Source organism: Mycolicibacterium sp. P4_G11, from assembly GCF_056555145.1.
This window is the reverse complement of sequence record NZ_JBFUJW010000007.1, coordinates 57,672-115,342: the sequence shown is the minus strand read 5'-3', so window position 1 is coordinate 115,342 and position 57,671 is coordinate 57,672. Positions and strand designations below refer to the sequence as shown.

General features: G+C 65.0%; 48 protein-coding genes (1 of these 48 only partly in view). 29 read left to right on the top strand and 19 right to left on the bottom strand.

What is annotated here, in order from left to right; genetic code table 11:
* Positions 1 to 3 precede the first annotated feature (3 nt).
* The 5 genes from AC1U2B_RS18090 to AC1U2B_RS18070 are packed head-to-tail and all read left to right on the top strand — an operon-like array spanning position 4 to position 4,168.
* Positions 4 to 963, top strand: a complete 960-nt coding sequence (locus tag AC1U2B_RS18090) for a DUF4129 domain-containing protein (RefSeq protein WP_480217858.1) — start codon at positions 4 to 6, stop codon at positions 961 to 963.
* On the top strand, positions 960 to 1,442 hold the full coding sequence (locus tag AC1U2B_RS18085; RefSeq protein ID WP_480217857.1) for a hypothetical protein: 483 nt from the start codon (positions 960 to 962) through the stop codon (positions 1,440 to 1,442). The genes AC1U2B_RS18090 and AC1U2B_RS18085 overlap by 4 nt, the downstream gene beginning before the upstream one ends.
* Positions 1,439 to 2,407, top strand: coding sequence for an AAA family ATPase (locus AC1U2B_RS18080; protein ID WP_260940709.1), 969 nt, complete (start codon positions 1,439 to 1,441; stop codon positions 2,405 to 2,407). Before AC1U2B_RS18085 ends, AC1U2B_RS18080 begins: the two co-directional genes overlap by 4 nt.
* A gap of 5 nt (positions 2,408 to 2,412) precedes the next feature.
* Positions 2,413 to 3,660 carry a DUF58 domain-containing protein gene (locus AC1U2B_RS18075; protein WP_480217856.1) on the top strand — a complete coding sequence of 416 codons (1,248 nt, stop codon included), beginning with the start codon at positions 2,413 to 2,415 and terminating at the stop codon, positions 3,658 to 3,660.
* A gap of 4 nt (positions 3,661 to 3,664) precedes the next feature.
* Complete coding sequence (locus AC1U2B_RS18070; RefSeq protein ID WP_480217855.1) at positions 3,665 to 4,168, top strand: hypothetical protein; 504 nt, start codon at positions 3,665 to 3,667, stop codon at positions 4,166 to 4,168.
* Here AC1U2B_RS18070 and frdD read toward each other — a convergent pair.
* The 11 genes from frdD to AC1U2B_RS18015 all read right to left on the bottom strand — a co-directional run bounded on the left by frdD (position 4,111) and on the right by AC1U2B_RS18015 (position 14,897).
* The gene (gene frdD, locus AC1U2B_RS18065) at positions 4,111 to 4,470 is read right to left on the bottom strand and encodes a fumarate reductase subunit FrdD (protein ID WP_480217854.1); all 360 of its coding nucleotides are present in this window, start codon (positions 4,468 to 4,470) and stop codon (positions 4,111 to 4,113) included. The two genes, AC1U2B_RS18070 and frdD, sit on opposite strands and share 58 nt — an antisense overlap.
* On the bottom strand, positions 4,467 to 4,859 hold the full coding sequence (locus AC1U2B_RS18060) for a succinate dehydrogenase/fumarate reductase transmembrane subunit (RefSeq protein WP_480217853.1): 393 nt from the start codon (positions 4,857 to 4,859) through the stop codon (positions 4,467 to 4,469). The genes frdD and AC1U2B_RS18060 overlap by 4 nt, the downstream gene beginning before the upstream one ends.
* Positions 4,856 to 5,599, bottom strand: a complete 744-nt coding sequence (locus AC1U2B_RS18055) for a succinate dehydrogenase/fumarate reductase iron-sulfur subunit (protein WP_480217852.1) — start codon at positions 5,597 to 5,599, stop codon at positions 4,856 to 4,858. Before AC1U2B_RS18055 ends, AC1U2B_RS18060 begins: the two co-directional genes overlap by 4 nt.
* Positions 5,600 to 5,626: 27 nt before the next feature.
* Entirely contained in the window at positions 5,627 to 7,366 is a 1,740-nt protein-coding gene (gene frdA, locus AC1U2B_RS18050; RefSeq protein ID WP_480217851.1) for a fumarate reductase (quinol) flavoprotein subunit, read from the bottom strand.
* A 9-nt stretch (positions 7,367 to 7,375) separates the two neighbouring features.
* Positions 7,376 to 7,621 (bottom strand): hypothetical protein, encoded by a 246-nt coding sequence (locus AC1U2B_RS18045; protein ID WP_480217850.1) that lies wholly within the window; start codon positions 7,619 to 7,621, stop codon positions 7,376 to 7,378.
* 661 nt (positions 7,622 to 8,282) lie between these two features.
* Entirely contained in the window at positions 8,283 to 9,035 is a 753-nt protein-coding gene (locus AC1U2B_RS18040) for a nuclear transport factor 2 family protein (protein WP_480217849.1), read from the bottom strand.
* A 34-nt stretch (positions 9,036 to 9,069) separates the two neighbouring features.
* On the bottom strand, positions 9,070 to 9,954 hold the full coding sequence (locus AC1U2B_RS18035) for a short-chain dehydrogenase/reductase (RefSeq protein WP_480217848.1): 885 nt from the start codon (positions 9,952 to 9,954) through the stop codon (positions 9,070 to 9,072).
* The gene (locus tag AC1U2B_RS18030) at positions 9,954 to 11,417 is read right to left on the bottom strand and encodes a flavin-containing monooxygenase (protein WP_480217847.1); all 1,464 of its coding nucleotides are present in this window, start codon (positions 11,415 to 11,417) and stop codon (positions 9,954 to 9,956) included. Before AC1U2B_RS18030 ends, AC1U2B_RS18035 begins: the two co-directional genes overlap by 1 nt.
* Positions 11,418 to 11,419: 2 nt before the next feature.
* Complete coding sequence (locus AC1U2B_RS18025) at positions 11,420 to 12,883, bottom strand: aldehyde dehydrogenase family protein (RefSeq protein WP_480217907.1); 1,464 nt, start codon at positions 12,881 to 12,883, stop codon at positions 11,420 to 11,422.
* Positions 12,884 to 12,930: 47 nt separating this feature from the next.
* Positions 12,931 to 14,004, bottom strand: a complete 1,074-nt coding sequence (locus AC1U2B_RS18020; protein WP_480217846.1) for a PDR/VanB family oxidoreductase — start codon at positions 14,002 to 14,004, stop codon at positions 12,931 to 12,933.
* The gene (locus tag AC1U2B_RS18015; RefSeq protein WP_480217845.1) at positions 14,004 to 14,897 is read right to left on the bottom strand and encodes a metal-dependent hydrolase; all 894 of its coding nucleotides are present in this window, start codon (positions 14,895 to 14,897) and stop codon (positions 14,004 to 14,006) included. Before AC1U2B_RS18015 ends, AC1U2B_RS18020 begins: the two co-directional genes overlap by 1 nt.
* A gap of 96 nt (positions 14,898 to 14,993) precedes the next feature.
* On the opposite strand from AC1U2B_RS18015, the gene AC1U2B_RS18010 reads away from it, so the two are divergent.
* The gene (locus AC1U2B_RS18010; protein WP_480217844.1) at positions 14,994 to 15,608 is read left to right on the top strand and encodes a TetR/AcrR family transcriptional regulator; all 615 of its coding nucleotides are present in this window, start codon (positions 14,994 to 14,996) and stop codon (positions 15,606 to 15,608) included.
* Positions 15,609 to 15,638: 30 nt separating this feature from the next.
* On the opposite strand, the gene AC1U2B_RS18005 is transcribed toward AC1U2B_RS18010, so the two are convergent.
* On the bottom strand, positions 15,639 to 16,262 hold the full coding sequence (locus AC1U2B_RS18005) for a TetR/AcrR family transcriptional regulator (RefSeq protein ID WP_480217843.1): 624 nt from the start codon (positions 16,260 to 16,262) through the stop codon (positions 15,639 to 15,641).
* Positions 16,263 to 16,526: 264 nt separating this feature from the next.
* On the opposite strand from AC1U2B_RS18005, the gene AC1U2B_RS18000 reads away from it, so the two are divergent.
* The 5 genes from AC1U2B_RS18000 to AC1U2B_RS17980 all read left to right on the top strand — a co-directional run bounded on the left by AC1U2B_RS18000 (position 16,527) and on the right by AC1U2B_RS17980 (position 22,545).
* The gene (locus AC1U2B_RS18000; RefSeq protein WP_480217842.1) at positions 16,527 to 17,669 is read left to right on the top strand and encodes an acyl-CoA dehydrogenase family protein; all 1,143 of its coding nucleotides are present in this window, start codon (positions 16,527 to 16,529) and stop codon (positions 17,667 to 17,669) included.
* Between the two features lie 95 nt (positions 17,670 to 17,764).
* Positions 17,765 to 18,637: an alpha/beta hydrolase gene (locus AC1U2B_RS17995; RefSeq protein ID WP_480217841.1), complete on the top strand. Its 873-nt coding sequence runs from the start codon at positions 17,765 to 17,767 to the stop codon at positions 18,635 to 18,637.
* A gap of 73 nt (positions 18,638 to 18,710) precedes the next feature.
* Positions 18,711 to 20,510, top strand: coding sequence for a fatty acid--CoA ligase FadD11 (fadD11, locus tag AC1U2B_RS17990; protein WP_480217840.1), 1,800 nt, complete (start codon positions 18,711 to 18,713; stop codon positions 20,508 to 20,510).
* Positions 20,458 to 21,171: a TetR/AcrR family transcriptional regulator gene (locus AC1U2B_RS17985; RefSeq protein WP_480217839.1), complete on the top strand. Its 714-nt coding sequence runs from the start codon at positions 20,458 to 20,460 to the stop codon at positions 21,169 to 21,171. Before fadD11 ends, AC1U2B_RS17985 begins: the two co-directional genes overlap by 53 nt.
* A gap of 180 nt (positions 21,172 to 21,351) precedes the next feature.
* Positions 21,352 to 22,545, top strand: a complete 1,194-nt coding sequence (locus AC1U2B_RS17980; RefSeq protein WP_480217838.1) for a cytochrome P450 — start codon at positions 21,352 to 21,354, stop codon at positions 22,543 to 22,545.
* A gap of 20 nt (positions 22,546 to 22,565) precedes the next feature.
* Here AC1U2B_RS17980 and AC1U2B_RS17975 read toward each other — a convergent pair whose 3' ends face one another.
* Positions 22,566 to 23,462: an IclR family transcriptional regulator gene (locus AC1U2B_RS17975; RefSeq protein ID WP_480217837.1), complete on the bottom strand. Its 897-nt coding sequence runs from the start codon at positions 23,460 to 23,462 to the stop codon at positions 22,566 to 22,568.
* A gap of 135 nt (positions 23,463 to 23,597) precedes the next feature.
* Here AC1U2B_RS17975 and AC1U2B_RS17970 point away from each other — a divergent pair, with 135 nt between their 5' ends.
* Positions 23,598 to 24,383, top strand: a complete 786-nt coding sequence (locus tag AC1U2B_RS17970) for an IclR family transcriptional regulator (RefSeq protein ID WP_480217836.1) — start codon at positions 23,598 to 23,600, stop codon at positions 24,381 to 24,383.
* 207 nt (positions 24,384 to 24,590) lie between these two features.
* Positions 24,591 to 27,065: an Ig-like domain-containing protein gene (locus AC1U2B_RS17965; RefSeq protein WP_480217835.1), complete on the top strand. Its 2,475-nt coding sequence runs from the start codon at positions 24,591 to 24,593 to the stop codon at positions 27,063 to 27,065.
* A gap of 78 nt (positions 27,066 to 27,143) precedes the next feature.
* Here the strand turns inward: AC1U2B_RS17965 and AC1U2B_RS17960 are convergent, their stop codons facing one another.
* Genes AC1U2B_RS17960 through AC1U2B_RS17950 form a run of 3 tightly spaced genes read right to left on the bottom strand, consistent with a single transcriptional unit; the run spans position 27,144 to position 30,956 of the window.
* Positions 27,144 to 28,298, bottom strand: a complete 1,155-nt coding sequence (locus AC1U2B_RS17960) for an FAD-dependent oxidoreductase (protein ID WP_480217834.1) — start codon at positions 28,296 to 28,298, stop codon at positions 27,144 to 27,146.
* Between the two features lie 13 nt (positions 28,299 to 28,311).
* Entirely contained in the window at positions 28,312 to 29,625 is a 1,314-nt protein-coding gene (locus tag AC1U2B_RS17955) for an ABC transporter substrate-binding protein (protein ID WP_480217833.1), read from the bottom strand.
* A complete protein-coding gene (locus tag AC1U2B_RS17950; protein ID WP_480217832.1) occupies positions 29,622 to 30,956 on the bottom strand; it encodes an MFS transporter in 1,335 nt (444 codons plus the stop codon). The genes AC1U2B_RS17955 and AC1U2B_RS17950 overlap by 4 nt, the downstream gene beginning before the upstream one ends.
* Positions 30,957 to 31,309: 353 nt before the next feature.
* Between AC1U2B_RS17950 and AC1U2B_RS17945 the strand changes: the two genes are divergently transcribed.
* The 7 genes from AC1U2B_RS17945 (at position 31,310) to AC1U2B_RS17915 (ending at position 41,445) form a co-directional block, all read left to right on the top strand.
* Complete coding sequence (locus AC1U2B_RS17945) at positions 31,310 to 32,245, top strand: cutinase family protein (protein ID WP_480217831.1); 936 nt, start codon at positions 31,310 to 31,312, stop codon at positions 32,243 to 32,245.
* Between the two features lie 362 nt (positions 32,246 to 32,607).
* Positions 32,608 to 33,084, top strand: a complete 477-nt coding sequence (locus AC1U2B_RS17940) for a LuxR C-terminal-related transcriptional regulator (protein WP_480217830.1) — start codon at positions 32,608 to 32,610, stop codon at positions 33,082 to 33,084.
* A 108-nt stretch (positions 33,085 to 33,192) separates the two neighbouring features.
* Positions 33,193 to 33,816 carry a response regulator transcription factor gene (locus AC1U2B_RS17935; RefSeq protein WP_480217829.1) on the top strand — a complete coding sequence of 208 codons (624 nt, stop codon included), beginning with the start codon at positions 33,193 to 33,195 and terminating at the stop codon, positions 33,814 to 33,816.
* A gap of 87 nt (positions 33,817 to 33,903) precedes the next feature.
* Positions 33,904 to 34,656, top strand: coding sequence for a Pvc16 family protein (locus tag AC1U2B_RS17930; protein ID WP_480217828.1), 753 nt, complete (start codon positions 33,904 to 33,906; stop codon positions 34,654 to 34,656).
* A complete protein-coding gene (locus AC1U2B_RS17925; protein WP_480217827.1) occupies positions 34,653 to 36,689 on the top strand; it encodes an ATP-binding protein in 2,037 nt (678 codons plus the stop codon). Before AC1U2B_RS17930 ends, AC1U2B_RS17925 begins: the two co-directional genes overlap by 4 nt.
* Positions 36,686 to 40,636, top strand: a complete 3,951-nt coding sequence (locus AC1U2B_RS17920) for a phage tail protein (protein ID WP_480217826.1) — start codon at positions 36,686 to 36,688, stop codon at positions 40,634 to 40,636. Before AC1U2B_RS17925 ends, AC1U2B_RS17920 begins: the two co-directional genes overlap by 4 nt.
* A gap of 110 nt (positions 40,637 to 40,746) precedes the next feature.
* Positions 40,747 to 41,445, top strand: coding sequence for a hypothetical protein (locus AC1U2B_RS17915; protein WP_480217825.1), 699 nt, complete (start codon positions 40,747 to 40,749; stop codon positions 41,443 to 41,445).
* An 18-nt stretch (positions 41,446 to 41,463) separates the two neighbouring features.
* Here the strand turns inward: AC1U2B_RS17915 and AC1U2B_RS17910 are convergent, their stop codons facing one another.
* Both AC1U2B_RS17910 and AC1U2B_RS17905 read right to left on the bottom strand, forming a co-directional pair.
* Positions 41,464 to 43,461 (bottom strand): COG1470 family protein, encoded by a 1,998-nt coding sequence (locus AC1U2B_RS17910; RefSeq protein ID WP_480217824.1) that lies wholly within the window; start codon positions 43,459 to 43,461, stop codon positions 41,464 to 41,466.
* Positions 43,462 to 43,565: 104 nt separating this feature from the next.
* Positions 43,566 to 44,291 carry an eCIS core domain-containing protein gene (locus AC1U2B_RS17905; protein WP_480217823.1) on the bottom strand — a complete coding sequence of 242 codons (726 nt, stop codon included), beginning with the start codon at positions 44,289 to 44,291 and terminating at the stop codon, positions 43,566 to 43,568.
* Between AC1U2B_RS17905 and AC1U2B_RS17900 the strand changes: the two genes are divergently transcribed.
* From AC1U2B_RS17900 to AC1U2B_RS17870, 7 genes are all read left to right on the top strand, one after another.
* Positions 44,265 to 46,988 (top strand): LpqN/LpqT family lipoprotein, encoded by a 2,724-nt coding sequence (locus AC1U2B_RS17900; RefSeq protein ID WP_480217822.1) that lies wholly within the window; start codon positions 44,265 to 44,267, stop codon positions 46,986 to 46,988. The genes AC1U2B_RS17905 and AC1U2B_RS17900 overlap by 27 nt on opposite strands.
* A 196-nt stretch (positions 46,989 to 47,184) precedes the next feature.
* The gene (locus tag AC1U2B_RS17895; protein ID WP_480217821.1) at positions 47,185 to 47,706 is read left to right on the top strand and encodes a hypothetical protein; all 522 of its coding nucleotides are present in this window, start codon (positions 47,185 to 47,187) and stop codon (positions 47,704 to 47,706) included.
* A gap of 142 nt (positions 47,707 to 47,848) precedes the next feature.
* The gene (locus AC1U2B_RS17890) at positions 47,849 to 48,619 is read left to right on the top strand and encodes a hypothetical protein (RefSeq protein WP_480217820.1); all 771 of its coding nucleotides are present in this window, start codon (positions 47,849 to 47,851) and stop codon (positions 48,617 to 48,619) included.
* A gap of 766 nt (positions 48,620 to 49,385) precedes the next feature.
* Positions 49,386 to 52,352, top strand: a complete 2,967-nt coding sequence (locus tag AC1U2B_RS17885) for a hypothetical protein (protein ID WP_480217819.1) — start codon at positions 49,386 to 49,388, stop codon at positions 52,350 to 52,352.
* Between the two features lie 246 nt (positions 52,353 to 52,598).
* Positions 52,599 to 54,143 (top strand): phage tail sheath family protein, encoded by a 1,545-nt coding sequence (locus AC1U2B_RS17880; RefSeq protein WP_480217818.1) that lies wholly within the window; start codon positions 52,599 to 52,601, stop codon positions 54,141 to 54,143.
* A gap of 31 nt (positions 54,144 to 54,174) precedes the next feature.
* On the top strand, positions 54,175 to 54,624 hold the full coding sequence (locus tag AC1U2B_RS17875) for a phage tail protein (protein ID WP_480217817.1): 450 nt from the start codon (positions 54,175 to 54,177) through the stop codon (positions 54,622 to 54,624).
* Positions 54,617 to 55,060 carry a phage tail assembly protein gene (locus tag AC1U2B_RS17870; RefSeq protein ID WP_480217816.1) on the top strand — a complete coding sequence of 148 codons (444 nt, stop codon included), beginning with the start codon at positions 54,617 to 54,619 and terminating at the stop codon, positions 55,058 to 55,060. The genes AC1U2B_RS17875 and AC1U2B_RS17870 overlap by 8 nt, the downstream gene beginning before the upstream one ends.
* A 103-nt stretch (positions 55,061 to 55,163) precedes the next feature.
* On the opposite strand, the gene AC1U2B_RS17865 is transcribed toward AC1U2B_RS17870, so the two are convergent.
* Complete coding sequence (locus AC1U2B_RS17865; RefSeq protein ID WP_480217815.1) at positions 55,164 to 55,676, bottom strand: hypothetical protein; 513 nt, start codon at positions 55,674 to 55,676, stop codon at positions 55,164 to 55,166.
* Here AC1U2B_RS17865 and AC1U2B_RS17860 point away from each other — a divergent pair.
* Both AC1U2B_RS17860 and AC1U2B_RS17855 read left to right on the top strand, forming a co-directional pair.
* Complete coding sequence (locus AC1U2B_RS17860) at positions 55,642 to 57,507, top strand: hypothetical protein (protein ID WP_480217814.1); 1,866 nt, start codon at positions 55,642 to 55,644, stop codon at positions 57,505 to 57,507. The two genes, AC1U2B_RS17865 and AC1U2B_RS17860, sit on opposite strands and share 35 nt — an antisense overlap.
* Before the next feature lie 12 nt (positions 57,508 to 57,519).
* Positions 57,520 to 57,671, top strand: partial view of a phage tail protein gene (locus AC1U2B_RS17855; protein ID WP_480217813.1) — the 5' portion only. The gene runs 280 nt beyond the window's last position; only the first 152 of its 432 coding nucleotides appear in the window; its start codon is at positions 57,520 to 57,522; its stop codon lies beyond the right edge, outside the window.

The following is a 57,671-nucleotide window of genomic DNA, read 5'->3' as shown; positions in this document are numbered from 1 at the left end:
CCGATGAGCGGTATCGACAAAGCGTTGGGGCGCGTGGTCGCGGTCCTCGTACTGCTGTTCGTTGTCGCCGTCGCGCTGCGCGGATATCTGCCTGGTGTTGGTCACCCACACCCAGACGAGCCGACGCACAGCACCGCGAGCGTGGTCGGCGTGGACACGCTACTCATCGTCTCGGTCGTCATTGTCGGGATCGGCGTCATCTCGTCGCTACGGCGCCCACGGCCGGCCACCGCGTCGGCCCCCTTCGCGCTGCCAGGCTCGTTCGAGGGCAAGCTCGGGTGGAAGCCGATGCGCAGGGTACTGCTGATCGGGCTCGGCGCACTCCTGGTGTGGCTGGCGCTCGTCGTCCTGCTCTCCCACCTGCAGCTGCTGCAGCTGCCCGACCTCCCGATCTCGGAAGGCCCGCCGAACAAGGCGCCGGGCGGCGCACCGCCCACCGCAGTGCCGCCGCCGGCTCCGATGCCGGTGCCGCCTCCGCAACCCGAGCACAGTGTCTTCGGCTACCTGCTCGCCACCACGGTGGTGATGCTGCTGCTCTGGGGTGCGGCCGTCATCGTCCGCAGACGACGGCAAACCAACGAACCTCGGCCGCCGATCGACCACGCCGACGAACCGCCAGTCGCCGTGTCCACACCGGAATCGCTCACGCGTGCGGCGGAATTCGGCCTTGCCGAGATCGGCGATCGCAGCCGAGGGCCGCGTGAGTCGATCATCGCCTGCTATGCGGCGATGGAGCGCGCCCTCGCGGACGCCCCCGGCGCCGAACCGCAGGATTCCGATACGCCCTCCGAAGTGCTGGCCCGAGCTGTCGAACACCACGCATTGCATGCCGGCAGCGCAACCGAACTCGTGGCATTGTTCGCCGAGGCACGTTTCAGCCCGCATGTCATGTCCGAACGGCATCGCGACATCGCCGCGGAGGCGCTTCGCCGGGTGCTGGCCGAGTTGCGGAGCCTGACATGAAGCGGCTTGCGATCGTAGGGATTTCACTGGCGGTGGGAGCGGAGCTGATCACGCTGCTGCTCGGCGATCGCCGAGTCGTGGGGTGGGTTTCAGCCATTGCGGCGGCGCTCGTATTGCTGGCCGTCCGCCGCCGGCTGGCCGACCGTGGACCGGCGCCGGCCGAACCCATCGCGAACGACGCGGAGGAATCGTTGCGGGACTGGATGGTTCGCACCCACACGCTGATCCAGTGGTCGGAATCCACGCGCGGGGACTGGGACCACCACTTGCGGCCCACCCTGGCCCGCGAATTCTTCATGGCCACCGGCGCGCAGCAGGCCAAGGACCCGGCCGCGATGCAAGCCACCGGCCGGATGGTCTTCGGGGATCGGTTGTGGCAGTGGGTGGATCCGCAGAACGTCCTCCGTTCCTCTCGTGGGGAGCCGGGCCCTGGCCGGGCCACGCTCGACGAAATCCTGCACCGATTGGAGCGGCTATGACGATGCCGGCCGAGTTGACGACGGCCCATGCCGAGGCGGTGCTCGACGAGATCGAACGAGTGGTGGTGGGGAAGCGCGCGGCGCTCACCCTCATCTTGACCTCCGTGCTGGCGGGTGGCCACGTGCTCATCGAGGATCTCCCCGGACTGGGAAAGACGTTGATCGCGAAGTCTTTTGCCCGGGCGCTGGGACTGAGCTTCACTCGCGTGCAATTCACCCCGGACCTGCTGCCCGCCGATCTGCTCGGCTCGACCATCTACGACATGCAGTCGGGCCGGTTCGAGTTCCGTCGCGGGCCGATCTTCACCAATCTGCTGCTGGGCGACGAGATCAACCGCACGCCGCCGAAGACTCAGGCTGCGCTGCTGGAGGCGATGGCGGAAAGCCAGGTGAGCATCGACGGCGAAACCCACCGGCTGCCAACGCCCTTCATCGTTCTTGCCACGGACAACCCCATCGAATACGAAGGCACGTACCCGCTACCGGAGGCGCAGCTGGACCGGTTCGCGGTCAGGATCGAACTGAAATACCTGTCGGGTGCGGACGAAACGGTGATGCTGCGCCGGCGTCTGGAACGCGGGTCGGCCGAACCGATAGTGAAACAGATTGTCGACGCGCATGACCTGCTCGCCATGCGCGAGTCGGTCGAGCAGGTGACGGTGCATGACGACGTCCTGCACTATGTGGTGTCGTTGGCGGCCGCCAGCCGCAATCACCCTCAGGTGGTCGTGGGCGCCAGCCCGCGGGCCGAACTCGACCTCGTTCAACTCGCGCGTGCACGTGCCCTGCTGTTCGGCCGGGACTACGTGATTCCCGAAGACGTCAAATCTCTCGCCATTCCGGTGATTTCGCACCGGATCAGCTTGAAACCCGAGATGTGGGTGCGCAGTGTCCACGGCAGCGACATCGTGGAGCAGTTGTTGCAGCGCCTGCCCGTGCCGCGGACTCGCGGCGGGCCGGCGTGACGAACGTGACCGAGCCGCGCGAGGTCGAATTGCGTTGGCGTGCCTCACCGCTGACATTGGCCATCGCGACATGCGCGGCTGTGGCCCTCGCCGCGGCGGTGCTCGGCCCCCGCTGGCAGCTGATTGCCTTCGCGGCGCCGCTGCTGGGCGTGCTGTGCTCGATCAGTTGGCAGCGTCCGACCGCCAAGGTGCTTGTCCAGGGGCAGCCGGCCTTGACGCGATGCTTCGAGGACGACGAGACCCGGCTGTCGGTGTCGGTGACGACGGCAGCGCCGAGCGTCGCGTCCGAGGTCACGGTGTCGGTCGAATCCGGAATGGATATCGAGGTTCTCGAGGGCAGTTCCGCGCAGCTGAAGACGGTTGCGGTGTCGGCCGAACGATGGGGCCGGTACCCGATCCGGGCCACGGTTGACGTCGTGGCCGGCGGCGGGCTGCTGGCAGGGACCGGCACCGTGGACGTCGCCGAAGTCTTTGCCTTTCCCATTGCCCCGCCGCAATCGACGCCGATACCGCGGATCGAATTGCCTGACCGGCTCGGCACCCATCTCACGCGGCACATCGGTCCGGGCGTCGAGTACGCGGACGTTCGCGCCTACCTTCCCGGCGACCAGCTGCGCACCATCAACTGGCCGGTCAGCGCTCGCCGGGGCCGGCTGCATGTCACCGAACGGCTGACCCACCGTGCTGCCGATGTGGTCGTTCTCATCGACACCAGCATGCAGCCTCCCGGCCCGGCGAGCGCCGCGATGGAGCGGGTCGTGCTCGGCGCCGCCCAGGTGGTGCAGAGCGCCCTGCGAAACGGTGACCGCGCTGGCATCGTCGCGCTCGGCAGCCTGCGCCCGCGGTGGATCGGCGCCGACATCGGCCAGCGCCAGTTCTATCGGGTGCTCGACGCCGCGTTGTCCGTGGGGCGTGAATACGAAACCACGACAGGCACATTGGCGCCGCGCGCGGCCGTGCCCTCAGGCGCGATCGTGTTCGCGTTCTCGACCTTGTTGGATACCCCGTTCGCGCTGGCGCTGACGGAGTTGCGTGGACGCAGGCACACCGTGGTGGCCGTCGACGTTCTCGAAGGGCCGCCCTTCGACGCCGAGCAGGATTCGACCCTGGCCCGCATGTGGGCCTTGCAGCGGCACGCGATGTACCGCGACATGGGGATCGTCGGAGTGGACGTGGTGCCGTGGCCGTCGGCCGTCACGCTGGATCAGGCGCTGCGGCTGATGCCGGTTCGCCGACGGACAGCGAGACGGTGATGCGATGACGACCACCGCGCAGGCCGGGTGGAGCCAGCCGGGTGCCCGGGTCGTTTCGACCGGGTTCGGCGTCCTGATGGTCGCTGCGGCAGCTGTCGAGACACACGGCCCGGCGGCGGTCGCTTCGATCGCGGCGCTGGCGGCGGTGGGAGCCGGACTGCTGTTTCGGGCGGCTGCCACGGCAGCAGTGCTGCTCACCGTGATGGCGTTGGCCCTGTCCGACGCAGCTCCGGTGGTCGCGGCGCTGTCGGGACTTTCGGCGGCCACCTACCTGCTGATGCGGCATGCCGCCGGCTCCGGTGTGGTCACCATGACCAGACCGACATTGGTTGCCATGCTCGGGTTCACGGCCGCCGGGGCGTTCGCCACCACGTTGAATCTCGACCTGCCGTGGCTACCGCTGCTCGCGCCGCCGGCGGTGGTCGCCATCTACGTGCTGGCCTTGAGTCCTCACACCGATACCAAAATCCAGATCGCGACGACCGACCCCAATAGAGCTGCGCCATAACAACATAGCGCGATCGCGCGATCGAACCTGCCCAGCTGGAGCGCATGTTCGAACGTGAACCGGAAGCGGTGCGCGGCATGCCACAGCGCCAGCACGACGACGCCGGTCAGAACCAACTTCGTCACCGGGCTACGCACGATGGCCGGCAGATGAGTAGGCGCATCGACCACCCCGAGTGGCACCAGCAGGCCGAACAGCAACATGATCGCGGGCAGCACGAGGGCGGCGGCCATCCCGCCCGCACTGAACAGCAGCCAGAGGAACGGCTCGGGTGAGGGGCGGCGGTGCGCGGAGGTGCTCATGTCAATGCCACCCATGCGATCACCGCGGTGACGGCCAGCCACGCCGCGTAGTGGGCCGCGAGAACCGTGCGGGCCGAAATCCGCTGTCCCCGTATATGGATCACCATCGCCCGTGGGGCCAGGCTGAACCAGGTGACGGCGTGCAACAGCAGGAACGCCAACGCGACGACGTTGAGCGCGACGACCGGGGGAGTGGCGGCGGTGCTCAGGAAGTCGCGATACGCATCGCCGCCCATGCCGACCGCGCGCACCGACAGCACCAGGTACCCGACAGACCACGCGACGGAGACGCAACTCAGTTCGCGGAGCATGAACAGCAGGTACGAGCGTCGTTTTGCCCACCAGAGCCTGGGCACCGGTTGACGGTACGGGCGGGCGGAGGTGGTCATCGCGTCCCCCTGGGGAACACCAGGCGCTTCACCGAATGTGTTGCCGCCGTGAGCTTGTAGCGCTGAATCGCCCCCGCAGGGTCGACTCCCTTCGGGCACGCGGTCGAGCACTCGCCGACGTACGTGCAGGCCCATGCGCCGTCCGCGGCGGCGAGCACGTCCCTGCGGTCCGCCGCGCCGTCGTCGCGCGAATCGAGGTTGTAGCGTTGTCCCAGAGCGATTGCCGCGGGGCCCAGAAAGTCGGGGTCCAGCGCGTACACGGGGCACGCCGAGTAGCACAGCATGCAGTTGATACACATGCTGAACTGTTTGTATTCGGCCAATTCGGCTGGGGTTTGCAGGTATTCGCCGTCGTCCACCGACTTCTCGTCGTCCCGGATGATCCACGGCTTGACCTTGGGCAGCTTGGCCATGAAGTCGCTGATGTCGACGACGAGATCGCGGACTATCGGGAAATTGCGCAGCGGCTCAACCCGAACCGGACCCGGCAGATAGTCGACGAGGAATGTTGCGCAGGCCAGCTTCGGGTCGCCGTTGACGGTCATTCCGCAGCTGCCGCAGATACCCATCCGGCACGACCAGCGGAATGTCAGGGTGCCGTCGAGGTGATCCTTGATGTAGTTCAGGCCGTCCAGAATTGCCCATTCCCGGGTGAGGGGAACTTCGTAGGACTGGAACACCGGTGTGGTGTCCACCTCCGGGCGATATCTGGTGACTTCCATGACGATTCGATCCGCCATCGCTCATCGTCTCCCGTCTCGTCCGGGCTATCGCCCGTAGACACGTTCACCCGGGGGCCACCGGGTGATGGTGACCGGGTGGTAGTCGACCCGTGAGGTGCCGTCGGATTGCCGACGCACCATGGTGTGTGCCAGGAACCGCTCGTCGTCGCGCTTGGGGAAGTCGGTGCGCTGATGCGCACCGCGCGATTCCTCGCGATGCAACCCGGACTCCAGGATTGTTTCTGCGATGTCGAGCATCCCCGACAGCTCGAGCAATGCCGTCAGCTCGGTGTTGAACGTGTGGCTGTGATCGTCGAGGCCGGCGACCGCGAATCGCGCCTTCAGTTCCCGGATCTGGTCGACGGCCTTGGCCAGTGTCGGTCCGTCGCGATAGATGCCCGCCGCTGTTTCCAGAGTGGTTTGCATGGCGGTGCGGATGTCCGCGATCCGTTCACTGCCCTCGCGGCGACGGGCGAGCTCATGTTCCAGCCGGTCCGTTTCGTCTCTCGCCTGTGCCTGCACGGAAGGCGAGGCGGTACCGGCGGTGGGCACGTATTCCGCGGCGGCGCGGCCGGCGCGGGCACCGAAGACCAGCAGTTCGGGCAATGAGTTCGATCCGAGCCGGTTGGCGCCGTTGATGCTGACGCATGCGGTCTCCCCGGCTGCATACAGACCGGAAAGTGTTGTGGCTCCAGTGATGTCGGTGTCGATGCCGCCCATCATGTAGTGCACCACCGGCCGCACCGGGACGAGTTCGGTGACGGGGTCGATGTGCTGGTAGTCGCGGCACAGCTCACGGACGAATGGCAGTTTGGCATCGATCAGCTCGGCGCCGAGATGTCGCAGGTCGAGGTAGACCACGGGACCGTAGGGGGTTTCGTCGGTGCGGCCCTTCTCTTGCTCGTGGACGAACGCCTGCGACACCCTGTCGCGGGGTCCGAGTTCCATGCTGCGCAGCTGGGGTTTCGGGGTCGGCTTGCCGAGGTCGTAGTCCTGCAGGTAGCGGTAGCCATCCTTGTTCACCAGCCAGCCGCCCTCCGCCCGGGCGGCCTCGGTGATCAGGATTCCGGTGAACGGCAAGCCCGTTGGGTGGTATTGAACGAACTCCATGTCCTTGAGCGGTGCGCCGGCCCGGAACGCCAACGCCATGCCGTCGCCGGTCTTGATATTGGCGTTCGTGGTGAACGGAAACACCCGGCCGCACCCGCCGGTGCACACGATGACCGCGTTGGCGAGGATGGTTTCGATGCGTCCGGTGGCGAGCTCGATGGCGACCACTCCGCGCACCCGGCCGTCATCAACGAGAAGCGTTGTGGCGAACCACTCGTCGTAGCGCACGATGTCGGGGTATGCCAGGACGCGCTGAAACAGGGTGTGCAGCAAGTGGAATCCCGTCTTGTCGGCGGCAAACCAGGTGCGCAACTTCTTCATGCCGCCGAATGCGCGAACGGCAATGTGCCCGTCCGGTTTCCGGCTCCACGGGCATCCCCAGTGTTCGAGCTGCAACAGTTCGCGGGGTGCTTCGGCGACGAACGCCTCGACCGCGTCCTGGTCGCACAGCCAGTCGCCACCGGAGATCGTGTCGTACGCGTGCTCGTCGAGACTGTCATCGTCGCCGACCACGCCTGCCGCGCCGCCCTCGGCCGAGACCGTATGACTGCGCATCGGATAGACCTTCGAGACGATCGCCACTGACAGCCGGGGATTCGTGTCGGCGACCGCGATCGCAGCGCGCAGACCCGCGCCGCCGCCCCCGATCACCACGATGTCGTAATTGGCGGTCATCGCCGTGGCCTACGCCTCGAACGTGGTGTGTTCACCGCAGTGCTCGTCCCTCAGCACCTTCCCGTCATGCCGGATCGTGCGGTTCCGCGTGGTGCCGTCGTGGTACACATGGCGAACTTCGCGGCAGCCGCACGCATATCTCAGGTCGTCGTAGCTGAGGCCGTCGTCGTCGGATTCGACGTGGTGATAGCCCTCAGCCAGGTGGCCACAGGGCGCCTTTTGCCTGTCGAAATGCGTCGTGCTCGCGACCATCATTCGCCTCCTCGCAGCGGGAGAATGATGTGGGTCACATTCAGGATATGCCCGGGTGCACCCGGTCGTCTACGACGACGCGGTCATCGGCCCGGGTGAGGTCAGGAGCCTACGAGTCTTCCGGCGATGGACTCCGGCGATGGACTCGGGCGTAGGGTGAGGGTATCGGCGGTATTTCGCATACGGCTGTTCGAAGCCGTTTCGTCGCCGAGTTGAAGAATCTGGCCGATTCGCGGTCAAGATCGGAGCGTCGCAATGACGCCACCACCCTCCCGCAGTGATGTCGGGCGCACCAAATCGGTACCGCATCACGTGCGATGCGGTTACGGCAGACGATAATCCGACATCCCGGGACGCCAAACCTGATCAGCCGCAAGCTAATTCACTCGCAGGCGGAATGAGCTGCGAGAACTACATCTTTTATAGATTGGATTTCAACCATGACCGTACGCGTAACATGCGACGGCGGGGCAATTGACGAGTTTTCCCGCTTCGCCGACCGCTACATCAAACACACCGATGGATCGCTGGAGATCGTCCGACTCGGAGCTCCGAAGACCACGAGCTATGACGCGGGGTGCTGGACCGAGGTGACCGGAGATGAGCACCACACGAGGCGGGCGCGCTTCCGTCACTGGTTCACCCGAACATCCGTCGCCGGAGCTTAGCGACCGAATATCGGAACGCTGCGGCGCAGCTTCTGGACGATGGCCGGCACCCGTGACGCCTGCATGAGTGTCTTGAACTGCCAACTGTCATCGGCGGGTACGACGCCGGCTGACTGCAGCGCGTCGAGGAGATCGAACAGCGTCTCGCCCTCGTACATCAGCCCATCGGAGTTGAAGTGATAGCGGTCGACGGCGGTGCACTGAACGAAGGTTCCGATGCCATGGACCGTCGGCGCGGTTTCGTCGTACGGATAGAACCGCAGCGACCCGTCGAAGTGCCCACTTCCGATGTACCGGATGACGATTCGGGTCTCACCTTCGGGTGTGATGTCGATGTAGACCTGTCCCGGCAGCGGGTCGTAGCGCCAATCGGGTATGGCGTCGAAGAATGCGAAGTTGTACTTCACGAACTCGTCCAGCCCGACCAGCGTCCGGCCGAAGGTGGTGGGGTCCTTGTAGCGGAGGTCCTGGGTATACAGCTCGTCGTTGAGCGACATGTCCCGCATCAGCCAGCTCCACCAGTACTTCTTGGCCCATTCGATCAGCCAGGCGACGTCGATCCCGAAGTTCTTGTAGTGTGCGACTTTTCGCTCGAAGTCATCGAACCACCGCTGGGTCATGGCCGTGAGCTCGTCCTCGCCCAGGACGGGTACTCTGCCGCCTGATCGGTTGCCGGCCAGGAACTCGGGCAGCGGCTGCCGCAGCCGCGGTTGGGCGAGAGCCTTCTGAAACAGTTCTTCATTGAACATGCGCAACGCTCCTTGGTTCGGTTGTTGGACGTCGTCAGACTTGGCCGGCCCGGCGCTCGACCGCGCGGATCAGCTCCTGCACCTTCGCATTTCCCGCGAGCCAGCTGTCGAGCCCCACGTTGATCGCGCCGCGCAGCAACGCATACGGCTCCCAGCCGCTGGGCGCGATGGTGCGGGCAGCCCGGCGCCCGATCCCGTCGGCGATCACCTTCGCGGCCTGTGCTGCGGTGATGCGCACGTTCAGGGGCCACGGCAACAGACTGCCGAGTTCGACGCCCAGATCGTCTTTGTCGAGCATGTCATGCGTCATCGCGGTCTCTACGACGCCGAAGTAGGCGATGCCGGCGCTCGCGCCGACCGCGGCGAGTTCGACCCGCAGGGCGCGTCCGAGCTGTTCGACTGCGGCTTTGCTCATCATGTACGTCGCGCCGCCCATGCCCGGAGCGAATGCCGCGCACGAGGAGACGACGACGACGTGTCCGTTGGCCGCGATCACGTGGTCGAGTGCCGGGCGCAGCGTGTTGAACACCCCGGTGAGGTTGATGTTCATGACGCGGTCGAAATCATGAGCGTCCATGGTGCGCAGTGTCGCCGGCTCGGGCGTCACGCCGGCGTTGGCGACGACGACGTCGAGGCGGCCGAAGTGTTCGACGACTCGCGTGGCGATCTTCTCCATGAGCTCGCGGTCGCGGACATCGGCCCCGAGCCCCAGTGCAGAGGGCCCGAGCTGCCGGGCGGCGGCCTCCGCGCTGCTCTCGTCGACATCGACGATGGCAACCCGCGCACCGCGGCGGTACAACAGCTTCGCGAGTTCCCAGCCGATGCCCTGACCCGCGCCGGTGATCAACACGGTCTTGCCGCTGACGTCGTAGGTCGTCCCCGATACCCAGCTGAGCGGGTTGAGCTGGCCGATATCCATTACGCTGTCACCTCGTACGCGTCCACGTCGAATTTGCTTGTCCGGCTGCGGTATTCGAAGCTCCAGTTGGGGTAGAGCCCCGAGTTGTGGCCATCCGGGGTGGTGTAGTAGCTCTGGCAGCCCCCGGTCAGCCACACGGTCGAGGTGCTGCGGCGTTCCATCTCATCGAGGAAGGCGTCCTGTGCCTCCTGGCGTACCTCGACGCGGTGTGCGCCCGCGGTGCGCATCGTCGTCAGCGCATCCACGATGTAGGTGATCTGCGACTCGATCATGAAGATCGCCGACTGGTTACCCGCCGCGCCGAACGGGCCGAGGGTGCAGAAGAAGTTCGGGAAACCGGCGACGGTGGCGCCCAGATAGGTCTGGCGCTGTTTGCGTTGCAGGTCGCCGATCGAGACGCCCTCGGGGCCGATGATGCGGTCATATGCCGCGGGGATCGGTTCGAAACCGGTGCCGTAAATGATGGTGTCCACCGGGATCTCGACGCCGGCGCGGGTCACGATCGAGTGCGGTCGAACCTCGGCAATGCCGTCGGTGACGACCTCGACGTTGTCCTTGGCCAGGGCGGGCAGGTACGCATCGGCGAAGATCGCGCGCTTACAGCCCAGCATGTAGTCCGGTGTCAGCTTCTTGCGCAGCTCCGGGTCGGAGACCTGCCGCAACAACTGGAATCGGCCGAGCGCCTCGTAGGGGTAGCGGAACCGGGTGTCGACAAACCCGACGAGCCCGAGCGCCTCGATCACCGAGTACCAGGCTCCGCGAATAACCTTGCCCGTCAACGGAAGATTGCGCAGCAGGGCGCGTTCCAAGCCTGCTGTGGTTCGGTCCATGCGCGGGACGATCCAGGGAGCCGAGCGCTGGAACACGGTGAGTGCGGCGACGTTCGGCTGGATCTCCGGTACGAACTGTACGGCCGACGCGCCGGTGCCGATCACGGCAACCCGCTCGCCGGTCAGGTCGTGCTCGTGGTCCCAGTGCAGCGAGTGAAAGGCCTTGCCCGCGAACGTATCCAGTCCCGGCAGCGACGGGTACTTGGCCTCCGCGAACGCACCCGTGGCGGAGATCAGGAAATCCGCGGTGAGCGCGCCGGCACCGGTGTCGATGTGCCATAGCGACTCCGATTCGTCCCAACGCGCGCCGAGTAGTTCCGCGCCGAATCGAATATGGCGCACCACATCGTGTTTCGTCGCGACAGATCGGATGTACTCGAGTATCTCTTTCTGCTGGCCGTACGTGCGCGACCAGTTCGGGTTGGGCGCGAACGAGTAGCTGTAGAGGTGTGAAGGCACGTCGCAGGCGCAGCCGGGGTAGGTGTTCGCCTGCCAGGTGCCACCGAGGTCGGTTGCGCGTTCCAGGATGACCAGATCGTCGAATCCCGCTTCGCGCAGCTTGATCGCGAGCCCGATGCCGCCGAAGCCGGCGCCGACGATGGCGACATGTCTGTGTTCGGCTTGTGTGGCCATGACTATCGGCTCCTTCCGTGCAGCACGGAAACCAGTCGGTCGACAACGGCGTCGATCGTGGTGCTGCGCGCGAATGTGGTCAGTGCCAGAGGCGAGGGGAAACGCTGCTGCGTCGTCGCCTTGGCGTAGGTGAATTCTTTGAGGCCGTCGGGGCCGTGCACGCGGCCGAAGCCGGAGCCGCCGACGCCGCCGAGCGGCAGGGTCGGGATCGTGGCGTGGGCGACGAACGCGTTGATCGAGGTTCCGCCGGCGCGGATCCGGTCCGCGATCTGGCGCCCGTTGCGGCGGGAGAACACGGTGCCGCCCAGCCCGTAGGACCCGGAGTTGACGCGTTTGATCGCCTCGTCCATGTCGGCGACCTTGGCGACGGTCAGCGTGGGCCCGAAGGTTTCCTCAGTGACAGCGAGGGCGTCCTCGGGCACGTCGACCAGGATGGTGGGCTGTATGAACTGACCGTCGATCGCGTCGATTCCGCCGAGCAGTGCCGTCGCGCCACGCGCTATCGCATCCTCGATGTGGCGCCGGATCACGTCGATCTGCTTGGGCATGGTGATCGGGCCGATCTTGGCGTCGCCGCCGGCCCGAAGCCCCACGGCCAGCTCCATGAGCTTGTCCACGAATTCCGCATAGACGGCTTCGTGGACGTAGACGCGCTCGACGCCGAGGCACGTTTGGCCCGCGTTGGACATCCCGCCCCACACCGCGGCGTCCGCTGCGGCGTCGAGGTCAGCGTCGGCGTCGACGATCAGGGCGTCCTTGCCGCCGCATTCCATCAGCACCGGGGTCAGCCGTTCCGCGCATGCCGCCATGACCCGTTTGCCGGTGTCGGTGGATCCGGTGAAGCCGATCTTGCCGACGTTGCTGCGACAGAGCGCTGCGCCCGTCTCGCCGAGCCCTGTCACCACCTGCAGTACCGATTGTTGGGGCGACACTCTCGCGAATGCGGCGGCCAGCCACAATCCGACCCCGGGGGAGTATTCGCTCGGCTTGAACACCACAGTGTTGCCGGCGGCGAGCGCGAACGCGACCGAACTGAGCGGGGTGAACACCGGGTAGTTCCACGGACCGATCACGCCGACAACGCCGAACGGGCGGTGCTCCACCCATGCCGCCTGGTTGATCGTCAGCAGGCTGGAGGGCACCGGCCTGCGGCCGAGCACTTTCTCGGCGTTGCGCGCCGCCCACTTGAGGTGTTCGAGCGCCATTGCGATCTCGAGCTTGGCGTCCGAGATCGGCTTGCCCATTTCGTCATGCATGACCTGGGCCAGGTCGGCCCGGCCCCGGGTGATCTCCGCGCGCCATGCGTCGAGGTACTTGGCCCGTTCCACGAATCCCAGTGCGCCCCACCAGTCGGCGGCCCGGTGTGCACGGTGTACGGCAGCATCCACCTCGGCGACGGTGTGCACCGGATACGTGCCCACCGTCGTTCCGGTCGCCGGATTGCGGACGTCGAACATCGAAACCATTTGTCTGGTGCGGGCATTCGTCAGCGTGGCCACTATTGGTCCTTAGGTCAGAGGTCGAGTACGAGGGAGTCGCCGGCCGCGCGCGAGACGCAGGTCAGCATGTGGGCATCTCGTTCGGTGTCGGGCAACGTTCGGTCGCGGTGGTCCACTTGACCGGCAAGGACTTTCACCTTGCACGTGCCGCAGAACCCTTGCTGACAGGAGTAGGCGGCACCGGGCAGCTCGCGCCGGATGGCGGCCAGTGCCGTCTCCTCGGCGCCGACTCGGACGGTCGCGCCGGTGCGTGCCAGCGTGATGTCGAACTCCCTACCGTCGATGACCGGCCGCGCCGAGAACCGCTCGGCGTGTAGGGATCCGGACGGGTTGGCGGTGAATGCGGTGCGCTGCGCGGCGTCGAGCACCGGCGGCGGGCCACACACGTACATCGCGGAACCGGCTTCGGCTCTGCCGATCAGCACGCTGATATCGGGAGCGCCGAACTCGTCGTCTGGCCTGATATCGAGTTCACCGCCGGTCAGGGCCTGCAGCTCGTCCAGAAACGGCATCGTCGTCCGTGATCGGCCGAGGTAGACCATCTTCCACGGCACGCCCACGGCGTCGGCCGCCTTGACCATCGGCAGGATGGGCGTGATGCCGATGCCGCCTGCGACGAAGAAGTAGGACGGGGCCTCGACAAAGGTGAACGCGTTGCGGGGGCCGCGCACCCGAATCACGTCGCCCACCGAAAGCGCGCCGTGCACCTCGAGTGATCCGCCGCCGCCATCGGGAAGGCGGCGCACGGCGATCCGGTACCGGGATCGGTCGTTCGGGTTGCCGCACAGCGAGTACTGCCGCTGCTTGCCTGAGGGCAGGAACACGTCCAGATGTGCGCCAGGCGTCCAGGCCGGCAGCTGCGCGTCGTCGGCCGATCGCAGTGTCAGGCTCACCACGTCCTGTGCCTCGACCTGCACCGCCTCGATTCGGACGTCGAGCTCGAATCCATTGCGCTGTAAGGGGTTCGGGCGGGAGAACAGGGGAGCGGTCGGGCCGACGAACACCTGCTTGTACACGTCCATCACGGCACCGAACATGCGCAGGGGTGCGGGCGGCGTGAATTCCTCTGTCACCGTGGGGCTTTCCATCAGTGACCGGTCGCGCGCGCGGCCGGCGAATGCGCGAGGTAGCGCAGTGCCGAGTCCATCGGGCCGAGTTGCGACGGGTGAAAACCCGGCCGCAGGTAGCGCGGGAGCTCGGTGAAGAAGGTTGCGAAGTTGGGCACGATCCCGCGCACCGTCGCGCTTACGAACTGCACCGGCCACATACGGCCCTTGTCCGGCTCAGGGTCCTTCGCGTACAGGTACACCGACGACAGCAAGAACGTGGCCAGCAGGGTGGCGCTGGCGACAACGGCAGTCCGTGCTTTGCGTGCGTAGCTGCCATCGACATACATGTAGGCGTCGTAGACCACGCTGCGATGCTCGACCTCTTCGGCGCCGTGCCACTTGACCAGATCCAGCATCGTCGGGTCCATGCCGAGCTCTGCCAACTTGTCGTTCTCCAGCATCCACTCGCCGATGACGGCGGTGTAGTGCTCCATCCCGGCGAACAGGCCGAGCCGTTCCTTGAGCCATTCCTCCTTGGCGCGCCCGGACAGACCGTGATCGCCGAGGATCCGATCGACGAACCACGAGAAAGTCCGCACCATCGAGTCGACGTCGAGGCCTATCGACTGCAGATGCTCGCGAGCGCCGGCATGGCTGCTGGCGTGCATCGACTCCTGCCCGACGAAACCGGCTACTTCTTCACGCAGCCGCTCATCGTCGATATACGGCATCGCTTCGGCCAAACACTTGGCCATCGCGCGCTCGCCCTCGGGGAGCACCAAGTGCATGACATTGACGATGTGGGTGGCAAAGACCTCATTGGGGATGTAGTGCATCGGCACCGAGCCGAAGTCGAAGTGGACGTCGCGCGCGTTGATCGCGTGCTCTTCCTTGCGGTAGCGGCGCCTCGTCGCGCCGGCCGATTCAGCCATGATCGAACTGTACGATGCAACAAGATTGATTGCAATGTTGCAGCTACAAATTTCCTCGATATGTTGCACCGGTCTGGTTCTTGCTACCGTTGCGGCATGACCTCGGCACTTGTCACCTCGACAGATGCGCCGGAGACCGACGACTCTGTACGGGCCCGCATCCTTGATGCTGCGCTCGTTCAGTTCGAGAAGGTCGGTGTCAAGAAGACGACCATCGAAGACATTGCCCGGCAGGCCGGGGTCGACCGCGTCACCGTTTACCGCCGCGTCGGTTCACGCGACGACGTGGTCGCGGCGGTGTACGACCGGGAGGTCGCGCGCGTCCTCGCCGAGCTGGCCGTAATCCCCGCGCGTCACGACAACCTGGCCGACCTGGTGGCCGACATCTTCGTCACGGTCATCACGCGGTGGCGCAACCATCCGCTCGTCACGCGAATGCTGACGCTGGAGCCCGAGCGAGTCCTGCCGCGACTGACCACGGACGGTGCGCCGACTTTCACTATGGCGATCGCGGTGACCGAAGCGGTGTTCGCGCAAGCGATCCGCGACGGACTGCTACCCGAGACACCAGACATCCAGGCACGCGCCGAGATCGTCTGCCGGATCGTCCATTCGTCGATCTTGACCCGCACTGGCCTGATCCCGCTGGAATCCGACGAAGAACTCAGCGCATTTGCGCGCACCTATCTGGTGCCGATCATCAATCCCTGACGCTCGGTGCCGCGGTCGGCAAGAACATCATCAGTTGCCGATGATCGACCACATCACTTCAGTGCAGTAGTCGACGAGCTGGTCCTGCGAGATACTCAGCTGGCCCGACAGCCAGTCGAGAAACAGCTTCACCAATGCACCGGAGAGCGCACTGATCTGGAGCGCGCGGCGGCTGTCGTCAGCCGCCGTTCCGCGCTCGGATTCATCGGTCACCGCGGTGGCGACGAGGGAGACGAACCGCGGCACGGTCTGGGCACCGTGCTCACGCAGTGCGTCATTGGCCACGGTTTCGCGAAACAGGATGCGCCCACGCCGGGGATCGTCGGTGATGAAGGCGAGAGCCGCTCCGAAGGCCACCCGTGCCCGCGCCCGTGGATCGGAAGGGGCCGTGAGCACCTCTTCGAGAACCTTCGCGGTCAGCGCATCCGCAACGCGGTCGTACACCTCGACCAGCAACGCGTCCACGTCACGGAAGCTCTCGTAGAAGTAGCGCAGCCCCACGCCGGCATCACGGCATATGCCCCGGACCGTCGTTTCCGGCGCGCCGAGGGTGCCCAGCAACTCCGTCCCCGCCGCGAGTAGCCGTTCGCGTCGTTCGGCGGCGCGGGCGGCGGACGACTGGCCGCGCCACAAGTCCTCGGTCGGTGAGCTCACCGGCTGATTTTCGCAGCCATCATGACGGGACGTGAACAACGGTCTGGTCGCCTGGCTTGACATCAGTCAATTCTATAGGAAACATACGCTTCCTATAGATGGCGGTTGCGCGACGATGGACAGCCAAGTACGTGAAGCCGAGTAATTCGACCGAGGCTCATACGAATTGGGCAGCCAATGAAGTTTCCGCTGTGATCGATCACCTGCCCACCCCGGATGTCGCGGCGCGCGAGTTGGTCGACGACCTGGAAAGAAAGAGATGAAATGAGCCTGCAACTCACCGAAGAGCAGCACGACCTGGTGCGGACTGTGCGGGATTTCTGCCAGAAGCACTGCGACACCCGCGAGCAGCGGCTGGCGCTCACCGAGGGCGGAAAAGAGCTGCACAGCAATAAGATCGCCAGCGACATGGCTGCGCTGGGATGGCTGGGACTGTCGATCCCCGAGGAGTACGGCGGTTCCGGCGGCAGCCTTTTCGACGCGTGTCTGTTCGTGGAGGCAATGTCGCGGGGCCGGGCTCCACTGTCGAGTTTCCCGGTGACCCTCATCGTCTCCCACACCTATCTGAAGTTCGGCAGCGACTTCCTCAAAGCGCAGGTCCTCGGCGGGGTGACCACCGGCGTGGTCACCTCCATCGCGATGAGTGAACCGGGATCGGGCTCGGACGTGGCGTCGCTGACGTGCCGCGCCGACAAGGTCGACGGTGGCTACGTGCTGAATGGACAGAAGACGTGGTGCTCCAACGTGCACCTCGCCGATTACGTGGTCGTGGTTGCGCGCACGTCGCACGGTGGTCCCAAACACGAAGGCATCTCGATGTTTTCGGTGCCGACGGGCAGCCCGGGCATGGAGATCCGGCAGATCGAGACGATGGGTGGCCGGGAGGTCAACGACATCTACCTCACCGACTGCTTCGTGCCTGAAGATCGGCTGGTCGGTGTTGAGGGTCAGGGCTGGGGGCAGTTGGTCGCCGGACTCAACATCGAGCGGATCATCATCGGCGCGATGTTCCTGGGTCTGGCTCAGCGCGCCTTCGATGACACCCTGGCGTACGTCAAACAACGCACCCAGTTCGGCAAGCCGGTTGGGTCATTTCAGGCGTTGTCGCACCGATTGGCTGATTTGGCAATGGAATTGGAAGCGGCCCGGCTGCTGGTCTATGACGTAGCGCAACGCGTCGACGAGGACCCGAACAAGTTGCTGCCGCGTGAGGCGTCCATGGTGAAGTTGAAGACCACCGAGCTGGCCAAGCAGGCCGCCCTGGAGGGTGTGCAGATGATGGGCGGCTACGGCTATGCCTCCGAATACGGCATGGAGGAGATGTTGCGCGCCACTGTCGTGGGCACGATCGTGGGCGGCACCAGCGAGATTCAGCGCGACATCATTGCCAAAACGCTTGGGCTCTGACCATGTGTAGGCCACAACATCGCATGCCGGAGCCCAGGCGTGGTTCGGTTCGCGCCCGAGCGCTGCGAGAGTTGTCGGCGCTGACGATCCGGCGGGTGGGCGCCGCAACGCCGGTGAATGCAGGCACGGTTCCGGTTGTGCGGCAGCTCCTGGAGCGCGGCCTGCGGGCCACCGCTCCCACTCTGGGCGGTACCCGGATCGAACTGGTGGATAACGGCGACGTTCGCGGCGAATGGGTCCGGGGCCCGAAAACGAGCCGAGACGACATCGTCGTGCTGTATGTGCACGGCGGCGGCTTCGTCGCCGGGTCGCCACGTGCGTATCGCGGTGTGACATCACGGCTTTCGACCGCGCTTCGCGCACCGGTGTTCGGGCTCGCGTATCGGCTGGCACCCGAGCACCCCTTTCCGGCCGCACCGCACGACCTTGAGGCCGCCTATCGTTGGTTGCTGCGCTGTGGTTACCGGCCTGACCAGATCGTGATCGCGGGCGACTCGGCGGGCGGCTACCTGGCGGCCGACCTCGTCATCGCCAACGCCCGCGCAGGACTCCCTGAGCCGGCGGCGCTGATGCTGTTCTCGCCGATGGCCGATCTCAGCCTGTCGATCGCGGAAGTCCATGACGGGGCCGTCGATGAGGGCATCCTGTCCATGTCCGTCGCGCGGGCCGCTGTCGCGCACTACCTTGACGGCGCCGCCGGTCCGCACGACCTGCGGCCGGCGCCCGGAATATCGTTGCCGCCGACACTGATTCAAGCCAGTACTACCGAACTGCTCGGCGGTGACGCGGTTGAATTGGCGGATCGGTTCCGCCGTGCCGGTGCCACGTGCGAATTGCAGATGTGGCCCGATCAAATCCATGTCTTTCAGGCGCTGCCCGTCATGGTGCCTGAATCGCGTATGGCCTATCGCGCGGCCGCTCAATTCGTGGCGGCGATCACCGGGGCCTCGCAGCGACCTGCGATGTGACCACCGGGGTTCCCGTATCGCTCGCTTCCCTGAAATTCCACCATGATTCGACATCGCGACAGTTGAGGAAGTCATGTCTGAAACAGCTATCACCACACTGCCGGCCGCATTTCAGCACACCGCGTCCGTCGCCCCTGATGCGGTGGCGCTGCGGACGCCAGGAAACACCCACACCATGACGTGGCGGCAGTATGCCGAACTCGTGCGCCGAGCCGCTGCCGGACTGGCCGCGCTGGGAGTCAGGCGAGGCGACACCGTGGCCCTGATGATGGCCAACCGAATCGAGTTCTACCCGTTGGAGGTTGGTGCGCAGCATCTCGGCGCCACGTCGTTCTCCGTGTACAACACGTTGTCCGCTGAGCAACTCGGCCATGTGTTGGGCAACGCCGGTGCGCGGGTGGTCATTTGTGAACCCCAGTACGTGGAACGGATCCGGGCCAGTGGGGCAGCGCCCGAGCACGTCGTATGTGTCGACGAGGCGCCGGCCGGAACAATCTCGATGTCGGCGTTGCTTGCCGGTGGCGCCGACGATTTCGACTTCGACGCGACGTGGCGCACCGTCCAACCAGACGATGTGGCGACACTGATCTACACCTCGGGAACCACCGGCAGCCCCAAAGGTGTGGAGACCACCCACGCGAATCTGGTGTTCCAGGTCCAGGCAATCGACGAGGTCCTGGAACTCCGATTCGGCGACACCATCACCTCGTTCATGCCGACCGCGCACATCGCCGACCGGTTGACCGCGCTGTACGTCCAGGAGGTCCTGGGCACCCAAGTGACTGTTGTTGCGGATGCCAAACTGATCGCACCGGCTCTGGCTGAGTTGCACCCGACGGTGTGGGGTGCGGTGCCGCGAGTATGGGAAAAGCTCAAGGCGGCAATCGAACTCAGCGTTGACAGCGAGTCGGACGAAATGCGTAGGCAAGGGTTGCGGTGGGGACTCGAGGTGGCCGCAAACCGGAGCCGATACGTACTGGCCGGTCAGCCGGTCCCTGCGGACGTCGCTGCCGAATGGGCACGTGCCGATGAGGTGGTGCTGTCGAAAATCCGCGCGAAACTGGGACTGGACCGGGTTCGTTGGGCATTGTCGGGAGCGGCGCCGATCCCGCCTGAGACGCTCGGTTTCTTCGCCGGCCTCGGTGTTCCGATCGCCGAGATCTGGGGCATGTCCGAGCTTTCCTGCATCTGCAGTGTCACCCACCCACGGGAGGCCAAACTGGGCACCGTCGGAAAGCTGGTTCCGGGCATGCAGGGGCGCATCGCCGCGGACGGTGAGTTGCTGGTCCGAGGACCGCTGGTCATGAAGGGCTACCGTGGCGAGCCCGACAAGACCGCCGAGGTCATCGACGCCGATGGTTGGTTGCATACCGGTGACGTCGTCACCATCGACGACGACGGCTTCCTCCGGATCGTGGACCGCAAGAAGGAACTCATCATCAATTCGGCCGGCAAGAACATGTCACCTACCAATATCGAGAACGCCATCAAAGCGGCGACCCCACTGATCGGAGCGATGGCTGTCATCGGCGATGGCCGCCCCTACAACACCGCGCTCGTTGTGCTCGATGCCGAGAGCGCATCAACCTATGCTGCGCAGCGCAACCTGCCTGATGCGTCTGCTGCTGCGCTCGTCGCTGATCCTGTTGTGATCAAACAAATCTGCGCCGGAGTCGCCGACGGGAATGGTCGGCTGGCCCGCGTCGAGCAGGTGAAGCGGTTCCGCATCCTGCCAACGTTCTGGGAACCCGGCGGCGAGGAGCTCACGCTCACCATGAAGCTCAAGCGCAAAGTTGTTGCCGAGAAATATGCTGACGACATTGACGACCTCTACGGTCCAGAACCCCTTCGTGGCGTCCATGAACCGGGCTGACCCTGCTGATGCCGCCCGGACTGGTCAGGGACGCCGCGGTGCCTACCGTGCTGCCGCTTCCTCCGTGCGGCGCGGAGACCTGCAGCGGGATGCGATCCTCGACGCCACCCGGGAACTACTGAGCACCAACAGTTTCGAGAGTATCTCTGTTAGCGCGATCACCGCGCGCGCCGGCATTACCCGATCGGGCTTCTACTTCTACTTCGATTCCAAACATGCCGTATTGGCGACCATGCTGCGAGCGGTCGTCACGGAGCTCGACGAAATGACAAACCACTTCGCGCCGAGGGGTCAGCAGGAGTCGCCCGAGATGTTCGTGTCGAGAATGGTCGGCACCTTGGCCACCGTGACCTCGCGCAATGACCCGGTGATGGCGGCTTGTCAGGCTGCTCGGCACACCGATGCCGAGATTCGCGAGATTACCGACGCACTCAGTGACTCAGTGATCGCGGCGGTGCAGAAGAACATCGCGGCCGAAGTCGCGGCCGGCACCGCCGCGCCGATCGTCGACGACACAGCCGCACTGGTGCGCATCCTGTCGGCCACCACGCGGTTTGCCGTCAGCGGCGACACGGCGTTCGTCCGATCGGCCGACGATCTCCCGAGGGCATTGCACGCCATCGAGCAGCTGTGGCTGCACGCTTTCTGGGGCTATCGCTGATCCGGATTTCTGGGCATCCGGTGCCGGTCATACACCGTATGCCGCGTGCGTGAGAGGCCGGTTCCGGTCAGCGGAAATTGCCGAGATCAAGATTCCGGTCAGCGAAACTCGCAGTGCGCCGAAGTATCCCGCTGAGCACCCTCCTAGAAGAGAGCCGTTTCCGACAGGCTCGTGAAGGAGATGATTGTGACTGCGGTAGTGGGCGGCGACGTCGTGGATTTCGGTTCTGAGGAATTGGCCGACCTGCACGGTGTGCTGCGCGATCTACGGGCGCGTGCACCGTACGCGGAGGCTCGGTTCCATGGGATGCCCGCGTTGATCATCCTCAGCGACGAGCTGGTCACCGACCTCTTCAAAGACGAAGCGACATTCCCGGCTGCGGCGATGTACGGCATGACCACGGGGCCGGCGATGGGCAAGACTCTGCAATGCATGGCGGGTCAGGAACACCGCACCAACCGCGCGCTCGTCTCGCCGGCATTTCGGCGGGCCCTGATGAAGACCTACAGCGCCGAACTGCTCGAACCCATCGCGCAGGCTCTGGTCGACGAGTTTGCGGCCAGGGGCTCGGCCGATCTGGTGACGGAATTCACCCAGCAGTTCCCGTTCCGGATCACCAATGAACTGTTGGGCCTGCCGGTGGACGACTACGCGCTGTTCGCCAAGTGGGCTCACGACTTGTTCTTCTACCCGACCGACCCGGACGCCGCGATGCGCGCCCGCGAATCCTTCACGGATTACCTGCGGCCGCTGGTCGAGGGCAAGCGGCAGAACCCGACCGACGATCTGTTGTCGAAGCTCGTCACTACCGAGGTGGACGGTGTCCGGCTGACTGACGAGGAGATCTATTCCTTTGTCCGGCTGCTGTTTCCGGCCGGTGTCGACACCACCTACTTGAGCCTCGGCAACACGCTGTGGGCGCTGCTCATTCATCAGGATCAACTCGATCGGGTCCGCAATGATCCGGATCAGGCCAAGTGGGCGGTGCAAGAAGGGTTACGTTGGGAGCCCGGTCCGGCGATCATTCCGCGCTTCGCGGCCACTGACGTGACCTGGCACGGCATCGACATCCCGGCGGGCACTTGGCTGCTGCTGGCCATTGCGGCCGCCAACCGGGATCCCGCCGTGTACCCGGAGCCCGACGTGTTCGATACCAGCCGGCACGCCAGTGCGCAGGTGAGCTTCGGCACCGGTCCGCATGTCTGCCTCGGTCAGGCGCTGGCAACCACGCAGATGGAGATCGCGGTGAAGGTGCTGCTGGAACGGCTGCCCGGTTTGCGGCTCGCCGATCCGTCGAGCGTGCAGATCGCCGGACGGCTCGGCACGGAGCTGCGCGGCCCCGATCACTTGCAGGTGGTCTTCGACCCGCAGTGACCCAACCTCATCTGAAGTGCTCAGCGTGCCGCGAGTCTGGTCAATTCTGCCGCGGTGGACCGTATTTCACGGAGATAGTCGTCCCGCTCGGTCCGGGCGACGGCCGGTTTGAGGCAGCCGATCTGCAGTTCGTAGACGGCGTTGCCGTCGCGATCGAATACTGGGGCAGCGAGATAGCTGATCGACATTTCTGCGTCAGAGTTCAGTTCCTCGGCAGTGTAGGGACGGGCGCTCAATCGGTTCAAGAACCGGAACAGCCGTTGCCTCAGCGCGCCACTGTGAGGGTGCTCGGCCAACAACGCGACGACCTCGCCCATCACCTCCATGATCTCGAGCGCGGCGCCGTCGGCACCGAACACCGCTACGCCGCCCCGGCGGATTTGATGCAGAAGCGATTGGAGCACCGGTCGGTGGGCCACCGGTGCGGTTTCTATCCAGTCCTGCTGCGACTGCCTGCTGCGGTGGGCCATGACCGAGGCACCCAAAGGCGCGGTCATCGGCAGCCGAACGCCGGTGTCCACGCCGGCGGGAACCTGGCCCGGACCGACAGCGATGCCGACCATGGTCATCTCAGACTGGTCGACGCGGGCCAGTGAGACGGCGCACCCGACCCGGTCCGCCAGATTGGCCAGCACGCCGGAAAATGCCTGCGACGGTGTCAGTTGCGATTGCACCGCATCGGCGAGCCGTAGCAGGCCAGGGCCCAGCCGGTAGCGACGGTCGGCCTGCCGGGACACCCAGCCCGCCCGCGCCAGTGCCCCCAGGATCGACGTCACCGTCGACCGGCTCAGCTCGAGGCGGGATGCCATGGCCGCCACCGAGACCGGGTCTGCTTCGGTGGCGATGAACTCCAGCACCGCCATGACGCGTTCAGTTGGCGGCGAATCGACGCGCGGGGTGTTGTCGTCCGCCCTCATGGCTGGCGCTCGACGGTTCTGGCTGCCAAGAAGTGGCGCATATTCGCCACCTTAGCAATAGTTCTGGCGATATGGCGTCGCCTGCTTCAGGCTTTCAGCAGTCGTAGCAGGACACGCAGATCAGGAGCAACCGACATGAGCGTCGAGGTCGAAAACTGCCCGCCCAGTGCAGTTCTCGAACGTGCATCTCTCGTTCTTGGCACGTTTGACGGACCCGGCAGACTCACCTTCACTCAGATTGTTCGGCGCACGGGGCTGCCCCGAACGTCCGTGCACCGCATCCTGGAGCACCTTGTCGAGCTCGGCTGGCTGCGGCGCACTGGGCGGGATTACGAACTCGGATACCGATTGGCTGAGTTGGGTTACCTGGCGATCCATCAGGACCGGTTGCACCGTGCGGCCATGCCGTTCCTCTGGGACCTGCATCAGACCACTGGGTGTGTGGTGAACCTGGCCATTCTCGACGGTCTCGACGTCGTACATCTCGACACCGTGGGGAATCGGGCGGCGATCATGGAAACGACCAGCGCGGGACGTCGTCACCCCGCGCATTGCTCAGTAATCGGGCGGGCGATGCTCGCGCACGCACCGGCCGGCCGGCTGGCCGCGGTCGAAGCGGCGATGTCGAATGGTCGAGTCGCGGTCCATGACCGCCCGGGTGTGCTGCGCGAGGAGCTGGCATTGGTCCGGGCTCGCGGCTATGCGGATGAGCGAGACGAAAGAGCCATGGGGATAGCCTGTTTGGCCGCACCGATCGGACGGGGTGCCGAGATCTGCGCAGCAGTATCGGTGAGTGGTGCGGCGAATCGAATGGCGTCCGACCATCAGTTGGCGACGCCGGTTCAGATGACGGCAGCCCGTATCTGGCGAGCGTATTCAGGCCGACCCGCCGGAATACGTCGATTGCAATCGGTGTATTGATCGGCCCAGGATGTGCACGACTGGTACGCGAATAGTGCTGGCGCAGTGGGTAGTTCCGCTCATTGGAACCGCAGCTGCATCGCAATGCCTGCGCGTGCTCGCATGTACGGGGCTGTTAGTTGGTGAGTGGTCGTGGCAGGGCTCCGGCTTTCTCAATACGTATCAACGGATTCCGCGTAATCGGAACCTCAACGGAGAGGAAATGCGATGAGTGCCGCATCGAGCATCGGTCGTGTCGGGGGATTAGCAGTTGCGCTGGGTGTTGGGACTGCAGTCCTCACCGGACACGGGGTGGCTTGGGCCGACGACGGTTCCGCGGGATCGGGAGCCAAGGCCGGCAGTAATTCGTCGTCGGAGGGCCACTCGAACTCTCCGAGTGCGTCGTCGACATCGGGCGCCTCGTCAAAGTCGGGTGCGGATGCCGGCGGAGACACGAAGTCGACCGGCGCCAAAGGCAAGGCCAAAGGCAAGTCAGCAAAGCCAAAGCCGGGCTCGTCGCCGAACGACGATGCCACCGGCGGACGGGAAGGCGACAGCGAATCCACGTCGTCCGACAGTGGCGCGACCCCGTCGGTCGGCGACGCCTCGGTCGTGAAGCAGGCGCCGCGAAGCAAGAACAAATCACCCGTCAAGCCGCCGTCGAAAGTTGTTGCTGCACAACAGTCAACCGCGTCGAACGGCGCTTCCGGTTCGACGCCCGCGGCCGCCGGTTCGGCGCCGGCCACGACGCGCGCAACGAGCCAGATCGCCAATGAGGCGGTCCCCGCCCGCGCGACCGCAGCTGTGTCGGCCGCAGTCGCAGCACAAGTCGCGAACCTCTCGACGCTGTCGTCGCCGGCACCGTTGGTCGCAACCACCCGGTCGGTGGTATCGACGGTGGCAACGTCACCGGCGCATTTCCTCACGGCGGCGGTGTCCGGAATCGCGTCGACCGTCTCGAACCTGCTGGCCCCGTTCGCGGGCAATTCTCCGACCGCGCCCGCGCGACCGGGGTCGTTGGCAGCCTTCCTCTCATTGGTGCGCCGCGAGCTGGATTCCTTGTTCAGAAGCAAGCCGCCGACGATCAACTACGACTCGTCGCAGACCCTGCAGATGAACGGCGCCATCCTCGGCCAGATCACCACATCGGACCCCAACGGCGACACCGTGAAACTCCGAGTGTCGACGGGCCCGACCAACGGCACCGTGACGCTGTTCTCGGATGGTTCTTTCAAGTACGTGCCCAACACGGCCACGTTGGTCAACGGCGGGCCGGACAGCTTCACCGTGACCGCAAGTGATCTCAAAGGCGACCCGCTGGGCCTCAACGTCATGTCACCTGCGCCCCACACCACCACCAAGGTGATCACCGTCAACACGGTCGCGCAGACCAGTCCGCTGGCGACTGCCACCGAAATCAGCACCGAGCAGCGAGCTCTCGCGATCCTCAATTCGGGCGCGATGGACGGCGCGATGGCGGCGCTGAAGCAGAAATGGATCAATACTCAAGCGGTGACGTTCTCGGACGTCCCTGGCGGAGTCGACGCACAGAACATGGCGCAGCTCGATGCCGCGGTGCGGCAGTACGCCATGTACGCCGCGATGGCGGCGGTGAATATCGGGGACAACGCGGCGGGTAACCCCTCCTTCAACTGGATCGCCACGCCGCCGCACACCATCGGCGGTGTGACCTCACCCGGTAATCAGGTGCTCTACGACAACCCCGACACGCTGTACCGCATGGCGTTCATCAGTGATGGCACGAGCTACGTCATCAACGGCAAGGTCAACGGCCAGATGCCGCCCGACGTCAACATCACCGCGCAGATCGGCGCGACCGGGCAGTCGTCGGCGATCATCACCGGCGATCAGATACAGGTCAATGCCGACGGGACGTTCACGATCACGGCGGGCCGCGACCCGGCGCTGGCAGGCACCGCGAACTATCTGTTCTTGGGCAACGGCCCCGCGGGGACGAACGCCGGTCAGATCTTTGTGCGCAACACGGTCACCGACTGGAACACCAACCAGGGTCTGAGCCTGACCATCGAGCAGACCTCCGGTACCAACACGACATTGTCGTCGGCCGCGATCACCAACATCGCCAACGGCGTCATGATGCAGGCTGTCAACGTCACCTCGGACGCCTGGCTGCCGTTGGCGGGCCAGCACCCGGTCAACACGCTGCCGGCGCCGGCTAACGCGGGTTCTCAGACGTTGTCCACACAGAAGCAGAGCATCGGACACTTCAACCTGGCTGACAACGAGGCGCTGGTCATCACGCTGACTCCGGGCACTGCCAAGTACTTCAACGTGCCGGTCACCAACGCCTGGACCCTCTCTCCGGATTACACCACTGGTGCCCCGACCAGCCTCAACAATGCGCAGGCCATCGCGAATCCGGACGGTTCGTACACCCTCGTCGTCTCCAAGACCGACCCGGGTCTGGCGAACTGGGTGTCCACGGGTGGTCTGAACCAGGGCACGATCTTCGCTCGCTGGCAGGGCCTGGATCCGAACGCCACGGTTCAACCGACGCTGACGACGCAGGTCGTGACGCTGGACCAGCTGAAGTCCGTGCTGCCCAGCACGACGGTCTACGTCACCGAGGCTCAGCGCGCCCAGCAGATCGCTGAACGGCAGAGCGGGTACACGCTGCGCACCGCACCGTATGTGTCGATCGGTAGCACGACGGCGGTCTAGGACGAAGCGCCGATCTAGAAGCAGCGGCGGTGACGTTCGATTCGAGAACGTCACCGCCGCTGCATTTTTCGGTGTCAACTACGAAGAGCTGTCGACCAGAACGTCGGTCAGCCGCAGCGCGATGGTCGCTCTCCGCGACGCGAGCTGTCGCGCCGAGCGCTGGATCTCCGCCGTCTGTTTCGTCCGGACAGCCTGATACCGCAGGAGCGCCCCGGCGACGTCACCGTCCTCAGCATCGGCGAGCTGGCGAGCGAGTTCCGCACCATCCTGGATCGCCTGATTGGCGCCCTGTCCGCCGAAGGGCGTCATCGGGTGTGCGGCATCGCCGAGCAGCGCGATGCGGGCGGTGGTCCAGCGTGCGATGGGGTCCCGGTCGTAGACCGGGTGCATGTACACCGGCCCGGCTGCGCCGCGGATCAGCCGGCCCACCACGGGCTCGAAATCGTCGAACTGCCGGGCCAGCGCCGCCAGATCCGCACGCGCCGACCACAGGTGCAGCGGTGGTTCGTCGACGCCGAGGGTCGCATCGACCGCCACCTGGCGGCCCGCGCGCACCGGCATCGCGATGACGTGTTTGGCGTAGTCGGCCGAATGCCACGAGCGCAGACGGTCATTCGGCCGGCCGTCCAGGCAGTCCACCGGGCTGACCGCGCGGAAGATCACCGAACCGCAGTAGTTGATTTCGTCATCGCTGAACAGCGTTCGCACCGTGGAGCGCAGCCCGTCGGCGCCGATCACCAGCGGTGTCCGCAGGACGGCGCCGTCGGCGAACGTGAGCGCGACGTGCTCGTCGTGCTCGACGAGCCTGGTCAGTCTATGCCGTAGGCGAACCTGGTCCCGGCCGAGATGGGCCACCATGAGGGCGTGCAGATCAGCCCGGTGGACGGTGCGCGGTGACAGCTCGGCGTCGGCGTACCCGAACCGTCCGTGCTCGGAACCGATGTTCGGGGTGGCGGCGTAGTCGGCCACAGATTCCACGTGACCGGCCTGATCGTGGGTCTCGAAATATCTTGTTGCCGACGATATCTGGTTGAACTCGTCGAGCATTCCCCATTCTTCGAACAACCGCAGCGTCGGCGGCGAGATCCCGAGTGGGCCGCCGACCTCGCCGAGTTCGCGGGTCTTGTCCACCACGATGGCGTGGTGGCCGTTGTGGCGCAACGCAATCGCTGCGGCGAGGCCGCCGAGGCCCGCGCCGACGACGATGGGTGCGGCGGTGTTGTGATCGGACACGAATGAGTGCCTTTCAGGTTCCGGGATGAGTGAAGCGCGCCAGGCCCTCGGCGTCGAGGGCAAGCCGGGGCACCGCCTCCGGTCGGTGGTTGACGACGGTGCGCACATTGCAGATCGGCAGCCACAGTCCGTCGTGGATGATCAATTGCTGTATGTCGTGCACCAGCTTTCGGCGTCCAGCGGGGTCGGAGCAGTGCAATTGACCGTCGAACAGATCGTCGAGCCGATCGCGTTCCGCGCGACACATCGCGTTGCGCTGGTCGACCGCGAACTGATACCGCAGCGCATCGGGATCTAGTGCGGTGTAATAGAAGAACCGGAAATCGTAGGCTCCGGACTGCTGCCGCGACCGGAGTTCGCCGAAGTCGACGTTGTGGAGCACCAGCTCGATGCCATGTCCGGCCCACTGGTCGGCCACCGCGGACAGCAGGTCGGCGTCGACGGGGGAGAACGAGCTGTTGAACACCACCTCGAACCGCAACCCGTCGGCTCCGGCCGCATCGAGTAGTCGCCGGGCCGCTGCCGGATCGTGCGCCAGCTGCGCTGAGAAGTCGCGGTAGTGCAGCGCGGTCGGCGTGAGCACCGAGCCGGCCACGGTGTAGCCGCACGAATCCAGAATCGGCCGCAGTCGCTCGCGATCGATCAGCAGCGATAGCGCGCGCCGGATTCGGCGATCGGTCAGTGGCCCGCGAGAGACGTTGGGGCACAGTCCATAACTGATCCCCGGATTGTGGAGTTGTGCGGTCCGGAAGTCGGCTGCCGGCCCCGCGTGCACATCGGCGAGTCCGTCGTCACCCGCGGTGAACAAGAGGCGGCGCCTGCCATCGGTGAGGCACCCCGCGCCGGCGGGCACCCACGACCCGGTGCCCAAGCGCATCCCACCCGCTGACGGTTTGCTCACCGCCAAGTTCACGCCGGCCAGGCTGTGCAGGAACGCGGCGTTGTGCCGATCGAACCGGAACACGACCGCCTCGCCGCGCGACTCCACACCGGACAATCCGGCCAGACTGGCAATCGCCGATGGTAGGGGAGTAACCCCTGAAAGGTCATTGACGATGTCGCAGAAGCTGTTTCGGACCAGATCGGCAGTGAGCGGCACACCATCGGAGAAGTGCCGACCGGCCGGGATCGTCAGCTCCACCGTCAGTGGATCGGGACGAGACCACGACGAGGCCAGCCACGGCCGCAGCTGCGCGGTCACGGGGTCGATGTCTACGAGGCTCTCGAACACCTGTCGCGCATAGGTTTTCGAGATGCCGTTGTAGGCCAGGCGAGGGTCGACGGTGAGTTGCCCGGGCGGCCAGGCGAAGCTGATGTCGTGCGTCACTGGGCGACTCCGGCTTGAGTGGAGACCGCCGGTCGCGCCGCGGCGGACGCGACGAGGCCGACGACGGCAATCAGTACTCCGGAGAAAACGAACAAGCGGTGCGGGCTATCGAAGCCGCCGATCGCCGTCGCGCCGACCGATACACCGATCGCCGCACCCAACGCACGCAGATAGTGGTAGACAGCGGAATCGAACGTGACCCGGCCGGAATTGGTGAGCACGTTCGTGGCCAGCGAGCTCCACAGAAGGCCCATGGCGCCGCCCATCACGGTGGCGCAGATCAGCAGCGAGCCGACGTGATCTGCCGCCACCGCGACACCGAAGCCGGCCAGTGTCAGGCAAGCCGCCCCGTAACTCACCAACCGGGTGTTCTTCGCGTCCTCGCCGGGGCGACCGAACTTGGTGATCGGCAGGAGGCCCGCGACGACCGCCATCGGCAGCAGCACCAGCGCCGCGCGGTAGGAGCTGAACAACTGCACCCGTTGCAGGACGTAGATCACCACCAACGTGAAGACGTTGGTCGCGATGCCCGCGACGAAGACGATCAGAAAGCTGCGGTACAGAATCGGCCGCCGGGCTCCGTCGCCGCCCGACCAGCGGCAGGCGCCGATCACCCCGACGCCCAGCACCGTCGCCAGCGCGCCCAACAGCACCTTGGTCGTCAGCTCGGTTGTCGTCCCGGCCGCGAGGAAGATGACGACCTGCACCAGCCCGAAGCCGACGATCAACGTCGCACCTCGGCGCGACCTCTCGGGCTCAGCGTCGGGCTCGGGTGCCTGCGCGCGTGCGCCCCACGCCAACAGCGGGATCGACGCGGCGGTGGTCAGGACCGTCTCGTACGGGAAGGCACGCCACCCCCACGCGTCGTTGAGCACCGCGGTGATCAACGGCGAACACAGCGCCGACGCCGACACCACGAGCCCCCATGTTCCGAGGAATGCCGTGTGGTGATCCGGGTAGAACTGTTGCCGCGCGATCCGGAACAGCTGCGGCGCCAACAATGCCGATGTCGCGCCCTGCAGGAATCGGATGACGATGAGCACCCAGAAGGCCGGGCTGAGGCTCGCGGCGATGCCGAGTACGGCGAGCGCTGCCGAACTGACGTAGAACGTCGTGACGGGCCGGCAGCGGTGCAGCAGCAGGCCGGCCGGCAGCAGGGTCGCACAGAACCCGGCGAGGAAGGCGACGCCGACGTTGGCGGTCACGCCGTAGGGCAGGTGGAAGTAGTCCGAGATCGACGCGTTCAGCAGAACGGTCGCCGAGGAATTCGAATAGAGGGTGTACTCAGCGAGGTACAGCGACGCCGCAACGGCGTAGAGAGATGGCTTCATTTTTCATCACAAGAACTGGAAGGGTGAACGTTCGGGCAGCGAGAATCAGCGCGCGAATTTGTTCAACGGCGCCAGGCGGGCGCGGTTCCAGATCGAGGAGAGAAAAGACGGGGCGCACGACGAGTACACCCGCACCATGGGTGCGGGAACCTGGTCAGAACGAGCACCCACGCGGCCGACTATACCGGTCAGCTCCTCGCGCGCCCTCGGTGCCTGAGGGCAGAATCCCGCCCTCGGGATTTGCCGGAAACGCGCTGCGGAGCGATGCGCCGTCGGTGCCTTGATTGCTGCACGACATGTATTTGCTGGTCAGGGGTTTGTCTTCCTTTCCTGCGTGCGGGTAAGATGCAAGGATGCTGTTTCGCCACGTACGTAGCTCAGGCGTTGCTGGCGCGTCTGCTGTGCTTCGCTGGGCCGGCCTGGGTGCCTCGGTTCTGCTCACCGTCGCGGCCCCGCTCGTCATCCCGAGTGTGGCGGCTGCCGACGACTGCCCCGACGCTGAAGTCATCTTCGCGCGCGGCACCGACGAGCCGGTGGGCATGGGCCGCGTCGGTGATGCTCTCGTCGATTCGCTCCGTAGCAAGACCAGCGGCTTGGTCATCAGGTCCTACGCGGTGAACTACAAGGCCACGATCACGCAGCGGCACAGTGGCGAGGGTGCCAAGGACGCGATTGCTCGCGTCAAGTCCACCGTGGCCGAGTGCCCCAACACCAAGATCGTGCTGGGTGGTTACTCGCAAGGCGCGAGTGTGGTCAATATTGTGGCCGGCTTCTCCGGTATCAACTGGGGTGATCCGCTGCCGTCGGAGTACGTGAAAAACATTGCGGCGGTTGCTACTTTCGGCAATCAGGCTGACCGTACCGACGGTGCGCCACCGACCCAGAAAACACCGCTCAGCGCCAAGGCGATCGATCTGTGCAACCCTGCAGACCCGATTTGTCACGCGGGTGCGGGCAACTCCTGGAGCGGGCATACGCAGGGCTACGTTCCCGAGTACACCGACCAGGCGGCGTCTTTCGTTGCATCTGCGCTTCTTGCCGGGACCGCTCGGACCCTGCCCGGCTACGGCTCGCAGTTCCCGGCGTATGGCCCGCAGCCCGGGCCTGGTCCGCAGGCTGGTTATGGTGCGTTGCCGGGGCCGCCGCCGGCCTACGGCACGCCGCCCGGACCTCCGCAGACCTACGGCACACCGCCCGGCCCGCAGACGGGCTACGGATTGCAGCCTCCCAGTTCGGTTCCGCCGGTGTCTGCGCCGACATCGCCGTCTCCCGGTCCTGCATTGACCTAACGCTGCCGCGATAAAGGCACGTGGCTGGCGATTTCGGCTACCGAATTCGGCGATACTGCTGAAACTGGTGCGACGAATGAGCCACTCGTGGTTCGCCGAATGCGCGGTTTTGCGAATCGTGCGGGGCCGTTCGTCATGGGGGGATAATGTGAACTCGCTTTGCGTTCCCTGTGCCTGAGCGGGCCGTACGTGCCTGCGAAAGTCGTCGCCGTGTGGCAGGAAGGTCGTGTGTACGGATGAATGCGCTGAATCACGACCGTTGCCATCCGGGCCCGACGCCGAGCCTTGAACATGAGCATTGACCGCTTATCGTGACCGTGCTGAGGCGCCCGACAGCGCCGAATGAAGGTGTCGCACCGCTGGTGTTCAGACTCAGCAGCCGGCAGTGGCAGGTTGCCGAGTTGCTCGTCGCGCAGTGCACCGACCGTGAAATCGCCGACGCGTTGTTGATTACCCCCAAGACCGCCGGCCATCATGTGTCGGCGATTCTGACCAAGCTCGATGTGCCTACCCGCGTGGCGGCACGTCAAAGGCTGCTGGAAGCCAGGGGCCAATCCGTGCGAGATGGTGAGTACGCGATTCACTCGAGCGCTTGCCATGTTCGTCGCCACCAGCCGCGCCGCTCGCCTCAAGACAGACCCTTCGGCCTGACCAGCCGTGAACAACAGATCGCCGAGATGCTCGCCGACCGCCTCACGGACAAGCAGATTGCCGACGTACTGGTGATCAGCCGAAAGACCGTGAGCCACCACGTCGCATCGATACTCGCCAAACTCGGTGTCACGAATCGCAGTGCCGTCCGGGCCATCTTGCGGCCGGATCAGAGAACTGGACGTTGACCGTTTGTTGATCGCTTGTTGAGCGGAATTGAACAAGCGTTGAGCCGCCGTTGAGCCGACTGCGGATAGTGAGTGTCGACGCAGACCGCTCTAGTCGAAGGTTGATCGATGCAGCAGCGAGTATGTACCTACGTATACGCCGACGATCCGATTCTGCAGGCCGGCGTGGTCAGCCAGCTTCGGCTGAGGCCGGAGATCGACATCGTCGCAGCGGAGTTGAGTCGAGCAGATGTCGCCGTCGTGGTCGCGGACTCGCTCGACGCGCAGACGCTGCGTGTCCTACAGGCCTTGCAGCGGGCCGACATTGAGCACACCGTTCTGGTTACCAGCGCCGTTGATGACACCACCGTGGTCAGCGCGGCCGAGGTCGGTGTGAGTGGCCTGTTGCGGCGGTCGGATGCGACACCGGATGTGCTGGTGCGGACCATTCAGCAGGTGGCCAACGGCGACGGGGTGCTGCCTTCTGACCTGCTCGGGACGCTACTGGGTCAGGTCGGGCGGCTGCAGCGTCAGCTCCTGTCACCGCAGGGGTTGACGTTCTCGGGGCTGACGGATCGTGAGACCGCGGTCCTGCGCCTGATCGCCGATGGCCATGACACCAACGAGATCGCACAGGAGCTGTGCTACAGCCAACGCACGGTGAAGAACGTCCTGCACGACGTGACGACGCGGCTGCAGCTGCGCAACCGGTCGCATGCGGTCGCCTACGCCGTCAGGGCTGGGCTGATCTGAACGCCGAATTGCCCTTTCGGGCAAGGTTTCCTGCCCTCATGGCGGGACGACTGCTCGTTCCGCCTTTCCCTCCTTCGCGCGACGGTGATGGTTGTGATTTCTGACGTCGATGAGGCGCTGAAGAAGCTGATCACCCGGGAGGCGGTCGACCAGGGGGATGTCGAGGTGGTCTTCGACGCGCCGACCAAGGATTGGGCCGCGCGCCGCAGCGGACCCACCATCGATGTGTATTTGTATGACATTCGCGAGGATCTGCGCCGGCGGCAGCGGGGCATGATCAACGAGTACCGAGACAACATCGTCGTGTCACGGCATTTGCCCCCAAGGCATTTCAAGTTGTCCTATCTGGTCGCCGCGTGGACGCAGCGTCCCGAGGATGAGCATCGTCTACTGGCCGCACTGCTGCGGTGTTTCCTGCGTTACGAGGCACTGCCCGAGGACGTGCTCGGCGGATCACTCGAACAGCTCGGCCTACCGGTGCCGATGACCGTCGCGCTGCCGCCCCCTGAGGATCGATCATTCGCCGATGTGTGGACGGCGCTGGGCGGTGAGTTGAAGCCGTCACTGGATGTCGTGGTGACGGCGCCCATCGACTCCGGTCGATCGTTCCTGGCGGGCCCGCCGGTCAAGTGGGCGCCCACCCTCACGTTGGAAGGCATCGACGGGAGTGCGCCGCCGGAAACCCTGCCGCACGGGCTGACCGGGATCGCGTTCGAGGCCGCCGGGGCCGACGGCGCCGATCGAGCAGCGGCCGGCGCGGGTAAATCGACGGCCGAATCGTCAGACACGTCGATCCGAATCCGCAAGCGCCGTCCGAAGTCCGGTGGGACGGCGCAGTGACGCCGCCGGCGACCCCGGCGCTCGGCAGTCGGGGATATCTGCTCGGCCGGGCAGCCGTGATCGAAGAACGGGTCCGCACACTTGTCGCGCACCGAAGGAGTGTCGACCCCTCGCCCGACGACCAGTTCCGTGGCCTCTACATCAGCGACGCCACGGTCGATGCCCTGTTGGGCGAGCCGCAGGAACCGCCGCTGTTCGACTCGGTGCGTCGAAACATGTTGGAGAGCAACGCAGATGCCGCCGAAGCCGCGGGAAGTATCCTGCGGCTACGGGCACTGGCCCGCACGGCGGGCCTGACAGCTGACGATGTCGATCTGTTGGTCATCGCGTTGCTCCCCGACCTGGACGCGCGATTCGAGCGCTTCTACGGCTACCTCAATGACGACGTCACGCGTCGGCGAGCGACCGTCGGATTGGCCCTCGAGCTTGGTGACCTCTCACCGTTGGATGCTGCGGCGCGTGCGCGATTGTCGCCGGGCGCACCGCTGGTGGATCTCGCGTTGGTGCTGATCGAGGAACCGGACCGGCCGTTCCTCACCCGTGGTCTGCGGGTCCCCGATCGGGTCACCGCCCATCTGCTCGGCGACGACAAACCCGATTCGGCCCTTGCCGGGTTGCTGACCGAACCGCATCGCAACGTCACGGACCAATCGACCGCACTGGCAAAGGCTCTCGTTGCGGGGCAACGGTTCTGCTATCTGCGCGAGACCGGAGGGTGCTCCGGAGCCGCCATAGCCGCCGACGGTTTGTCCAAAGCCGCTCGGCCGGTGCTGTTGTGTGACGCGCGACGTTTGGTCGCGGTCGGCGATCCCGCGACGTCGGTCGCCGTGCTGGGGCGGGAGGCGGTCTTACTCGATGCGGGCCTGGTGATCTCGCCGGTTGAGCCGTTGGCGGAGCATTCCGCCCGCGTCATGCTGCTGCTGGGTCGGTTACCGGTGCCGGTGGTGCTCGTCGGGACGTCAGCATGGGATCCCGCATGGTCTGACGATGTTCCCCTCGTCGTCGAGACCGCCCGGTTGACCACATCGGAGCGGACGGACCTGTGGAAGCGTCAACTCGGACCACTCGCCGATGCCGTCGATGTCGATGATCTGGCCTCGCAGTTCGCGTTCGGTCCCAAAGAGGTTGCGGCGGCGATCGATTCGGCGCACGCATCGGCACGCCTCGATGGCGGCACACCGACCAACGCGGAGCTGCGCCGTGGCGCCCGGCTGCAGAATGCGGCGGGGCTCGAGCGGCTTTCGCGGCGCGTGATGCCCGGTGTTTCATGGCACGACCTGGTTCTGCCGGACGGCACGCTCGATCAACTCCGAGAGTTGACGGTGCGAGCGCGGCACCGGGAAAAGGTGTTGCGGGACTGGCAGATGCGACCGGGCGGGGGCCGGGGCAGTGGTGTCACAGCACTTTTCGCCGGAGATTCGGGTACCGGCAAGACGATGGCTGCCGAAGTGATCGCCGGTGATCTGGGCCTGGATCTGTACGCGGTGGACCTCGCGACCGTCGTCGACAAATACATCGGTGAAACAGAGAAGAACCTGGAGCGGATATTCACCGAAGCCTCGAACGTTTCAGCTGTGCTGCTGTTCGACGAAGCCGACGCGATCTTTGGCAAGCGCAGTGAGGTCCGCGACGCTCACGATCGGTACGCCAACATCGAGAGCGCCTACCTGCTGCAACGGATGGAGTCGTTCGACGGCGTCGCGATTTTGGCGACCAACCTGCGGGCCAATCTGGATGATGCGTTCACTCGGCGGTTGGACATGGTCGTCGACTTCCCGATGCCGGACGAGCAGGCCCGATTGGCACTGTGGCAGCGCTGCCTGGATGGCCCGGTCCCGGCGTCGGCGGACCTGCAGCTCGACGTCTTCGCCGACGCATTTCCGTTGGCCGGGGGCAATATTCGGTCGGCGGCGATCACTGCCGCATACATGGCTGCGGGATCGGGCCGCGACGTCGATGTGGAGCATCTGACCGCCGCCATCCATCGTGAATACCGCAAGCAGGGCCGGCTGTTGCCGACAACCGGATCATGACCGAGCCGGCGCATTCGGCGCGACCGGTCAACGATGCGTTGGCCGAGGGCCGCCGGCGGACGGAGCGTGCGCGCCAGGCCGAAACACCAGCCGCCCTGATGGGTCTGCAGCGTGCCGCCGGCAATGCCGCGGTCAATGCGCTGATGCTGGGGAAACTCAGGGCCCCTGGCAAAGGGGAAATCGAAGCGGCGCTGCGGGAGATGCGGCACGACGAACCGGCGGTAGATATTGTCGAAAAGGGTTTGAAGGCAGCCAAATCCGTCGGGGTTCCCGTCGATCTGGAGGGGCCGAAGCCGCCCGCGTCGGCGCTCGCGGTGAACATCACCGGATTCGGGCCCAACGTGGTTGCGCCCAAGAAGCCGGTGCCGCCGCCCAAACCGGTGCCGGCGAAAAGCCGGCTTGGCGCTGCCGCGGCCAAGCCCGCGAAGCGGTCGGGTGGAGCTGGGGGAGCCGCGGGCCCGCAGCCGGCTGTGGCGCCTCCGACCAGTGCGCCGGGTGGCGCTGCGACTCCGCTGTCGGCCGATCAGCTGCTGCAGCCACCGGTCGCGCCCCAATCCACCGCGCCACACGAGGATCCGGCGTTCACTGCCGTCACCCACAAGGTCGGGACGTTCGCCAAGGACAAGCGCGCGCACCCGCCGGCCGCGTCCAAGGCCAAGGAGGCCCAGGACGCCGCCCTCGCACCGACCGACGATGTTGCCGGGCAGGCGAAGGCCGCCAAGGTCGACACCATGGATGCCCAGCAAGCCGGGTCGTTCGACAAGAAGGCATTCATCGCCGCGGTCAAGGCGGCCATTGAGGCAAAGTCCCCGAAGACGTTGAAGGAAGCCGACAACTACGCCAAGTCCGGCAAGGCCGGTGAGGTCAAGGGCGACGTCAAAGGCCTGGTAGCCAAAGACAAAGACGGTGAGACGCACGACATCAAGACCGCCACCGAGGCCGCGCCCGACGCGTCCAAGGCAGTACCCAAACCGGTGACCCCGATGGGACCCGAACAGCAGGGTCCCGCACCGGCGATTCCCGCCGACGGCGCGGTGCCCAAACCGGCTCCGCCGGAACAGCTCAACCTCGAAGCGGGCAAGCAGCAGGCCAACCAGGAAATGGCCGACGGCAACGTCGACGAGAAGCAGCTCGCCGAATCCAACGAGCCCGAGTTCAACCAGGCGCTCGCCGACAAGAAAGAGGCTGCGGCGCAGGCCGATACGGCGCCGGCCGCGTACCGCAAGCAGGAACAGGACACCATCTCGCAAGCCCACACGGAAGCGGCCGCCGAGACCAAGGCGGGCGTCGCCGGGATGCAAGGCTCCAAGGCGACCGCGCTGGCCAAACTGGTGGCGGACAAGGGCAAGACGAAGTCGAAGGACGAACAGAAGCGGGCTGAGGTCACGGCCAAGATTCAATCGATCTTCGCCGCGACCGAAGCCGACGTGAAGAAGATCCTCGACGGCATCGATCCGAAGGTGGAGAAGGAGTTCGACCAGGGCGAGGCCGTCGCGCGGAAGGCCTTCGAGGCGTACGTCTCCGCGAAGATGGCCGCCTACAAGAAGGATCGCTACGGCGGCTGGCTCGGCGGATTCCGTTGGGCCAAAGACAAATTGCTCGGCATGCCGTCCAAGGTCAACGAGTTCTACGAGGCCGGCCGCGAGCTGTACCTCAAGCAGATGGACATCGTCATCTCGCGGGTCGCCGACATAGTCGGCAACGACCTGACCGCGGCGAAGAAGCGAATCGCCGCGGGCAAGACGGAGATCGCTTCGTACGTGAAGAGTCTGCCGGCCGGCCTGCAGAAGCTGGGCGCCGAGGCGTCGAAGGAGATCAACGACAAGTTCGAACAGCTGGAAGACGACGTCAAATCCAAGCAGGACGCCGTCGTCGACACGCTTGCCGCCAAGTACGTCGAAGCCCGCAAGGGTCTCGATGAGCGCATCGAAGAGCTGCAGGCTGAGAACAAGGGTCTGGTCGACAAGGCGATCGGCGCAATCAAGGCCGTCATCAACACGATTCGCAAGCTGGCCGCGATGTTGATGGACACGCTCTCCCGGGTTGCGCAGGTGGTCGGCGACATCATCAAGCATCCGGTGCGGTTCCTGGGCAACCTGGTCGAGGGCATCAAGGGCGGGATCATCAGGTTCAAGGACAACATCCTGACGCACCTGCGCAAGGGACTCATGACCTGGCTGTTCGGTGCCTTGGCGGAAGGCGGTGTCGAGCTGCCCGACAAGTTCGACCTGCAGGGCATCATCAAGCTGCTGGCGTCGATCTTCGGGCTGACGTGGCGAAACATCCGCAACCGCTTGGTGAAACAGATCGGCGAGCCGGCGATGGCCGCGATCGAAAAGGGCGTCGAGGTCTTCAAGCTCCTCGCCTCCGGTGGAGTCGGCGCGCTGTGGCAGATGCTGATGGAGAAGCTCGGCGACATCAAGGAGATGATCCTCGAGCAGGTCAAGGACTTCGTGATCACCAAGATCATCACCGCAGGCATCACCTGGCTGATCGGATTGCTCAACCCGGCCGCGGCATTCATCAAGGCCTGCAAGCTGATCTACGACATCATCATGTTCTTCGTCAACAACGCCGAGCGGATTCTGAAGTTCGTCAACACCGTGATCGACTCGGCGGTCGACATCGTCCGCGGCAACATCGGCGGTGTCGTGACGAAGATCGAGGAGGCACTCGGCTCGTTGGTGCCGATCCTGATCGGCTTCCTCGCCAGCGTGATCGGTATCGGCGGTATCGGTCAGAAGGTCCGCGAGATCATCGAGAAATTGCAGAAGCCCGTCACCAAGGCCATCGACTTCGTGATCAAGACCGGACTCAAGCTCGCCGGCCCAATCATCCGCGGGCTCAAGGGGATCAGCGGCAAGGTCAAGGCCAAGGTGGCCGCGGGCAAGGCGTGGGTGAAGGGGAAAGCCGAGGCCGGGAAGCAATGGGTCAAGGGGAAAGCAAAGGCAGGTGCTGCGGCGCTAAGCGGAATCCGTGACAAATTGCTGGGCGTAACGTTCCGCAAGACTTTCGAAGTGGATGGCGAGAAACACAGCGTGTACACGAAGAAGGGCAGCCCTGGAGTCCTCTACACAGCGTCAACCGAAATGCCCAGCGCCCAAGCCGCCCCGACGTCGGAGGTGAAACGACTCGACGACGAGTTCAGAGCCGTCATGGCGCAGTACATCGCAGCGGCAGCCAACGCCGACACTGACCCTTCGGCTCGATCGCGCGGGCAAGCCCTTCACCAACGCGCGGAGCAGATCGTGGTCCGGCTGGCGGCAGCTTCGCGAGATCACCTCCAGGGCGACCAAAGGACTCGCGGCGAGCTTCGGCCGCCGCGTAGCGCTGCGAATGTCGGTGTGGTTGGGCGCCACGGCGAGAAACCCTCCAGTCTGCGGAGCGGGCATCGACTGCATTGGCTGGAGTCTGAACACATCATTCCCTTCGCGGCCGGAAAGTCGTTGTGGCGGGCGCTGTCACTCTATTTGCCGTGGCGAGGTAGTCGCGAAGACAATGCGCAGACGACGATCATGCTGTATTTCGGAGCGGCTAGGATTAAGACGCCGGCCGACAACGCGCGCAGCTATGGGTTCAAAGCGATTCTGGAAGCATCGGGGCTTGCCCGCACCATCGCGCGAGCAGACAACACGGGTCAAACATCATCCGAGGCAACCGATGCCGAGGCGAAAGTCCGCTCGTACCTCGAGGAGATTCGCCAGGACGCAGTGGCACGGACGAAAGATGCGGTGCGAGCCGAGAATCAAATGATTGAAAGCGGCAAATCGAAATCTAACGGCCAGCGGCGTGGTAACGAGCCACCGACGCCGACGGATGGCCAGATCGAGGCGGCGTCGCGGACCCAGATGGGTGACATCGAGGTACTGGTTGCAGAAGAGCTGCAGCATCGCGACGAGGTTCGGGAGAAGGTAGAAAACATCAACCAGCGACGTCGGCCTGGTTAGCGACTGTGACTTGAATCCGTGCCCGAGGGTGGGCTAAGCCGGTTCGCATCGTCGCGATCCCGAAAACTCGATTGCTGGACATCCCGGACGAACCGCTGTCCACTTGAACTGTGAGCACAAGACGGAAGTCATCGCCGTTGCTGGCCCTTGCGCACCCCGCGCCACGTCGGTCCCGGCAGCCGTGGACTGTCACCTGGCAACCGGATCTTCCGTCGCTGCTTCGGCAGACCAACCCCACCACGCGTGCGCGAATGATGCTCGATCTCCAGCGCTCGATCGGCAATGCCGCCGCTTCGCAGCTCGTGACCGAGCCGCCCCGCTCCAGCCCGACCGTGCACGGCGGTGGTCCCAGCGTCTCCCTGCACGGTGACACCTCGGCCGAGTACGACGGTGGAATCTCGAACTGGGCGCCGAGGTCGATGAAGCGTGCGAAGAGTTGCACCGACTGTCCCGACGACAATCCGTGCCTGCATGCGGTCGGCACATTCAAGGTCACCTACAACGCGAAGGTGACCATCAAGATGCCGGACGTTCCGGACGGGCTGACCGAATGCCAGCAGCGCCGCGTCCGCGCGTTCCTGCGCGACGTGCTCCGTCCGCACGAGAACGAGCATGCCCGGCGGTTCCGCACCTACAACGGCACGACGACGCATCCCATCGACTTCACCGGATGCGGGACTGCCGCACTGCAGGAGCATCTGCAGGGGATCCACGACACCGAAGAGGCACAGCGTCATGGCGATGCCGATGCGCTGTCGGCGGCCATCGATCCGTTCAACAGGCCGATCGACCTCGACTGCGACAGCTGAGACGGCCCGGGCTACGCACTAGTGCACGCGGGACCACAATCCGCCGGCCGCTGCCAAGGCTGAGCCGAGCAGGATCAGAATCATCCCGTAGCTGGGGAGGCCGGCCGAAACATGTTGCCAGGCCAGCGAAATGAGCAGCAGCAGCCAGTACCCGACAGCCGCCAGCGCAATCAAGGCGGCCAGGCGGATGCCCCATTTCCCGGGGCTGACAAAGGCCGTCACGATCAATGCGATGGCTAGTATGAAGATGGAAAGCCGTTCGGGCGGTTGGGAAAAAACCACGAACTGGTCAGGGGTTTGATGCCACAGGAATATCACCCCGTGCTGACTGAGTCCGTCGAGCAGCCCGGTCTTGTCGGAGTTTGACCACCAGCTCGATTCGAAAAGCCATCTGGCATTGAACAACCGCACACCCGACGCCCACTGCTCCGCCGCACCCCACATCACGAACAAGCCGCCGAACACAATGAGGGCCACTTGGGCGATGGGGATCCAGTCCCAGCCGGAATGAATGAATGTGGCCTTCGTCGAGAGGGATTCGTGGTTGTCGGAGGCGGTGACTTCCAACTGACGCGTCGCTTCCTCGCCACGCTTGGCGGGGTTGGGCGCGGTCACCGTGATCGAGCCCCACGCCACTCCGCCGGGCGGGACGTCGAAACCGGGCGGCGAGAATTCGAACTGCACCACGCCTTCCGCATCGGTTCCGGACATGCCGGCCTGCAGCCATTGCGTCTGATGCCGGTTCTCGATGCAGAACTGCAGCTCGCCCCTTGGATCGTCGGCGCGCAGGGTCTCGGGCGTCACCGTCAGTCGTGACACGGAGTAGGCCGTCACCGACGTCGACTGGACGAGTGTGCCGGTTGCTTCGACTTCGCCGTCGCCATAGGTGGCCACGATCGAGAACGGCTTGGATGATTCCTTGCCCGGTGGGGGTGGCGGCGTGCTGACCCGTACCGACGTGGTCACCGCCCGGTCGGCCGGCACCGACAGTCGCGGGTGCCCGAATGAAAAGCGCACCGCCCCTTCGGGATCGCGTCCCTCGAATCGGACTGTGCGTGTCATGTTCGATCCGCGGTTGTCGACAATCAGTGCGACATCGGCGAATTCGGAGTCCCGTACGTGCGGCGAACTGGGATCGATTCGCAGGCGCAGTGCTGCCGCCACCGTGCGCTCTTGGTTGACGATCACGGATGCCTCGATGGCGTTGCCGTCTTCGGTCGCCGCGATCGTCAGCTGGCGAACCTGCGTTTCCCCGGCCCGGATCTCGGGCACAGTGAATTCGGCGAGCGCCGTTGCGGATACCCCGGGTTCGAGGACCAGCCACGGGGGCGAGAAGGTGAATCTGACCTTGCCCTCGGGGTCTGCCCCGGACAGCGCCACATGACGTGGATGGTTACTGCTGTTGTCGAGCAGGACTTCGACAGTGCCCGAGGTGTCGTCGACCAGACGTACCGCCGTCGGCCGGGTGGTCATCTTGATCGCCGGCCCGGACTGCGGGACGGTGAGGCTGACGGGAAGCTCGGTGAACCGCGCCGCATCGCGTTGCGAACACACGCGCACTCCGACCCTGATGGTCTGCGCGGGAATCAGCGTTCCGGCGGTGGTGCCGAAGGTGGCGGTGATGAGTTCCGTCGTGCCCGGCATCAGGGTGATCTCGGGATGGCTCAGCGTCAGCCAGGGCGGCGCCCCGATCAGCTTCAGTTGATACGCGTCGACGATGGTCGACGGATTCCGGATCTGCACCTCGACCGTGGCCTCCGGTTCGAGCACGGCCTCGGCATGGGAGATTTCCACCTCAGGTGCCTGGGCCGGGCTCGCGGTGCTGGTCTCGGTGATCGTCGCTCGTCCGCCGCCTCGCCCCGGCGTCCCTGGCGATTGGGCCGGTGCCGCCACCGTCGCGTCGGGATCGGGCCGGTTGGCTGCCGAGTCCCAGCCGAGGTACTCGTCGCATCCGACGCAGAAGCGAGCGTCTGCGGCGTTCGGTGTGCCGCAGTCATTACATACGTGTTCGGTCATCACCCGTCCGCGAGGGTAGAAACGTCACCGTGCTGAGCGGGACTATATCCCGGCTTTGCGGTCCTCCGACGGGCTTCCACCATCACTGTTTATCGCCTGTCCTACTAGGAATCGTGTTCGGCACAGTCCTCGTGTCGCTGGACATATGTCTGTGCGGCAGCGGCTTTACCGTCTTCCTCTTCTTCTTCACCCTCTTCGCGCTGCACCATCGGCACCGCCGCGCCTTCGGCCGACCGCTGGACGTCATGTGTTGCCGGCTGGGCTGACGACATGACGCGATCAGCGTTGGCAACGGCTTCGCGTTCAAATCGGTCGGAGGGGCTGCTGACCTTCACGCCGCCACCGGCATCGGTCCCGTCGACCGGCCCATTGCGTTGTTGCACAACGTGAGTCAGTTCATGGGCGAGCATGTGTTGGCCGGCTTGGGATTCGGGTTCGTACTTGCCTTGTTGGAAGACGATGTCGGAGCCGACGGTGTACGCCTGGGCGTTCACGGATTTGGCCGAGTTGTGTGCCGCCGCGTCGCTGTGAATTCTGACGTCGCCGAAGTCGTGGCCCAGCCGGCTTTCCATGTCGGCGCGCAGCGCCGGTTCCATGGGGGAGCCCCCGGACCCGATCACATCGTGAACGGGGGAGCGCTCCTGTTCGATCAACTCGGTGGTGCCGGCATTGCCGATTGCCCGCTGCAGCCCCATCATCCCGGGGGCACCCGCGGCGTCGAGCCGCCCAGACATCGCCGCTTTGAGCGCGACCGCCGATTCGGCATCTTCGAGCCGGGATGCCTTGGGGCGCAGGCTTGATTCTTGGTCGAAGCCGTCATGGGTATGCATGTTCTTCCCTCGCTTGCCGGTGTCCGTCCCGTCTCCAGCATCCTCGGAGCGGGCGGGGGACGGAAGAGACGAGCGTCTACGCGTTGGGGCACATCGCGGTGCCCATTCGGGCAGTCATGGCTTGTCGTCGGTATCGATGAAGCCGGGGGCAAATATCAGCGTCTATGTTTCCGTTTTCGGGTCGCAGAAATTGCTAAGGTCAACGGATGTCGGCTTCCCGAATCGGTCTCGGGTTGCCTGTTCGTGGTGGTTGCTGCTGCATGTAACTCGGGATGGCGAGGTGCGGTGATGAGCGGTCGGACGGTCCTCGGTTCTGGTTGGGCACTGGCAGTCGATTTCGGCACGACCGCGACGGCCGCGGCCGTGCGCGAAGCAGACGGACGAGTCAGTGGGCTGGTGCTGTCTGACGGGACGGTGACGACGCCGTCCTCGGTACTCGCGGACCCCAACGGTCTGCTGGTCGGTACCAAGGCTGACAGCGCAGCGGGATACAGCCTCGACCGTTACGAGCCGACGCCGAAGCGGGACGTCGGTCGGGCCACCGTATTGCTGGGTGACGCGGAATTCCGGCCGCCGACTTTGGTCGCCGCGGTGTATGCGGCGGTCATCGGCGAGGCGGTGCGCCAGCACAATCACGTCCCGCCTCAGCAGCTGGTATTGACGCATCCGGTTGATTGGACGGACAGACGCCTCGATGTTCTGCGCGAAGCGGTGATGCTGGCCGGTACTCAGCTCGAGATTTCGCTCCCTGCACCGCTTTTTGTGCCGGAACCAGTTGCCGCGGCGACGTATTACGCGCGTCTGGAAGCATCCGATGACGAGCGTGCGGCGCGAATTGGTGCCGCAACAGATTCGGCAGCGGTGCCCTCCGGCGATGGGGACGACGAGGAGTATTTCGCGGTATACGACCTCGGCGGGGGCACGTTCGATGCCACGGTGTTGTCACGCTCGTCGAGTGGGTTCGAGATCCTGGCCACCGGAGGGATCGACCCGCTCGGCGGATTCGAGTTCGACAATCGGCTGTTCAATTATCTGGGGCAGATGCACTACAAGAAAATCGGCCCGAGCATGTGGCAGGCGCTTGCCCATCCGGATCCCGATGATCCCGACAGTGGCATGCGGCGGCGTTTTCTTGATGCCACCGTCCGTCAGGTGAAGGAAGACCTGTCCGGGCACACGCAGCGAACGGTCCGTCTGCCCGGGCTGGCGGAACCGGTTCTGGTCACGCGGGCCGAGTTTGAAAACCTCATCAGGAGTGACCTTCAGGCGACCATCGCTGAGCTCGAGGCGACATTGGCCCGGGCCGGGCTGACGCCGGATCAGTTGGCCGGGATCTACCGGATCGGCGGCTCGTCGCGGATCCCGTTGGTCGGCAATCTCCTCGATCAGTTTCAGCGCCCGGTCCACGTGGTCGATCACCCGAAGACCGTCGTTGCACTTGGTGCGGCGATTGATTCGGCGGAGTCGGTTGATTCGGTGGAGGCGGCCGCACCCAAGGTTGTGGATACGCAGCCCATGCTCACGCCCAAAGAGATACTCGTGAATGCCGTGACCTTGCTGCACCGGTCCGGTAAATGGCAGGAGGTCGTGGCCAAAGCGGATGAGCTGGCCCGACTGGATCCCGGCGATCCGGATCCGGGCGGGATGGTCGCCGACGCACGGGAGAAGCTGCGTCAGGCTCATCTTGCCGATCGTTATGCCCGTGGAGTCGATCTGCTGCACAGGGCGCAATGGAAGGACGCAATTCGGACATTTGTGGAAATCGAGGACGAAGAACCCGGCTACCGCGACACGTCGGCGTTGATCGGTGCGGCCCAAAAGCTGGATGAAACGACGGGAAGTGAACGGGTATCGGCCATCCCGCCGGCTGCCCCGCCGCCGCCACCGCCGGTCGAAGCGCCTCGGCTCGTTACGGGGCCTGTGCCCACGACGGGACCTGTGCCCACTACCGGGCCTCGCGGCACTGCTGAGCCTCGTGAATCTCGTGGCACCACAGCGTCTCGCGGGCTCAGTCGGCCAGTCATCGTGGGCGGCGCTGTGGCGGCTGCGGTCGTCGTTGTCGGTGTGACAGTTGCGATCTTCTCCGGGCAGGATTCGAATTCGTCGAACAGTTCAGACTCGAATGCAGCGGACGCCGGGTCGTCGTTGCCGTCGCTGGGGGCGTCCTCGGAGGCACCGCGTCCGATCAACACCATTGACGACTACCTCAAGGCGAACGGTATCCAATCGGTGGCCGTTGCCCCGTCGACGCCGGGCGCACCGCACATCGAACTTCCTGTGCCGCCAGGTTGGACCCGCATGCCAGAAGGCGCGGGCGGCAACTACTTTGCGGTTGTCTTCGACGCACCGGCCAAGCCCGACGACGCCCCGCGCTTCGTGGTGAACGTCGACAAGCTGGTGGGCAACGTCGATACGGAGAAGATTCTCGGGCTGGCAGCAGGTGCGGCGCAGCAGCTGCCGGGCTACAAGGGCGATCCTCCGGTGCGGGCCGCGCTCAGCGACTTCCCCGGGGCTCGATTCGTCGGTCACTACACCAAGGGGGACCAGCCGCGGATGGTCGCGCAGTACGTTGTCGTGATCCCGGGAAGCGATGGCACCTATCTGATGCGAATCAGTACGGACAGCCCGGACGCCGACGGCGGGGCGGTGTTGGCGGCCGCCAAAGTGTTCGCGCAGAAGACCAAAATCACGGTGTGAAATGTGCTACCGTCCGGGATCTTGGGTAGTCAGCTACTCATGCCCGCATTGCATCTTCAGGTCACACTTCTAAGTGTCTCGGCTACTGCGATCGAAGGATGAGCAGATGGATGCGAAGACAACTTCATCTTGGATTCGGCGCCCCGGGGTTTTGGTTGCGGCCGCGGCGATTACCGCTGGCGTGAGTATCGCGGTGATGGGGCCCAGCGACCAGGATTCCGTGAACATCGACGCGGCGGCGCCCCACGCCACGTGGTCGGTGGGATACATCCTCGTCACGGCAGATCCATGGGCTCCTGACCCGCAAACCGCTGCGCCACCGCCCCCGCCGCCGCCCGCGGCGCCGGCGGCGCCTGCCGCTCCGGCCTATGAACCGCCCGCGCGGCAGTACGCGCCGCAATACGTCCCGCCGCCGGCGCCTCCGCCACCACCACCGCCTCAGCTGAGCATCAGGCTCGACAACCCGATCACGGCCGCCTTCGTGTCGATGGCGAACAATCCTCCCGGGTCCACGGTCGGGTGCCACATGAACACCGTTGCGACGTCGGGTACCGCCGCCGCGGTCGGCTGGGCGGCGGATAACGACTTCTCGTTGACGGGCGGTCAGGAAGCGCGAATTCCGGCCGGTAGCAGCAACGGACCGGCCACGGGTTCGAGTTTCCGCATCACCGTCAATTGCGACAACGGGACATCGACCAGCATGGACACCGTTTACTGATTGATGTTTGATGCCGAAGGCCGGCATCAAAGATCGGCTCGGTCATCGACCAACCAAATCGCTTGATGCTGAATGTAGTTCGCACGACTCTTGCATAAGTATCGCGTGAGCGAAATCCGTAGATGGCGATAAGGAGCACACCATGAGTGCCACACACAAACGCGAAATACCGGCAATCTACGCGCTTGGCGTGACGGTTCGTGCGGCGCTGCTGTCCGCAGCGTTTCTCACGGGCGCCGCGGTCACGGTCGGCCCGCCTGCGCTGGCGGATCCGACGTATCCCTTGCCGTATGGGGACGACACTTGTGTTCAAAACTATGTGTGGCGCGAAGCCAACCCGAACGATCACGTATGTGTGATGGTGAGTGTGCGTACAGAGACTGCGCAGGACAATGCCCTTGCTGGTGAGCGGCGTGAGCCGAACGGGGGTCCGTACGGTCCTGACACCTGCAAGCAGGGATTTGTTTGGCGCGAGGCCTATCCCGACGATCATGTTTGCGTGACGCCTGATGTGCGAGCCCAGGCGGCCAGCGACAATGCCGCTGCCGGGTCACGCAAACTACTGAACAGCCCCTTGGGTTTTGGGCCTGAAACCTGCTTTCAGGGTTATGTCTGGCGTGAGGCGCGCCCAGGTGACTTCGTGTGTGTCACGCCTGGTGTTCGCGACCGTACCGCGCAGGAGAATGCTCTTGCTGGTGAGCGGCGTGAGCCGAACGGGGGTCCGTACGGTCCTGACACCTGCAAGCAGGGATTTGTTTGGCGCGAGGCCTATCCCGACGATCATGTTTGCGTGACGCCCGATGTGCGAGCCCAGGCCGCGAGCGACAATGCTGCAGCAGATTCGCGCAGGCTCCCGACTATCCAGGGAGGAGGGCTGTGCCCGCAGATCTATCCCCGGCCCGACTGGTGCTAAGCCACGCACCGTTGTTGGCCAACACGATTCGCTTCACGGTGTTGCGGGCCGCTGCGGCGACGGTGGGCCTCCCAGCTTGGAAACGGTGTTTTGAACTAATGATTCCGCTTCCTGCGTTCGGGATTTATGGCGGCGCAGGCTGATTCGATGCCCACGGCGTTGCGGCGGAGGATGTGGGCGCGGTGAGTGTGGGGACGCCCCGCCACCGTGAATTGCGGGTAGTAGTGGGCCGTCGTCCATCGTGGTGATTCTCTGCCCGATCAGGCAACGTTCGTGCGCATTTGGCTGCCCCACGAAGCATTCCGCAGCGCGGCGGTGTGCCTAACATGGATGTGCGGGGCATCCGATGGGGGAGTGCCGTGCCAATCCGTCCGATAGGTCGAACGTCGTGAAAGCCCCATTTCGTCCGAAACAGAGCATGGCCGCCGTTGCTACGCCACTGTCTCGGCGCACTGAAGGAGCATCGACGGCGGCACGCTTGCTACAGATGCAGAGCCAGGCGGGCAATAGGGCCGTCAATGAACTGATGAGCAGAACTGTTGATAGCGACTTGCTTGCTCACCGTACCGAACCCGACGCGCTGGCCATCCAACGGTGCGGAGGCGACTGCGATGCCGGGTGCCCATGCGCGGGAGACGGCGACGGCGAGAAAACGGAGGACGGGCGCCCGTCGGTTCAACGGCAAACGGGAACGGTGGTCGTTCAGCGGAAGGAGTACTCGAGCCCGACCGCGAAGACCTTGCTAGCTGATACTCCGCAAGATCAGGTGCCCGGAAAGATCATTGCCGACCACGGTGAATGGCTCAGCAAGGCGACACCCGAAGAACGAATCGGTCTGATCAACGCCTGTCTTTTGGTCGGTGGGGATTCCGCTGCCACGGCCATCGACGAGATTTGGTTCCGTACCGCGAGTTGGGAGAGCTTGGCCCGAGCACATCCCACGGAGTGGAGGCGAAGCCTCGGAGTCATGCAGACCCAATGGATTAAGGGCTATTTCTTCAAGAATCTGCTCGACTCGTTTCTGTTCGATACGGAGGAGGTCGCGCGCGGGTACTTGGATCTCAATGAGAAGTACTGTTCGTCTTCGCTGGAGAACATGTTCTACGACCTCGACGGTAAGGCCAAAGTCGGGCCACCGACCGCGGAGCAGCAGAAGGCCCGCGACAGCGTTGTTGACCAAGAGGCGGCGGAGGACGTACTTGCCCTCCAAAAGAAGCTTGCCGCGACTCGAACATTAGATGTTGGTACGCAATTCGGTGCACCGATCTTGCTTCCGAACGGGAAGACCAGCCGTGCGACCACACCGGTGAAGTTCGACCCGGAGAGTAAGCCTTCCGCCCCGCCGGTTGATGCACTGCCCGGCGGACAGAGCCCCACACAGCGCTGGGAATCCATCAAGGCCGGCTACGACGAGGGCGTCCACGCCGTGCGTCGGGTGCTGTCGGCCAATCCGAATCTGTACCTGCTGGTGCGGGACAAGCTTGAGGACACTACGCGCACGGCGCAAGTGGTCGCGGATACGACGCCCGGCAAATCCAAATCACGCGATCTGATTGCTGTCGAGCTGGCGAGCACTTTGAAGAACATCGTCAGAGTGAAGCCGATGCTCGGCAAGCACATCGCAGCAGAGTTCACGCCGATTCACGAACAGCTCAAGGCAGGCAACGCCACCAGCCCCAAGAAGCCCACGCGCAACTGGAATACAGACCCGGTCTGGAGAGCTGCGGCGGATGCGTACACCGAATACAACAAGCCGCCACCGTGGTATGCGTCGATTGGGATGGCCACCGCAGAGGCTGCGATGTGGCTCATCGTCGGCATCGCCACTGGCGGTGTGGGATTCGCCGCCGCGATGGCGATCAAGGGCGGGCTTGAGGCGGCGATGGCTGCCGGCAAGAGTGAAATAATCAGCGCTGCAGCACAATCGAATGCAACTCCCGGATCCAAACTGGCCACCGCTGAGCAGGCGGAATCCGCGAAGATCGACATGATCGTTGCGACGGCATTCGCTGTTCTCGACGCGCTGATGGTTGGTGCCGAAATCCGCGCGGTAGTTCAGGCTGGCAAGCTCGCGGCGATGCCCGGAGCGCAGGCAGCGAAGGCGATCGCGAGGTCCGAAGAGACACTCAAATTGGAGTCGAAGCTTCTTGGCAAGGTGTCGGCGTCGGAGGCTGAGACGGAGGCAAAGAACGCGAGGCAACTGGCCGCCGACGCACGCAAGTACGCGAACGAAGCCAAGGTCGGTGGCGACCCCTCCGCGGCGCGGCTGGCAGACAAGGCTGCGACGAGGGCCGAGGATGCAGCGAAGCGCGTGGAGCAACTAGCCACGACCGCTCGTCGCTCAGAGGATGCGGGCAAAGGGGTGGCCGAAACTACAATCGCGAAGAATTTCGAGGTGCCTCTGCCTGGCGGGCACAAAATTGTCGTAAGCAAGAGCGGCCAGGTGTTCCGTTGCTCGACCTGCACAGAAATCAAGGCGTTTTATGCGCCGCTTGTTGAACGGAATCCAACTCTGAAGTCACGTGCGACGGCTGTCGAAGCCGTCGAGAAGGAGGCGATGGATGCGCTTCCGAACCTCAAAGAGCAATCTAGGAAGGCCGTCCAGAAACGACTGGCTGATCTGGCAACAACGTTCGAAAACGAGTGCCAGCGGTACGCGAAGGCGGAAGAGGTGGCCGAATGGCTGGGTGGACAGGGAGCACGCTATCCCGGCCTTGCTGACAAGAAACTTGATGCGGCCGCGGTCCTGCGCATCCTCGACAAGGGGCCGAGGCCGGCTGGTCTCAAGGGCCAACTGCTCGAGGAGTTGGGTGGCTCCTCTATCGAACAGATGTTGAAGACTGCCGGTGGCCGTTCGCGGCTAGCCGGAGAATTTGCGGCTAAGGACCTCAAGTACTACCCGGGCTGGCAGCTTCGCGACGAAATGGGGCGACAGCTAACCGACGGCATCGTCGGCTATTGGGAGGGTGACGTTTTCCACATCGTCACAATCGTCGAAAGCAAGGCAGGCCTCTGGGCGGCCGAAGGCCTGCGGGTGGGCGACACCGAGTTGCGCGCGATTCATAGCGCGCGGTTCAAGCTGATGCGGGCCGCAGCGGCAAAGGGCGACACCGCTGCAATGGACACGATTCGAGACATGGCGCCGTCAAAGTTTCGGCAGACCCACAAGGCGGCCGTCGAAGAAGCGTTGCAGAAGGTCGAGAGCTTTGGTGACTGGCCGCGTGTGGCGCTCGAGGACACGCAAGTCAGATGGGTCAAACAGCTTGAAGCTGAGGGTAAGACTGCTTTGGCTAACGATGTCCGAAAAATGGGAACGTCGGAGTTCGGCGCCAGATTTCCCCACAAACTCGAAGAGTCCAAGAAATTGCTCCCGCTCCCCGAGGGAGGTCAGTTGTCCAAGGACCTCGAACGTTTCGGTCAATTCGGCGGGAAGATCGTGGAGAACTCACCCCCGCGAATCGTCAAGGACGGCAAGCTCAACCCAGCGTGGGAAGGGAAGGGAGTGCCCGCCGACGCCAGTTCACCGACGAAGTTTGCGGGCAACCGTGGAACGGTGCAAGGCCGTGCATTCGCCCCATCTGACGTTGATGCCGCCAAGTTGGCGTCCGACATCACTGATAACGAGGGAATCAAAACGGGCGTCAGCTCGGTCGGGCTTAACGCTGTGCAACTTGACGCGCTCGCGATCGAGATAGGGCAGCGAGGCAAACAAGCGCAGATTCCCAAACGTTGACCGCGTGCCGTGCTGTCGCTGTAGCAGCTTGCTGTCCGCGTCGTCAGAACACAAACAGTCCTGTATGCGTTGGGAGAGTGCAGCTCTCGTAAGTGACCGGCTGATGCGGTTGGGACATCCCGCCATTGCCCCAACGGGCACGAATTGATGCCCGACCGGCAGTCCTAGCGTCCCTCCCGCGCAATGGCCAGAAGGCGGAGCATCGAAGCAGCCCACGAAGCTCATCGTGCCTACCGAGGAGGCCACATGCCGACGTATCTGTCACCGGGTGTTTATGTCGAGGAGATCGATTCCGGGTCGCGGCCGATCGAAGGTGTCGGAACCGCTGTGGCGGCGTTCATCGGTCTGGCGCAAAAAGGCCCGTTCAACCGTCCGACGTTGATCAGCAACTGGACGCAATTCACCACCACATTCGGCGGATTCGTCGAGGGCGCCTGCCTCGCGGAATCGGTGTTCGCCTACTTCCAGAACGGTGGCGGCAACTCCTACATCGTCCGTATCGGCGATACGGCCACCAACAACGGTGCGCCGCCGAAGGCCATCGCGGCGGCACCGCAGGGTGTGCTTGCCAACCTCCGCGTGCTGGCGCTGGACTCGGGTGCGCCTGCCGACAGCATCAAAGTCGATGTCGTCGAGTACGACAAGGACGCCGGCGAGGGGCAGGAGCCCACAAAGGCCATCAAGCTCGTGGTGTCCCGGGACGGGCAGGTTGTCGAGGAACACCTGGACGTCACGACGGCGCGCGGCAAGACCAACGTGGTCAACGTGGTCAACGCCGAATCGCGGGTGATCAAGCTCGAGCAGATCGCGGGACGCACCGCTTCGGACCTGCAGGCCGGCATGGAGGTTGTGCTCGCAGCCCCCGCCGATGTGGCGACACCCCCGCCCGCCCGGATGACCAGCGATGACTACATCGGCGATGCCGCCGACCGGACCGGCGTCTCGGGACTCGAAGCCATCGACGAGATCACGATGGTCTGCATGCCGGACCTGATGACGGCCTACCAGCGCGGGGCCATCGACCTGGACATCGTGCAATCGGTCCAGACGGCGATGATCGCCCACTGCGAACTCATGGGCGACCGCATGGCCATCCTGGACCCGCCGCCCGGCATGAACGCTCAGCAGATCAAGGAGTGGCGGGTCGACAAGGCCCGGTACGACTCCAAGTACGCGACGCTCTACTGGCCGTGGGTGAGCACCAAGGGCGGCGACAACTACCTCCCGCCGTCGGGGTTCGTGGCCGGTATCTGGGGCCGTAACGACGACACCCGCGGCGTTCACAAAGCACCGGCCAATGAGATCGTGCGTGGCGCAATCGCATTGGAGACGCAGATCACCCGCAAGGAGCATGATCTGCTGAATCCCGTTGGGATCAACTGCATTCGGGCGTTCCCGGGGCGCGGCATCCGGGTGTGGGGTGCACGCACGTTGTCGTCCGACCCGGCCTGGCGGTACGTCAACATCCGTCGGCTGTTCAACTATCTGGAGGAGTCGATCCTGCAGAACACCGACTGGGTGGTGTTCGAGCCGAATGATCAGGCGTTGTGGGCCAAGATTCGCCGCACCATTAGCGCGTTCCTGGTGAACGAGTGGCGCAAGGGTGCGCTCTTCGGGCTGACCCCCGATGACGCGTTCTTCGTCAAATGCGATGACGAGACAAACCCGGCCGAGGGCATCGACGCCGGTGAAGTGTGCTGCCTCATTGGCGTCGCGCCGGTGAAGCCGGCTGAGTTTGTCATCTTCCGCCTGTCGCAGTTCTCCGGCGGCACCAGCTTGGTCGCCGAATAACACCACGAACACTTGAGAAAGTAGGTAGGTCATGGCACTTCCCGAACATGACAGCTCGGTCGGCCACTCTTTCGGCCTGGAGTTCGACGGGATCCAGATCAAGAGCATTACCGAAGTCAGCGGCCTGAAGATGGAGCAGGACGTCATCGAGTACAAGTCGAATGGGCCTGACGGCAAGTACACCATCAAGAAGTTGCCCGGCCGCTGGAAGGCTGGAGAGTGCACGCTCACGCGCCCGCTGACCGAAGACCACAGCTTCGACAAATGGGTCAAGGACTCACAATTCGGCAAGATGGGCGAAGTGCGTAAGGGCGGCGCGATCATCGTCTTCGACTACGAAGGCAAGCCCGTCAAGCGATACAAGATCACTGCCGCTTGGCCAAAGAGTCTCGAGCTGAGCAGCCTCAAGGCCGGCGACACCAGCGTACTGACCGAGAAGCTGACACTCACCTACGAGCGAATCGAGCCCGAGGGTGCGTAGAGGTCATGTCCGCGGCKCGGCGGCCCTCGCCGAGCCGCAGGATGACGACTCGACACCGGCGCCGCGGCTGGAGACGGCGTTTCGGTTCGTGCTGCCACGCGGTTACGTCGACGCGGCAGGCGCCGTGCACCGCGAAGGGGTGATGCGGCTGGCCACGGCGCGTGACGAGCTCGTGTCGCAGCGCGATGACCGGGTTCGGGAGAACGCCGACTACCTGTCGGTGGTCTTGATCGGCCGGGTCGTGACGGAACTCGGTGGCCTCGACGACATTCACGCTGGCATCATCGAGAACCTGTTCGCCTCGGATCTTGCTTTCCTGCAAGATCTTTACCGTCGCATCAATCTCGACGGGCACACCCACGCCAGGGTGGCCTGCCCGAACTGCGGCAGCGAGTTCGCCGTCGACTTCGCCGGGAGTCGCCTGGGGGAATCATGACGTACGGGGCCGACCGCCTCCATGAAGAGGTCTCGTACCTGGCATTTCACCTCCACTGGTCGCTGAACGATCTGCTCGATCTCGAGCACACCGATCGCCGGCGTTACCTGCGGCTGGTCAAGGAGTTTGCACTGGGCGGAAGGGCTGGCTGAGCGATGGCGATCAAGTGGCCTTCAATCAATTGGCTGGGGCGCCGATCTGGCTCATCGGTGGAGGAACAGTCCTCCGCGCCGGCGGGGGCATCGGTTCCATCGGCGCCCGCGGATCCCGGTTGGCGGTCTCTGCCGCCCGTCCAGAGAACCATCGGCGCAATCGAACTGACCGCGCCGCCACGCAGTTTCACGTCTTCGTTGGCTACCGCCCAGGATCCCGCACTGATTTCGGCCAACCGGCCGACGCTGCTCACCACGGGATCCTCGGTTTCCGTCTTGCGGATGGCGGAGACGCAATCCGATCCCGTTACCGCGCAACACACGCCGTCGCCTCCCGCGCCTCCGTCGCGCCAGTGGATGCCACCGTTGAACATCCAGCGTGCCGGACTGGGCACCGGCGAATCGGCGCCGCAGCCCGCGCCTCCCTTGATGTCGAGCGACGCGATCGAGCCGTACATCGACACGCCGTCAGCCTCTTTCGTCGACGCCCCCGACCCCGACGAGCCGCGCCCCGTACCCGTGGTCGACCACGTCGAGCCCAGCCGGCCATCGCTTGCCGTGGCTGACTTCCGCCGCGAGCCCGCGGTTCAGCGGGCGGTTGAACCAACCGCGCCAACGACATCCGCCCAACCCGACCGACAGGTGGCGGCAGACGTGCCGATGGTCGCGCCGACCCGCGACGCTCCGGTGGTGAGTGCGGTTCAGCGGACGGTCGTCGACGATGCTGTCACTGCAGACCCCGCCACACCCGACTCACCCAGCGCACTGCGGGCCGTCCCGGTCGTCGAATTCGGCCCGCCTGGGGGTGCACCCCTGTCCACCATCACCGAGACCACCCTCGGTGCGTCGCCGGCGAGCGACACCGCGGCCCGTGCCTCGGCCGTCGCGAGACACGTTGGTGTGCAACCGGTTGCGAGCCCGCTTCAACGTACCGTGGACGACGCGGTCTCGGCTGCGTCGCCACCGGCACTCCTCGTAGCCCCGGCGTCGGGGTCCATCCCGGTGACAGCGAGCTCGCATCCGGCCGTGAATGCACTGCAACGCAGCGCTGTTGGCGCCGGCGACGGGGACGCGCAGGTAGCCACATCCGTGACACCCGAGCCGGTGCAGCGCGCCGCGATCAGTGCGGGCGCGGCAACCGCGGAGGGCGCGCACCTGCCGGTGGTCGCCGAGCGGTTGGCGCCGCAAGTCGGCGGCTCAGCGTCGTCTGGGACCCAGCCGCTATCGGGTGGACCGGTTATCAGCGTGCTGCAGCGAGCTGTTTCCGGTGGTCCCGGTGAGGCTGCGGGCAGCATCCGGCCCGCCGCGCCCCTGGCCGACGACGGCCCACGGACCAGCCTGACTTCGTTCGTACCAGCAGTCGAGTTTCCCGGTGCGGCATCGCCGGCTGACTTCAGTGCGCTGGTTGCGGTTCAGCGATCATCCGTCCACGTCGATGCTGGGCAAGGCAGCACCCACCGTGCTTTCTCGACCGTGTCGTCACCCCAGCACGCGGCGATTGATCCGGTTGGTGCGGGACCACATTGGACACCAACGGTGTTCGAGTCACCGATCGCCCGCCCTGACACCCCGACCGCCCAACGAGCGCTGCGCAGCGGCACACCAGCGAGTCCACCCGCGGCGGCTGCGCCGGTTGGTCTGCCGCGGGGTACCGCGCTGCCTACCGCGCAGCGGACCGCGGTGCCCGAAGCGCGCGGTGCCAATCCAGTGCCGCCGATCATGGCCCTCCCAGTCGTCCAGCGCGACATGGACGTTGAATCCGATACCGTGCCAGCACCATTCAGCACGACTTCGCACATGCCGTCTCGGCCGGTCGACGGTCCGTCGTCGCCGGGCCGCATCGTGTTGCTACCACCGGTCCGGACCGAGGCGAGTGAGCCTGCGGGCCGAACTCGGGAGGTTCTCGCCGACAGCAGCCGGCCAATGTCGTTGCAGCGCATGTTCGGCGATTTCGCTCGACCGACCACGGGCCCGGACATCGTTCCGACCAGGGCGCAGGGTGAGCCCGCCACCGTACAGACCCTGACCTCCGACGAACCGACCGCGCAGCGGGAAGCTACCGCGGAACCGGAACTGATTCCTGTCGCGCAGGCGGTATCCGAGCAGACAGAGCCCGAGCCCGCACCATCCGTGCCCGCCGGGGCCGCACCTGCCGCCGCCCATGGCGCCGCACCATCGCCTGCCGACGTGGATGCGTTGGTCGGTCGACTGTACGAGCCGTTGGCGGCCCGGCTGCGGGCCGAATTGTGGCTGGACCGAGAGCGGGCCGGCGCGTTGATGGATCTGCACCGATGATTGGGGAACGCGATGGCCGATGATGATTCGCCGGTGGGCGTTGCCTTTGCGGTCGAGCTCGACAAGACCTCGATCGGCATGTTCAACAGCTGCGAAGGTTTGGGCCTGGAAGTGGTGCTCGAGCAACGTGAAGAGGGCGGCAACAACATGATGGTCTGGCAGCT

Excerpts from the sequence above, each read along its gene's own strand:
- AC1U2B_RS18080 (WP_260940709.1), top strand. The coding sequence starts at position 1,439 with ATGACGATGCCGGCCGAGTTGACGACGGCCCATGCCGAGGCGGTGCTC.
- AC1U2B_RS17950 (WP_480217832.1), bottom strand. The coding sequence starts at position 30,956 with ATGAAGCCATCTCTCTACGCCGTTGCGGCGTCGCTGTACCTCGCTGAG.
- fadD11 (WP_480217840.1), top strand. The coding sequence starts at position 18,711 with ATGTCTGAAACAGCTATCACCACACTGCCGGCCGCATTTCAGCACACC.
- AC1U2B_RS18025 (WP_480217907.1), bottom strand. The coding sequence starts at position 12,883 with ATGGTTTCGATGTTCGACGTCCGCAATCCGGCGACCGGAACGACGGTG.
- AC1U2B_RS18015 (WP_480217845.1), bottom strand. The coding sequence starts at position 14,897 with ATGGCTGAATCGGCCGGCGCGACGAGGCGCCGCTACCGCAAGGAAGAG.
- AC1U2B_RS18035 (WP_480217848.1), bottom strand. The coding sequence starts at position 9,954 with ATGGATATCGGCCAGCTCAACCCGCTCAGCTGGGTATCGGGGACGACC.
- AC1U2B_RS17945 (WP_480217831.1), top strand. The coding sequence starts at position 31,310 with ATGCTGTTTCGCCACGTACGTAGCTCAGGCGTTGCTGGCGCGTCTGCT.
- AC1U2B_RS17860 (WP_480217814.1), top strand. The coding sequence starts at position 55,642 with ATGTCGAGCGACGCGATCGAGCCGTACATCGACACGCCGTCAGCCTCT.
- AC1U2B_RS18020 (WP_480217846.1), bottom strand. The coding sequence starts at position 14,004 with ATGGAAAGCCCCACGGTGACAGAGGAATTCACGCCGCCCGCACCCCTG.
- AC1U2B_RS17890 (WP_480217820.1), top strand. The coding sequence starts at position 47,849 with ATGAGTGCCACACACAAACGCGAAATACCGGCAATCTACGCGCTTGGC.
- AC1U2B_RS17935 (WP_480217829.1), top strand. The coding sequence starts at position 33,193 with ATGCAGCAGCGAGTATGTACCTACGTATACGCCGACGATCCGATTCTG.
- AC1U2B_RS18030 (WP_480217847.1), bottom strand. The coding sequence starts at position 11,417 with ATGGCCACACAAGCCGAACACAGACATGTCGCCATCGTCGGCGCCGGC.
- AC1U2B_RS17920 (WP_480217826.1), top strand. The coding sequence starts at position 36,686 with ATGACCGAGCCGGCGCATTCGGCGCGACCGGTCAACGATGCGTTGGCC.
- AC1U2B_RS17880 (WP_480217818.1), top strand. The coding sequence starts at position 52,599 with ATGCCGACGTATCTGTCACCGGGTGTTTATGTCGAGGAGATCGATTCC.
- AC1U2B_RS18045 (WP_480217850.1), bottom strand. The coding sequence starts at position 7,621 with ATGATGGTCGCGAGCACGACGCATTTCGACAGGCAAAAGGCGCCCTGT.
- AC1U2B_RS17910 (WP_480217824.1), bottom strand. The coding sequence starts at position 43,461 with ATGACCGAACACGTATGTAATGACTGCGGCACACCGAACGCCGCAGAC.
- AC1U2B_RS18085 (WP_480217857.1), top strand. The coding sequence starts at position 960 with ATGAAGCGGCTTGCGATCGTAGGGATTTCACTGGCGGTGGGAGCGGAG.
- AC1U2B_RS17965 (WP_480217835.1), top strand. The coding sequence starts at position 24,591 with ATGAGTGCCGCATCGAGCATCGGTCGTGTCGGGGGATTAGCAGTTGCG.
- AC1U2B_RS18010 (WP_480217844.1), top strand. The coding sequence starts at position 14,994 with ATGACCTCGGCACTTGTCACCTCGACAGATGCGCCGGAGACCGACGAC.
- AC1U2B_RS18060 (WP_480217853.1), bottom strand. The coding sequence starts at position 4,859 with ATGACCACCTCCGCCCGCCCGTACCGTCAACCGGTGCCCAGGCTCTGG.
- AC1U2B_RS18000 (WP_480217842.1), top strand. The coding sequence starts at position 16,527 with ATGAGCCTGCAACTCACCGAAGAGCAGCACGACCTGGTGCGGACTGTG.
- AC1U2B_RS17980 (WP_480217838.1), top strand. The coding sequence starts at position 21,352 with ATGATTGTGACTGCGGTAGTGGGCGGCGACGTCGTGGATTTCGGTTCT.
- AC1U2B_RS18040 (WP_480217849.1), bottom strand. The coding sequence starts at position 9,035 with ATGTTCAATGAAGAACTGTTTCAGAAGGCTCTCGCCCAACCGCGGCTG.
- AC1U2B_RS18055 (WP_480217852.1), bottom strand. The coding sequence starts at position 5,599 with ATGGCGGATCGAATCGTCATGGAAGTCACCAGATATCGCCCGGAGGTG.
- AC1U2B_RS17970 (WP_480217836.1), top strand. The coding sequence starts at position 23,598 with ATGAGCGTCGAGGTCGAAAACTGCCCGCCCAGTGCAGTTCTCGAACGT.
- AC1U2B_RS17975 (WP_480217837.1), bottom strand. The coding sequence starts at position 23,462 with ATGAGGGCGGACGACAACACCCCGCGCGTCGATTCGCCGCCAACTGAA.
- AC1U2B_RS17905 (WP_480217823.1), bottom strand. The coding sequence starts at position 44,291 with ATGCATACCCATGACGGCTTCGACCAAGAATCAAGCCTGCGCCCCAAG.
- frdD (WP_480217854.1), bottom strand. The coding sequence starts at position 4,470 with ATGAGCACCTCCGCGCACCGCCGCCCCTCACCCGAGCCGTTCCTCTGG.
- AC1U2B_RS18070 (WP_480217855.1), top strand. The coding sequence starts at position 3,665 with ATGACGACCACCGCGCAGGCCGGGTGGAGCCAGCCGGGTGCCCGGGTC.
- AC1U2B_RS18090 (WP_480217858.1), top strand. The coding sequence starts at position 4 with ATGAGCGGTATCGACAAAGCGTTGGGGCGCGTGGTCGCGGTCCTCGTA.
- AC1U2B_RS17875 (WP_480217817.1), top strand. The coding sequence starts at position 54,175 with ATGGCACTTCCCGAACATGACAGCTCGGTCGGCCACTCTTTCGGCCTG.
- AC1U2B_RS17895 (WP_480217821.1), top strand. The coding sequence starts at position 47,185 with ATGGGGCCCAGCGACCAGGATTCCGTGAACATCGACGCGGCGGCGCCC.
- AC1U2B_RS17930 (WP_480217828.1), top strand. The coding sequence starts at position 33,904 with ATGGTTGTGATTTCTGACGTCGATGAGGCGCTGAAGAAGCTGATCACC.
- frdA (WP_480217851.1), bottom strand. The coding sequence starts at position 7,366 with ATGACCGCCAATTACGACATCGTGGTGATCGGGGGCGGCGGCGCGGGT.